A 56,564-nucleotide genomic window follows, 5' to 3' on the forward strand; every position below is an offset into this window, starting at 1 on the left:
GCGATGAAGACCCTGGACCACACCCGGGTGACGATCGCGGCGCAGGCGGTGGGTATCGCGCAGGGTGCGCTGGACTACGCGAAGAACTACGTCAAGGAGCGCAAGCAGTTCGGCAAGGCGATCGCGGAGTTCCAGGGCGTTCAGTTCATGCTCGCGGACATGGCGATGAAGCTGGAGGCCGCCCGTCAGATGACGTATGTGGCGGCGGCGAAGTCGCAGCGCGGGGACGCGGATCTGACGTTCTTCGGTGCGGCGGCGAAGTGCTTCGCCTCGGACGTGGCGATGGAGGTGACCACGGACGCGGTGCAGCTGCTGGGTGGTTACGGCTACACCCGGGACTACCCGGTGGAGCGGATGATGCGCGACGCGAAGATCACCCAGATCTACGAGGGCACCAACCAGGTCCAGCGCATCGTCATGGCCCGCAACCTGCCGTAACGACGCTCTGACACGCCCCGACGGCCGGACCGGTCAGCCGCCCGGCCGTCGGGGCCGACGCATCGTCCCGATGCTAAGTTCCGGAGAATGAGCGAGAAGGAAGAGCAGGACCTGCCCATGAATGACGGGCCCTCGAAGCCGGCGATGCGCGAGGCGCTGGTGGCCGCGGCCTTCGAGCTCTTCCTGGAGCGCGGCTTCGAGCAGACGACGGTCGACGACATCGTCTCGCTCGCGGGCGTCGGCCGACGCTCCTTCTTCCGCTACTTCCCGGCCAAGGAGGACGTGGTCTTCCCCGACCACGAGCGCGGCCTCGCCGAGATGACGGAGTTCCTGGAGTCCGGCACCGGCGAGGAGGACCCGGTCAAGCACGCCTGCGACGCTGCCCGTCTGGTCCTGCGGATGTACGCCGAGCAGCCCTCCTTCTCCGTACAGCGCTACCGCCTCACCCGCAGGGTGCCCGGTCTGCGGGCGTACGAGCTGTCGGTGGTCTGGCGCTACGAGCACACCCTCGCCGCCTATCTGCGCGGCCGCTTCGCCGGCCGTCCGGACGGCCCGCTGCGCGCCGACGTGATCGCCGCTGCCGTGGTCGCCGCGCACAACCATGCCCTGCGCACCTGGCTGCGTTCGGGCGGTGAGAGCGACTGGGTGACCGAGGTGGACGCGGCGATGTCCTTCGTCACCACCACCTGGAGCGACCGCCCCGACTCCGTCCAGGACGGCGAGGGCCCGGCCGACGACGTGGTGGTCCTGGTCGCCAGCCGCCGCGCCCCGCTGTGGCGGATGGTCCAGGGCATCGAGAGCGCCCTCGGCGACACCCACCGGGTCTGAACCGGCCGCAAGGGTTCACTCCTCGCCGGTTTTCGCCCCCACCATCGTGACGGTGGCGCAGGAGGTAGCGCCGACCCGTGCGGCAGGACAGCCCGCGTCCCGGCGGGTGAGTATGGGAGACGGGTGAGGATGGGAGAGGAGGCCGGACAGGCTCACCCGTCGGCCCGCATGAGGTGGTTGCGGTGTCCGCTCCGTCCCTCGGCGAAGAGGTGGTTCGGGTGGCACAGACGCCCCTGCTGGCAGTGCACGGCATCTCCAAACGGTTCGGTGCCGTGCAGGCGCTCACCGGTGTCACCCTCCGGATCGACGCGGGAGAGGTCGTCGCGCTGGTCGGGGACAACGGGGCCGGCAAGTCTACCCTGGTCGAGGTGATCGCCGGAGTGCTCGCACCGGACAGCGGGGTCATCGAATGGAACGGCCTGCCGGTCGCCCTCCGCAGGCCGATGGACTCGCAGAGCCTCGGCATCGCCACCGTCCACCAGGACCTGGCGCTCTGCGACAACCTCGACACGGTCGGCAACATCTTCCTCGGCCAGGAGATCCGCCGGTTCGGTGTCCTCGACGAGGTCGAGATGGAGAAGCGTGCCCGCAGGCTGCTGAGCTCCCTGGCCATCCGGCTTCCCAGCCTGCGCATCCCCGTGGGCTCGCTCTCGGGCGGCCAGCGTCAGAGCGTCGCCATCGCACGCGCACTGATCGGCAGGCCCAAGGTGGTGATCCTCGACGAGCCCACCGCCGCCCTCGGCGTCGGGCAGACCGCCCTGGTGCTGGAACTGGTCGAGCGCCTGCGCGAGCAGCACCTCGGCGTGCTGCTGGTCAGCCACGACCTGGAGAACGTCCGCACGACCGCCGACCGGATCGCGGTGCTGCGCCTCGGACGCAACGGCGGCCTCTTCGACACCAAGTACGCCACCCAGGAGCAGATCGTCTCGGCCATCACCGGGGACCACACCATGGCCGTGTCCCTGGCGCAGTCCCTGCTGCCGCACGGGCTGCCCGAGCAGAACGCCCTCGACGTCGCCTACCGCTACCTGCCGGCGAAGGAGGGCGTCGGCGGGGACTGGTTCGACGTCATCCAGCTGGCCGGCAGCCGCGTCGCCCTGGTCGTGGGCGACATCGTCGGCCACGGCCTGCACGCGGCGGCCACCATGGGGCGCCTGAGGACGGCAGTGCACAACTTCTCCATGCTGGACCTGCCCCCCGACGAGCTCCTCGCGCACCTCGACGAGTTGGTCAGCCGGATCGACCGGGACCAGGCGGCCACCGGCGACGGCGCCGAGATCACCGGTGCGACCTGCCTGTACGCCGTCTACGACCCGGTGTCGCGGAACTGCGAGCTGGCACGCGCCGGCCACCTCCCACCCGCCCTCGTCCGGCCCGACGCCACCGTGGACTACCTCGACCTGCCCGCAGGGCCGCCGCTGGGCGTGGGGGGCCTGCCCTTCGAGACGGCACGGATCAGGCTGCCCGAGGGCAGTCGGCTGGTGCTCTACACGGACGGGCTCGTCGAAGACCGCCGCCATGACATCGACCACGGACTCGAAGTGCTGCGCGGCGCGCTCGAGGGCTCCCGTGGCCTGACACCGGAGGACACCTGCGATGCCGTGTTGGACGCGCTGCCGCCCGCGTACTCGTCCGACGACATCGCCCTTCTCGTCGCCCGCACCCGGGCGCTGCCGCAGGACCAGCTGGCCGAGTGGGACGTACCCGCGGACCCGGCCGCCGTCGCCGGTGTACGGGCCGCGGCCAGCCGCCAACTGGCCGAGTGGGGGCTGGACGACCTGGTGTTCACCACGGAGCTGATCCTCAGTGAGCTGGTCACCAACGCCATCCGCTACGGCGCGGCTCCCATCGGCGTCCGCCTGCTGCGGGACCGCAAGCTGATGTGCGAGGTCTCGGACACCAGTAACACGTCCCCCCACATGCGCTACGCGGCCACCACGGACGAAGGCGGACGGGGCCTGTTCCTGGTCGCCCAGCTCGCCGAGCGGTGGGGCGCCCGGTACACACCCACCCACAAGATCATTTGGGCGGAGCAGCCGCTCCCGTGACGGACCCGGCTCCTGCCGTCATGCCGTCAGCGAAGCGGCGGATTCAGGGCGTTTCCGTGCCCGGGGCCCGCGTCCTTCACCTGCCCCGAAGAGCGAGCATGCCGTGCGGGTCGAGATCGATCCGCACGCCGAATCCGCGGCTGACCCGGTCGAGGACCTCCCGTAGCCACTGTGCGTCCTCGGCGGAGGCACGCTCAAGCCGTAGCCGTCGGGCCTGTACGGGCGCCATGCGGGCACCGACCAGCCTTCCGGTGCCCGGCTCCACCGAGACGAAGTACAGCAACCGCAGGTCGTCCCGGTAGTGCTCCTGGCCGGTGATGCCCTCGTAGTCGTCGATGAAGTCGCCGCAGCCGTAGAGAACGAGCTTCCCCTGGTAGACCTCGATGGGGCGGGGATGGTGCGAGGAGTGTCCGTACACGACATCGACACCGCCGTCGATCAGGGTGTGCGCGAAGCGGGTCTGATCCCGGGAGACCTGGTAGCCCCAGTTGGACCCCCAGTGGATGGAGGCGATGACGACGTCGCCCGGTCGCCTCACCTGCCGGACCCGGTCGACGACATCGGCCGCGTCGACGTCCGAAGCCTCGGACACGAAGTCGACGCCGGCTCGATCCTCAGCCGCGGCCCACCTCCACGGAATCCCGCTGGATGCCGTGCCGAACGCGAAGACCAGGACCCGCCGGCCGCCGGCCGCCGGGACGATCGCGGGTTCTCGGGCGGCGCCCGCGTCCCATCCCGCTCCCACCGCCGTCAGCCCCGCACTCGCCAAGGTGTCGAGCGTCTCCGCGAGCCCGAGGAGGCCGAAGTCCATCACGTGGTTGTTGGCCAGCACACAGGCGTCGGGCCGGGCGGCGGCCAGGCAGGGAAGGTTGGCCGGGTGCATGCGGTAGTGCACGTCCTTCCCCACCGCGAAGTCGTCGCTGCGGGTGATGCTCGTCTCCAGATTCAGCACCCGTACCTCGGGTGCGGCCTGGTCGAGCAACTGCAGGGCCTCCCCCCAGGGCCAGGCGAAGTCGACCGGACGGGGAATCGGACCGTTCACAGCCTCCGCCAACTCGACGTAGGCCCGCGCATCCGGGACGTACGGCTCCCGCAGCGCCGGATCGCCGGGGTGCGGCAGGATCTGGTCGACCCCGCGGCCGAGCATCACATCGCCGCAGAGGAACAACCTGACCGGGTCGGTGCTCATGCTTCCACGCTAGGCCGCCGCGGCGTGGAACCGGTCAGCGATGCCCTCGGTCTTCGGTCTGCCCCACGAAGGCCCGGTGGTCAGCGGCTCGCACCGTCCACGGACGCGGCCCCCAGCACCAGGCAGCGGTTCTACGCAGCTCCGGGCCCGCACCGCGGGTATGACCACGCGCAACGCGAAATGCGGGTCAGGATTGCTCCTGACCCGCATTCCCTCGCCGACGTCGTCGGCGAATGTGTTGTGTCCGAGGGGGGACTTGAACCCCCACGCCCGATAAAGGGCACTAGCACCTCAAGCTAGCGCGTCTGCCATTCCGCCACCCGGACCGGGTGTCGTCCTCGCGGTTTTCGATCTCTCGTCCGTCGCGCTGACAGATGTAACTGTAGCAAAGATCGGCTTGGGCTCCCAAAACGGCTCCGGGCGGGGGAACGGAGCTGGTGGCGGGGGCAAGGGGCGGTCCGTGGCGGCGGCGTGACCAGGGGGTTTCGGGACCGTGCGGGGGGTGGATCGGGATGGAGGGCTGGGAGAGGATGGGCGGACGTGCTCGTACGGCCCGGGTGCAGGTCCTGGGGGTGGCGCGCTGGTGCGTCGGTGCGGGCCCAAGACGAGGAGTGACCGTGAGCGAGCGGAGCGAGTCGGCGGCCCCGAAGGTGACGGCTGAGTCGGAAGTCGCCGAGATCTGTCGCGATCTGATCCGGATCGACACCAGCAACTACGGCGACGGGTCCGGGCCGGGCGAGCGCAAGGCGGCCGAGTACGTGGCCGAGCAGCTCGCCGAGTTCGGGATCGAGCCGCAGATCTTCGAGTCGGCCAAGGGGCGGGCCTCGACCGTGGTCCGGATCGAGGGCGAGGACCGGTCCCGCCCGGGCCTGCTGATCCACGGCCACACCGACGTCGTGCCGGCCAACGCCGCGGACTGGACGTACGACCCCTTCGGTGGCGAGATCGCGGACGGCTGCGTCTGGGGCCGCGGCGCGGTCGACATGAAGGACATGGACGCGATGACCCTCGCGGTCATCCGCGACCGGCTGCGCACCGGCCGCAAGCCCCCGCGCGACATCGTGCTCGCCTTCCTCGCCGACGAGGAGGCGGGCGGCACCTACGGCGCGCGCTTCCTGGTGGACAAGCACCCGGAGCTGTTCGAGGGCGTGACCGAGGGCATCGGCGAGGTCGGCGGCTTCTCCTTCACGGTCAACGACCAGGTGCGGCTCTACCTGGTGGAGACCGCCGAGAAGGGCATGCACTGGATGCGCCTGACGGTCGAGGGCCGGGCCGGGCACGGCTCGATGGAGAACGACGACAACGCCATCACCGAGCTGTGCGAGGCCGTCGCCCGGCTCGGCCGGCACACGTTCCCGCTGCGGATCACCAAGACCGTCCGCGCCTTCCTGGACGAGCTGTCCGACGCCCTCGGGGTCGAGCTGGACCCGGAGAACATGGACGAGACGCTGCGTGTCCTCGGCGGCATCGCCAAGATGATCGGCACCACGCTGCGCAACACCGCCCAGCCGACCATGCTCGGCGCCGGCTACAAGGTGAACGTGATCCCGGGTCAGGCCACCGCCCACGTGGACGGGCGCTTCCTGCCCGGCTACGAGGAGGAGTTCCTCGCCGAGCTGGACAGTGTGCTCGGCCCGCGCGTGAAGCGGGAGAGCCTGCACTCGGACCGGGCGATCGAGACGAGCTTCGACGGCTCGCTGGTCGACGCGATGCAGACCGCGCTGCGCGCGGAGGACCCGATCGCCCGCGCCGTGCCGTACTGCCTGTCGGGCGGTACGGACGCCAAGTCCTTCCAGGACCTCGGCATCCGCTGCTTCGGTTTCGCGCCGCTGCAGCTGCCGCCGGAGCTGGACTTCGCCGGGATGTTCCACGGCGTGGACGAGCGGGTGCCGGTGGACGGGCTGAAGTTCGGCGTCCGGGTGCTGGACCGCTTCATCGACGCCTGCTGATCAGGCGACTGGGTCGGCCCGCTCCCGGAGTGCCGGGGGCGGGCCGACCGCATTGTCCGAGCTCATGATTGTGGGACGGGCTGGGGGAGATCAACAGAAACGATCCTCCTATGCAATTCCGCGCCGATTGTCTGTGCGAAGCATCACCGTTGCGAGTGAATGGGAAATCTGTTCCGTACCCCGTTTGCCGCAGCGTCGTTCATTCCTGTGGAGCCCGCCGAACGGGTTGCGTTGTCCATACAGGAGGAATGATGAAGATCAAGAAGATTGCCGCCGTCGCCGCCGCCACCGGTGGCCTGGTGCTCGCCGTCGCCGGTGTCGCGTCCGCTCACGGCGGTGCCGGCGCCGAGGGTGTGGCCGCGGGCTCCCCGGGCGTCGTCTCGGGCAACCAGGTCCAGATTCCGGTCCACGTCCCGGTGAACCTGTGCGGCAACACCGTCAGCGTGATCGGCGTGCTGAACCCGGCGTTCGGCAACCACTGCGCCAACTTCTGAGTCAACCTCCGGGCCGCTGAGGCCCGTTGAGCCGATTCACCCCGGCCCCCGGGCGGCGGACGCGCCGCATCGGGGGCCTTTGCGTGCCCAGCCGGACGGCGCGGCAAGGTGCTGGGGGCCATGGTCGCTCGATCGGGTGAAGTCGGTTCGTTCGGCTCAACCTCACCGTTGGCCTCTCGTTAACTCCTGTGCAGTCAAAGACCTTGCGTGATTTTTGCACATGCGGAAATTCCGACTTTCACAAGGTTCACGTCAAGATTGCCACGCCGTCTCGAAACGTCAGGGGAAAACATGAGGAATGTAGCCAAGAAGGGGATCCTCACCGCCGTGGCCACCGGCAGCGTGCTGGCCTCCGCCGCCGGCTACGCTTACGCAGGCGCGGAGGCGCAGGGAGGTGCGGTGGGCTCGCCGGGCGTCGCCTCGGGGAACTCGGTGCAGGTGCCGGTCGAGGTGCCGATCAACGCGTGCGGCAACACCGTCGACGTGATCGGCCTGCTGAACCCTGCGTACGGCAACCACTGCGCCAATGTCAGCACCAGCCGCCCCGCGGCCCCGCGGCCCGGCCAGACCGGTCAGCCCGGCGGCAGCAGCGGTAGTGGCGGCAGCGCCAGCTCCAGCAGCGGCGCCAGCCAGGGCTCCTCCGCCTCGGGCGCCTCCGCCAGCGGTGTCGCGGCCAACTCGCCCGGTGTGATCTCCGGCAACAGCGTCCAGGCTCCGGTTCACGTTCCGATCAACGCCTGCGGCAACTCGGTCGGCGCGGGCGGCATCGGCAACCCCGCCTTCGGCAACTCCTGCGGCAACGTGGCCAAGCCCGCCCCGAAGCCGACCGACCACTGCTCCGAGGGCCACACCCCCTCCACCCCGCCGTCCACCGGCGGCGACACCCCCTGCCCCGGGGACCACACCCCCTCCACCCCGCCGTCCACCGGCGGCAACACCCCCTCCACCCCCTCCACCCCGCCGTCCACCGGCGGCGACACCACCGGTGGCGGGCGCAACGGTGGCCCGGTGGCCGGCAGCACTCCGGCCGCCCCGGTGAGCAACAACGCCGGCACCCAGGCCGTCCCGGCCGCGGCCCGGACCAGCACCCCGGCCGCCCCCGTCGCCGCGCAGAGCACCGCCGCGGGCGGCCAGCTGGCCTCCACCGGCGCCGGCGGCGTCGAGGTGCTCGGCGCCGCCGGGCTCGCGCTGCTGATCGGCGGCGGTGTGCTCTACCGCCGCGCCCGCGCCGGCGCCCGCTGAGCCCCCCGACCGCTCAGCGGCACCGGTAGTCGAAACGACGTGCCCGCGACCGCCCGATGAACGGGCGGCCGCGGGCACGTGACGGTTCGGCGCGGATCATCCGCGGCTGCGCAGGGCGGGAGGCCCCGCCCGTCACCAGTTCCGGACCTGCCGGATGATCCGCCGCTTCAGCCGGACCGTCCGGCTGCCGTCGGGGAACAACCTCAGCCGGTCGAGCTCCCAGTGCCCGTATTCGGCGTGCTCGGTGAGCAGTTGGCGCGCCGCGTTGCGCGTGGTGCCGCGCGGCATGCGCAGCGACTGGTACTCGTACTCCGGCTGCCGGACCGGCTTCGGTGGGGTCAAAACGCTCCTCCTGGGGATCACCTGCACGCAAGCCTACGGCCTGCCTCGGACACTCGGCCCGGGTATTTCCGGCCGACCTCCCGTGCGGAAGCGGCGGTTCGACGGCCCGTGACCCGGACGCTCGACTGACAGTGCATCAGTTCTGTTGCTCCTGTGGAGTGGATACCCCGAACCCGGCGCGCGAAGCGGCACCCGGACGGCCCCGTCGGACCGGTCGCGCGCCCTCTGCGCTCGACCCGCGCCGGTCCCGCGGGGGACAGAACGGGCCGGATCGGACATCAGGGGGGAAGTTGCGGTGAAATCGCGGGTGTAGGTGACAACCGCTGTGCGTAGCGACACCGCGGGGAGATAGCGTCTGCACCATGTCTGATGCCGCGCAGCCCACCATTGCCGAGGTACGCGCCGCCGCTGAGGCGGTCAAGGCCGCCATCGACCGTCATCTGGAAGCGGTGTCAAGCCCCAACGTAGCTGATGATCCCGCCGTGTCCGCCGCTTACGAGCAGCTCGCCACGGCGGCCATCGCCTACGACCAACTCCTGTACGAGGTCTACGACGAGGTCACCCCCTTCGAGATCCCCGGGGACGAGGGGCCGGGTGGCTACCACGGCCCGGAACAGCCCGAGGCGATCAGCGTGCTGATCCGCCGCGACTACCACGTGGTCGACCCCAAGCGGCTGCGCGCCCAGGCCGAGCGGCTCGACGAGACGCTGACCCCGGGCGGGGCGGGCGGGGTGAACTCGGCGATCGGCGTGCTGTTCGGCGAGTACGAGCCCGACGAGATCGCCGCCCGCAGCGAGGAGTTCGGCCTGGAGGAGGCGGACTCGACGCTCTGGGTCGCGGCGGCCGAGCCGACCGAGCCGGGGGAGTGGCTGCCGGAGCCCTTCGAACACGCCGACCCCCAGCTGCTGATCTGCCGGTTCGACGTGAGCGAGGTCTACGACGACGAGGACCTCGACGACTGACGTGATCGGTACGGACGAAGGGCGGGCCCGGAAGCACCGGACCCGCCCTTCGTTCGTCGGTCGATCAGTACGCCGACGCCGCGTTCTCCGCGAGGATCGCCCGCAGCCGGGTGGTGCGCGGCTGCGCCGGGCGCTCGGCGACGGCCTGGACGAGCGCCGGGCCCGCCGCGTGCACGACCGAGAGGTGCCGCTCGCCGCGTCCGAAGGCGGTGTAGACCCACTGCCGGGTGAGCGCCGGTCCGGCGTCCTCCGGGAGCACCACCACGGCCCCGGGCCAACGGCGGCCGAGCGCCTGGTGGACCGTCAGCGACCAGCCGTGCCGCAGCCGGCCGGCCTCCGCGGGCGGGACGGTCCGGCGCGAGCCGTCCGGGTACTCCAGGTGCAGACCGGTGGCGTCGCCGTCCAGCACCCGGGCCGAGCGGGTGATTCCGGGCGCGGGGGACTCCACCACCCGGTCGCCCGGGTCGAAGCCGCCGAAGCGGCCGGGGCCGGGGTTCAGCCGGGCCTTGGCGGCGGCGTTCAGCGCACGCGTACCGGCCGGCCCGCCGTGGCCGGGGGTGAGCAGCACCACCTGCTCGGCGGGGATGCCCAGGGCGCGCGGGATGGAGTCGGTGAGCAGCTGGACGGCGCGGTGGACGGCCTCGCCGCCGTCCTTGGCGGTCAGGATGACCACCTCCTTGTCCGGCGCCTCGACCGGCTGCAGTTCGCCGATGCCGACGCCGGAGACCAGCTCGCCGATCGGGCCGAAGTCCGGGGTGCGGGAGGCGACCGCCGGGCAGACCTTGGCGGCCAGCAGGTCGGCGAAGAACCGGCCGGGGCCGGCGGACCAGAGCTGGCCCGGGTCGCCGCTGAGCACCAGCCGGGTGCCGTCGGCGAGCGACTCCACCAGGGTGGCGGCCAGTTCGACGTCCAGCAGCGGCGCGTCCAGGACGACCAGGAGGTCCAGGGCGAGCGAGCCGTCGGGGGAGCGGCCGGGGCCGGCCGTACCGGACAGCAGCTCGGCGAGGGTGGCCACCGAGGCCTCCGCCCCGGCGAGCGCGGCGAAGGACTCACGGCCCTGGTCGGTCCAGGTGGCGGCCCAGGCCCGCAGCCCGAGCCCCCGGGCCGCGGCGAGCAGCGCGGCGGGCTCGGCCCGGGCGGCCTCGCCGCCGGTGTGCAGCACCAGCGCGCTGTCGGCGACGGCCTGGACGAGGGCGGTGGCGGAGGAGGACGGCGCGGCCTCGGCGGCCGCCGCCCAGGCGGTGGGGCCGGGGGCGGCGGGTGCCGCCACCTCCTCGGCTTCGGCGGACTCCGCGGTGTCCGCGTCCGAGGCCGCGTCGGCGTCGGCGGCTTCCTCCTCAGCCTCCGTCTCCTGAGCCTCCACCTCCTCCTCGTCCTCCTCCTCCGCCGGCTCGACGTCCTCACCCGGTACGAAAGTGGCCATCAGCTGCAGCAGCCCCTCGGCGAGGCTGTCCTCCGCCATCGCCAGCCGCTCCAGCGCGAGCAGCGTCCGGGTCGGCGGCTCGTCGTCCTCGCCGCCCGCCGCCTGCGCCTCGGGCCCGCTCAACTCCTCCTGGAAGGGCAGCACCCGCCCGTCCGCGACGGCGGCCTGGATCGCGGCGGCCGGGTCCGGCATCCGGAGCCGGTCGAGCCCGGTCGTCACCTCGGCCAGCTCCAGCGCCGAGTGCCCGCGCAGCGCCGCCTGCTCCAGCAACCACGGCACCAGCGCCTGGGCGCGGCGCGGGTCGCCCGGCTCGGCCTCGGGACCGAGCAGCTCGCGGGCGAAGCGGTCCGCGTGCTCGGGGCGGACGCCGGGCAGGCCGAGCACCGCCCACGGGTCCTCGCGCAGCCGCGCGGCGGCCTCGTCGCCGAACTCGGCCACGGCGGCGGCCGCCAGCTCGGCCGGGGCACCGCCCGCGGTCAGCACCGCGGCGACCTCCTGGAGCGCGTCGCCGCGCGGCCCGTCGGGCCCCACGGCTGCCGGAGCGGCGGGACCTGCCGCAGCGCCAGCGCCCGTAGCCACCGACGCCTCCGCCGGCTTCGAAGCCCCAGGAGCCTCAGGAGCCCCAGGAGTCCCCAGAGCCTCAGGAGTCCCCGGAGCCGCTGGAGCCGCTGGAGCTCCCGAACCCCCGGAGGCCCGCGACTCGGAGGCCTGCGGCCCGATCCTGCGGATCCGCTCCGCCAGCTCGGCGATCTTCGCCGCCTTGTCGGCCGGCGAGGCCGAGGTCTCCTCCGGAGCGCCGTTCCCCGTGTCACTCATCGTCGTCCGCTCCAAAGGTCACTCCACTGCACGTTCTGCTCGACAACCCGGCCCGGCGGTCACAGCTCGGTCCACCCCTGGTCCGGGTAGCGGTGCACCGGCGACGAGATGTCGTCCAGCGCGCCGCGGATCTCACCCGGAAGCGTAAGCGCCTCCACTGACAGCGCCGCCTGCAGCTGTGCCACCGTCCGCGCCCCGACCAGCGCACTCGCCACCCCGGGTCGGTCCCGGACCCAGGCCAGCGCGACCGCCAGCGGGCTGCTGGCCAGCCCGTCGGCGGCGGTGGCGACGGCGTCCACGATCCGCCGCGAGCGCTCCCCGAGGTACGGCTGGACGAACCCGGACAGCGCCGCCGAGGCGCCGCGCGAGTCCTGCGGGACGCCGTGCCGGTACTTGCCGGTGAGCACCCCGCGCCCGAGCGGCGAGCCGGCGAGGACGCCGACCCCGGCGTCCAGCGCGGCGGGCAGCGCCTCCCGCTCCATGCCGCGTTGCAGCAGCGAGTACTCCAGCTGCGCCCCGGCCAGCGGCATCCGCCCGTGGTGGGCACGCTGCCAGGTGGCGGCCTTGGCGAGCTGCCAGCCGCTGAAGTCGCAGACCCCGACGTAGCGGGCGCGGCCGGAGGAGGCGGCGATGTCGAGGGCACTGAGGGTCTCCTCGACCGGGGTCATCGGGTCGAAGGAGTGCACCTGCCACAGGTCCACGTAGTCGGTGCCGAGTCGGCGCAGCGAGGCGTCCAGGGCGGCGAGGAGGTGGCCGCGGGATCCGTCGAAGCGGCGGGTGGACTCGGGGGCGCTGCCCGCCTTGGTGGCGATGACGAGTTCGGAGCGGGGGATCAGACTGTCGGTGAGGCGGGAGATCAGGTACTCGGCCCCGCCGTCCGCGTACACGTCGGCGGTGTCGACGAGGTTGCCGCCGGCGTCGACGAACTCCTTGAGCTGCTCGGCGGCCTCGTGCTCGTCGGTGTCGCGGCCCCAGGTCATGGTGCCGAGACCGAGGCGGGAGACCTGCAGGCCAGTGCGGCCGAGGTGACGCTTTTCCATCGGACGGGCCCTCCACTGGCCGATGGCCCCGGTCGCCCCGGAAGCCCTGAAAACGCGCAGGTGGGGAGAGGACTTCCCACGTCGGCTGAGCGTAGCGGCCGGTGTGCGGGCAGGGGTGCCGACCCGCAGAACGATCAGTGACTCGCCCGCTCGCCTCCGGGCCCTCCTGACCCGGTGCCGACGGTCGGCGCTCCGCCGCTCCTCCGCCGCCCCCCGCATCTCCCTTCCGGCGCAGGCCGGCCCTTCGACTGGACCGGTTCGGTGTGACCCAGGCCACTGCTACCGGCCAGTAGCATGACCCTCGCGTGCGCGGTTACGCTCGCCGGCGAGCCCGCCCGACTGGCCACCAAGCCCACCGACTGGAAGGTTCGGCACATGCGACTCGGCATCAACCTCGGCTACTGGGGACTCGGCATGGACGCCGACAACATCGAGGTGGCCCGGGAGGCGGACCGGCTCGGCTACTCGGTCTGCTGGGCCGCGGAGGCGTACGGCTCGGATGCCGCGACGGTGCTGAGCTTCGTCGCCGCGAAGACCGAGCGGATCGACGTCGGCTCGGCCATCTTCCAGATCCCGGCCCGCACCCCGGCGATGACCGCGATGACCGCCGCGACCCTGGACACCCTCTCCGGCGGCCGCTTCCGCCTCGGCCTCGGAGTCTCCGGCCCGCAGGTCTCCGAGGGCTGGTACGGCGTGAAGTTCGACAAGCCGCTCGCCCGCACCCGCGAGTACGTGGAGATCATCCGCAAGGCGATGTCCCGCGAGCGCCTGGTGCACGAGGGCGCGCACTGGACGCTGCCGCTGCCCGGCGGCCCGGGTAAGCCGATCAAGCTCACCGTGCACCCGGTGCGCGAGCACATCCCGCTGTACGTCGCGGCGATCGGCCCGAAGAACCTGGAGCAGACCGGCGAGATCGCCGACGGCTGGCTCGGCATCTTCTTCGCCCCCGAGCACGCCGCGCTCTCCCTGGACCCGCTGAAGGCCGGGCGCGCCAAGGCCGGCAAGTCCCTGGACGGTTTCGACCTCTGCCCGACCGTCACCATCGCGGTCGGCGAGGACATCAAGGCCGGCGTCGACTCCCAGCGCTCCTACGCCGCGCTCTACATCGGCGGCATGGGCAGCAAGGAGAAGAACTTCTACAACCAGCTCGCCCGGCGGATGGGTTACGAGCGGGAGGCCGACGAGATCCAGGAGAAGTACCTGGCCAAGGACTACGCGGGCGCCGCGGCCGCCGTCCCGCACGACCTGATCGACGCCACCTCGCTGGTCGGCGACACCGCCCGGATCGCCGACCGGATGCAGGCCTACGCCGACGCGGGCGTCACCACGCTCACCCTGGCCCCGTCCGGCTTCACCCTGGACGAGCGGATCCAGGCGCTGCGCACCGGCGTCGAGGCGCTGGAGCGGGCCGGCCTCGCCTGAGCGACTCCCAGAGGTTCTGGCGGCACGACAGCCGGTCGTGCCGCGTCGACCTCTCGGCCACAGGCGGTCGAGCTTGCAGGTAGTCCCCGACTGGCTGTTGGGCGGCCCCTCGTGTCCAGCCACCGCTACGCGGTGACGGGGGCGGATGGCCGTCGCCCCGCATCCCGTGCAGCGGCGGCCCGGTGGGCGATGCCCGGTGTGCAGCCGCACCCCACGGCGGTGCCCGGAGGCCGTAGGCTAAGCCCCATGCCCACCCTGCTGCTCGTCCGCCACGGTCGCTCGACCGCGAACACCGCCGGAATCCTGGCCGGTTGGACCCCCGGCGTGGACCTGGACGACACCGGGCGCGCCCAGGCCGCCGCGCTGGCCGGGCGTCTGGCCGGGATCCCGCTGGCGCAGGCGGTCAGCAGCCCGCTGGAGCGCTGTCGGCAGACCCTGGAGCCGCTGCTCGCGGCCCGGCCCGAGCTGGCCCCGCCGGCCGAGGACGAGCGGCTGGGGGAGTGCCACTACGGCGAGTGGACCGGCCGTCCGCTGGCCGAGCTGGCCAAGGAGCCGCTCTGGCGCACCGTGCAGGACCACGCGGCCGCCGCCGCCTTCCCCGGCGGTGAGTCGCTGCGCGAGCTGAGTCACCGCACGGTGAGCGCGGTCCGCGAGTGGAACGCGAAGATCGCCGCCGAGCACGGCGAGGACGCGGTCTGGGTCGTCTGCTCGCACGGGGACGTGATCAAGGCGGTGGTGGCCGACGCGCTCGGGCTGCACCTGGACCACTTCCAGCGGATCAGCGTCGAGCCGTGCTCCGTCACCGCGATCCGCTACACCCCGCTGCGGCCCTTCGTGCTGAGAATGGGCGACACCGGCGACCTCTCCTCGCTGGCCCCCAAGCCCCACGCCGCCCCGGTCACCCCGGCCGGTGACGCGGTGGTCGGCGGTACGGCCTGAGCGGCACCCGCCCGAACGCCTGAACAGCGCCCTCACCGGCGGCGGCACCACCCGAACCCACGGGTGCCACCCCGCCGCCGGCCGCCTGCTCGGGTCCCCGGCCGGGGCCCGGAGGTCGTAGGGTGACTGATGAGTGCCCCACAGCCCAACAAGCCCACCCAGTCCGACAACCCAGCGATCCCCCACGGCGGATCCGCACCGACCGACATGATCCGGAGCGAGAGCGTGCCCCGTCAGGTCTTCTTCTACGACCAGCCCGAACGGTTCGTGGCCGGTACCGTCGGCCAGCCCGGCGCCCGAGCGTTCTACCTGCAGGCCAGCGCTCGGGGCCGGATCACCAGCGTGCTGCTGGAGAAGACCCAGGTCGCCGCACTCGCCGAGCGGATCGAGGAGGTCCTCGACGAGGCCCTGCGGCGCAGCGGCGGAGACGCCTCCATCCCGGCCACCGCGCCCAAGGACCTGCTCGACACCGCCCCGCTGGACCTGCCGCTGGAGCAGGAGTTCCGGGTCGGCACCATGGCGCTGGCCTGGGACAGCGTGGACGGCTGCCTGGTGGTCGAGGCGCAGGCGCTGATCGAGGAGGAGGAAGAGGAGGGCGAGGAGGCCGTCTTCCGGGAGGACGAGAACGGGCCGGACATGCTGCGGGTGCGGCTGTCCGGCGCGATGGCCCGGGTGTTCGCCAAGCGCGCGCTGGACCTGGTCTCGGCCGGCCGCAAGCCCTGCCCGTTCTGCAACCTGCCGCTGGACCCGGAGGGCCACCTGTGCCCGCGCGCGAACGGCTACCGGCGCTGAACACCGAGACCCCGCCACAGGCCGACCCGGCGGCGGCCGCCGCCCTCGCCGCCGACGTGCCCACCGCCCTGGCCCTGCTGCGCCAGGGCGAACTGACCTTGCACGGCCGGCTCACCGAGGCCTCCAACGCCGCGCTGTACTGCACGGTCGAGCACGGCTCGCTGAGCGCGCAGGCGGTCTACAAGCCGGTGGCCGGCGAGCGCCCGCTCTGGGACTTCCCGGACGGCACGCTGGCCGGCCGCGAGGTCGCCGCCTACGAGCTGTCCGCCGCGACCGGCTGGGCGCTGATCCCGCCCACCGTGCTGCGCGGGGGGCCGCACGGGCCCGGCATGGTGCAACTGTGGGTCGAGCCGGACCCGCAGGCCGAGCCGCTGCTGGCGCTGCAGGACCCGGACGGCCCGGAGGACGGCTGGCTGCCGATCGTGCGGGCCGAGGTCGAGGACGGCCGGCTGGCGCTGCTGGTGCACCACGACGACCGGCGGCTGCGCCGGATGTCCGTGCTGGACGCGGTGCTCAACAACGCCGACCGCAAGGGCGGCCACCTGATCCCCGCCGCCGACGGCCGGGTGTACGGCATCGACCACGGCGTCACCTTCAACACCGAGGGCAAGCTGCGCACCCTGCTCTGGGGCTGGGCCGGCGACCCGCTGCCCGCCGAGGCGCTGGAGGTGCTGGTCCGGCTGGCCGAGCAGTTGGACGGCGAGCTGGCCGAGCGCCTCGCCCCGCACCTGACCACCGCCGAACTGGGCGCCACCCGCGCCCGGGTGGCCGCGTTGCGCAGCTCCGGCACCCACCCGCTGCCCTCCCGGGACTGGCCCGCGATCCCCTGGCCGCCGGTGTAGGAGCGGGACCCGCCGGTGTGGCAGTCCTCACCGCCGGTGGTCTGGACCTGTCGCCGGAATAGGTCGCACATGCCTCCAGGCGCACACCGCCATGGCGGGCTGGGAGCCGCCGAACGTGCTGGCCCTCTGGCAGCGGCTGCAGCGGCTCCAGTCGTGTCCCCCGGGGAGCCGGGCGCCCGGTCGGTGGCAGGGCCGACCGGGCGCTCGCCCGTGCCCGACCCGGAACGTGCTCCATCACCGGAAACGTCGCATTATCAGTCGAGAAGCGCTCAGGCAACGACAGGAAGCGAATCCAGTCGATCTTTGTTACTGGTTAGGCTTTCAAATGTTCTCAAGGTTAAAGTCGATCCCATGCATGCCTGGCCCGCCTCCGAGGTTCCCGCCCTGCCTGGTCAGGGGCTTCCCCTTCGTATCTTCGACACCGCAGCGGGCAAGGTCCGGGAGGTCGTGCCGCAGGACGGCACCGCCCGGATCTACGTCTGCGGCATCACTCCCTACGACGCGACCCACATGGGTCACGCCGCCACCTACAACGCGTTCGACCTGGTGCAGCGCGTCTGGAAGGACGCCGGCCACGACGTCCTCTACATCCAGAACGTGACCGACGTGGACGACCCGCTGCTCCAGCGCGCGGTCGAGACCGGCCAGGACTGGGTGGCCCTGGCCGAGCGCGAGACGGCCCTGTTCCGCGAGGACATGACCGCCCTGCGGCTGCTGCCGCCGGCCCACTACATCGGCGCCGTCGAGTCGATCCCGTGGATCGTTCCGATCGTCCAGAAGCTGCTGGCCTCCGGCGCCGCCTACAAGGTGGACGAGGACATCTACTTCTCGGTCGACTCCGACCCGCACTTCGGCGAGGTCTCCGGCCTCACCCGGGAGGCCATGCGCCCGGTGTTCGCCGAGCGCGGCGGCGACCCGGACCGCCCCGGCAAGCGCAACCCGCTGGACGCCCTGCTCTGGCTGGCCGCCCGCCCGGGCGAGCCCGCCTGGGACACCGAGCTCGGCCACGGCCGCCCCGGCTGGCACATCGAGTGCGTGGCGATCGCGTTGCAGTACTTGGGCATGACCTTCGACCTCCAGGGCGGCGGCAGCGACCTGTCCTTCCCGCACCACGAGATGGGCGCCGCGCACGCCCAGGTCGCCACCGGCTCCCACCCGTACGCCAAGGCGTACGTGCACGCCGGCATGGTCGCGCTGGACGGCCAGAAGATGTCCAAGTCCCGCGGCAACCTGGTCTTCGTCTCCGCCCTGCGCCGCGAGGGCGTCGACCCGGCGGCGATCCGCCTGGCGCTGCTCTCGCACCACTACCGCGCGGACTGGGAGTGGACCAAGGGCACCCTGGACGAGGCCGTGGAGCGCCTCGCCCGCTGGCGGGCCGCGGTCTCCCGCCCGGACGGCCCGTCGGCCGAGCAGCTGCTCGCCGAGGTCCGCACCGCGCTCGCGAACGACCTGGACGCGCCCGCCGCGCTGGCCGCGGTGGACCGCTGGGCCGCGCAGCAGGAGGGCGAGGGCGGCACCGACGCCGGCGCGCCCGGCCTGGTCACCCGCACCGTGGACGCCCTTCTCGGCGTCGCGCTCTGAGTACCGCGAAGGGGCGTCAGGACCAGGCGTCCTGACGCCCCTTCGGCGTACCGGTGCTCCGGTGGCCCCGAGGAGGGCTACTCCTCCTCGGGCCCGTCCTGGCTCTCCCGGGTCGCGCCCGGCGCCTCCGGCTCGGCCGGCCGCTCGGCCGTCGCGTGTCCGGACACCGGCTTCTCGCCGGTCGGACCGACGTTCTCCCGGCGGCGCAGATAGCGCTCGAACTCGCGCGCGATGGCGTCCCCGGAGGCCTCCGGCAGCTCCGCGGTGTCCTGCGCCTCCTCCAGCTGCTGGACGTACTCGGCCACCTCGCTGTCCTCGGCGGCCAGCTGGTCCACGCCCAACTGCCAGGCCCGGGCGTCCTCGCCGAGCTCGCCCGGCGGGATGCGCAGGTCCAGCAGGTCCTCCAGCTTGTTGATCAGCGCCAGGGTGGCCTTGGGGTTGGGCGGCTGCGCGACGTAGTGCGGCACCGCCGCCCAGAGCGTCACGGCGGGCACCCCGGCGTGGGTGCAGGCCTCCTGGAGCACCCCGACGATCCCGGTCGGGCCCTCGTACCGGCTCTCCTCCAGGTCCAGTCGGCGGGCCAGCTCGGGATCGGAGGTGACCCCACTGACCGGGACCGGGCGGCTGTGCGGGGTGTCACCGAGCAGCGCGCCCAGGATCACCACCAGCTCGACGCCCAGCTCGTGCGCGAAGCCGAGCAGCTCGTTGCAGAACGAGCGCCAGCGCATGCTCGGCTCGATGCCGCGGACCAGCACCACGTCCCGGGTCACCGGCTCGGTCACCCGGATCACCGACAGCCGGGTGGTCGGCCAGGTGATCCGTCGGATGCCGCCGTCCAGCCAGATGGTGGGCCGGTTGACCTGGAAGTCGTAGTAGTCCTCCGCGTCCAGGGCGGCGAACACCTTGCCGCCCCAGGTGTCGTCCAGATGCGCCAGAGCCGCGGAGGCGGCGTCGCCCGCGTCGTTCCACCCCTCGAAGGCGCAGACCATCACCGGGTCGATCAACTCGGGAACATCTTCCAGCTCGATCACCCAGTGTCTCCCTCCGGTCGGCGGTCGGACCGGCACCGCTCCGGCTGGCCTGCCGGGGCGCCGACGGGCCGGCTGCCGCCTGTCGAACCTCTCGTCTCCCATGGAGCGCGTCGCCCCATGGTCCCTACCTGCCCAGCCTACGGGCTTTGATGCGCATGGCGGCCGGGCACCGGGACAGTCTGGGGGAGCGGACGGCCGCGATCCAGCGGATATCCGGGCGTCGCCGGCTGACGGTGCGTCAGTCGGCCCGGTGCGGACGGACGGTGCCCGACCTGCGACGCAGTGCGACGGAGTGCCCGTCGGGCTCGGGGGCGCGATGATGAGGAGCAGGGGACCGGGCGGAAGGGGCGGACCGATGAACCGATGGCTGTGGATCGGCGCGGGCGTGGCGGCGCTGGCCGGGGTCGCGCTGCTGACGGCGGACCGGGCCGGGCGCCGGCTGCCGGTGGAGCACATCGCCGAGGGCGGTCTGGAGCTCGCCCAGGCGCCCGGCGCGGTCTGGGACGTGCTGACCGACATCGAACTCTTCCCGGCCTGGCGCCCCGACCTCACCCATGTCGAGCGACTGCCCGCCGGGGCCGGCGGCCGCCCGCGCTGGCGCGAGTACGGCCGGCACGGGCACACCACCTACGAGGTGGTGGCCAGCGAGGCCCCGCACCGCCTGGTGACCGGCATCGCCGACCCGGACCTGCCGTACGGCGGCACCTGGACGTATGTGCTGACCCCGGCCGGGCCCGGCTGCTCGCTGACCGTCACCGAGCGCGGCGAGGTCCGCAAGCCGGTGTACCGGGCGGTCGGGCACTACCTGACCGGCGAGGACGCCACCGTCCACCGCTACCTGGGCGCCCTGGCCCACCGGATGGCCGCATAGGGCGCGCCCCGGGACTACGAGACGTCCACCCAGCCGCTCCGGTACGCCGCCCAGTGCTCGGGCGTCGAGGCGAAGTCCACGTACAGCGCGACGCCGAAGCCGGCCCGCTGCGGGTCCTGGCGGCCCAGGCCCAGTCGGACGCCCCGGACCGCCGCCGGGACGGTCTCCGCGGCACCCCGGTGGCCCCACTTGTCGTCCCAGAAGAACGGCAGGCCCATCAGCAGGTCGACGTTCGAGGGGGTGGCCTTCAGCGCCAGTTCGGTCTGCAGTGCGACGTAGCCGCCGAACAGCGGCTCGGTCGGCATCGAGGTGTCGTAGGTCATCACCGCGATCTGGTCGACCCGGCGGGCGGTCTCCCGGAAGTAGGCCTGGTCCCACCACTTGCCGTGGTCGGTGAGCAGGATGCCGGCGGTGTGCAGGCCGGGGACCGGGTCGATCTGCGGGGCCGCCACCGAGAGCTTGGTGCCGCGCGCCGCCGTCACCGGGTGGACCTGGTCGAGCAGAGCCAGCCAGCCGGCCGTGCCGGGGTGGATCGGCTCCATGTCGAAGTGCACGCCGTCGAAGCCCTGGTCCAGCACCTGGCCGGCCGAGGCGGTGATCCGGTCCCGGGTGGGCGCGTCGTCCAGGTCCAGGCCGTCCCTCTCCGGCTTGACCTCGTCGCCCAGCCAGCCCTGCAGCCGGACGCCCGGCAACACCCGGTGCGCGGTCTCGGTGAACCAGCGGGCCTTGGGGTGGACGGACGGCGGCAGTGAGCCGTCGTGCTCCAGCGGGCCGGTGTGGACGTAGAGGTCGTGCACGCCGGTTCCGGCCAGCTGTCGGGCCAGTGCCTCGACGTCCGCCTCGGTCTTGCGGCCGTCCACCCAGGCGTGGCCGAGCCAGACGGCGTCCCGGCCGCGGGTGCGGGCCTCGGCGGACGGTTCACCCGAGTAGTGCAGTCGGATCGAGACGAGGACCGTGCCCAGCGCGGCGACCGGTATCGCCACCACCAGCCCCAGCGCCAGCAGGGCCCGGCGCCACCGGGACCAGCGTCTCCACCGGTCGCGCAGTGCCCGCAGTGGGGCCGCCAGGGCCCGGCCGATGTGTCGTGCGGTGGTGCGGAACCTGGTCACGCGCTTGATCCCCCCTCGAGCCGAGCGCTCAGGATACGGAATGGGCCCGCAGGTCGGGCCGACGGCCGGATACGCTGGCCGGGTGCGGGCCCGACCAAGCGGGCTCGCAAAGCCGACAGCCGTCGCACCAGGGAGAAGCCCCATGGCCACTGCAGCCGAACCGTCCATCACTCAACAGAGCCGCGCTGACGCGCTGCGTGAAGCGCTTGCCACCCGGGTGGTGGTCGCCGACGGTGCGATGGGCACCATGCTCCAGGCACAGGACCCCACGCTGGAGGACTTCCAGAACCTCGAAGGCTGCAACGAGGTCCTCAACATCACCCGGCCCGACATCGTCCGCTCCGTCCACGAGGCCTACTTCGGGGTGGGCGTGGACTGCGTCGAGACCAACACCTTCGGCGCCAACTTCGCCGCGCTGGGCGAGTACGAGATCTCCGACCGCATCTTCGAGCTGTCTGAGGCCGGTGCCCGGATCGCCCGCGAGGTGGCCGACGCCCACGCCGCCGACGGCCGCACCCGCTGGGTGCTGGGCTCGATCGGCCCCGGCACCAAGCTGCCGACCCTCGGCCACGCCCCGTACGAGACGCTGCGCGACGGCTTCCAGCAGAACGCGGCCGGCCTGATCGCCGGCGGCGCCGACGCGCTGCTGGTGGAGACCAGCCAGGACCTGCTGCAGACCAAGGCGGCGATCCTCGGCTCCAAGCGCGCCCTGGCCGAGGCCGGACTGGACCTGCCCGTGCTGGTGCAGGTGACCGTGGAGACCACCGGCACCATGCTGCTGGGCTCCGAGATCGGCGCCGCGCTGACCGCGCTGGAGCCGCTCGGCGTCGACTACATCGGCCTGAACTGCGCCACCGGCCCGGCCGAGATGAGCGAGCACCTGCGCTACCTGGCGAAGAACGCCCGGATCGGCCTGTCCTGCATGCCGAACGCGGGTCTGCCGGTGCTCGGCAAGGACGGCGCCCACTACCCGCTCTCCCCGGCCGAGCTGGCCGAGGCGCACGACGTCTTCACCCGCGAGTACGGCCTCTCGCTGGTCGGCGGCTGCTGCGGCACCACCCCCGAGCACCTGCGCCAGGTGGTCGAGCGGGTCCAGGGCCGCCCGATCGCCCCGCGCGATCCGCGGCCGGAGCCCTCGGCCGCCTCGCTCTACCAGGCGGTGCCGTTCCGCCAGGACACCTCGTACCTGGCGATCGGCGAGCGCACCAACGCCAACGGCTCGAAGAAGTTCCGCGAGTCGATGCTGGCCGGTGACTGGCAGGCCTGCGTGGAGATCGCCCGCGACCAGATCCGGGACGGCTCCCACCTGCTGGACCTGTGCGTGGACTACGTCGGCCGCGACGGCGTCGCCGACATGAAGGAGATCGCGGGCCGGCTGGCCACCGCCTCGACCCTGCCGATCGTGCTGGACTCCACCGAGCCGCCCGTGCTGCGGGCCGGCCTGGAGGCGCTCGGCGGCCGCGCGGTGCTCAACTCGGTGAATTACGAGGACGGCAACGCCCCCGACTCGCGCTTCGGCAAGATCGCCTCGTTGGCCCGGGAGCACGGCGCCGGCCTGATCGCGCTGACCATCGACGAGGAGGGCCAGGCCCGCACCGCCGACAAGAAGGTCGAGATCGCCGAGCGGCTGATCGCCGAACTCACCGCCGACTACGGCATCGACGAGGGTGCGATCCTGGTCGACTGCCTCACCTTCACCCTGGCCACCGGCCAGGAGGAGTCCCGCCGGGACGGCATCGAGACCATCGAGGCGATCCGCGAGCTCAAGCGCCGCCGTCCGAAGGTGCAGACCACCCTCGGCCTGTCCAACATCTCCTTCGGCCTCAACCCGGCCGCCCGCGTGGTGCTCAACTCGGTCTTCCTGCACGAGTGCGTGGAGGCCGGCCTGGACTCGGCGATCGTGCACGCCTCCAAGATCCTGCCGATCTCCCGGATCCCCGAGGACCAGCGCGAGGCCGCCCTCGACCTGGTCTACGACCGCCGCCGGGACGGCTACGACCCGCTGCAGCGCCTGCTGGAGCTTTTCGAGGGCGTCTCCGCCGCCTCGGTCAAGGCCTCCAAGGCCGAGGAGCTGGCAGCGCTCCCGCTGGAGGAGCGGCTGCAGCGCCGGATCATCGACGGCGAGCGGGCCGGTCTGGAGGCCGACCTCGACGAGGCGCTGGCCGAGCGCCCGGCGCTGGAGATCATCAACGACACCCTGCTGGCCGGCATGAAGGTGGTCGGCGAGCTCTTCGGCTCCGGCCAGATGCAGCTGCCGTTCGTGCTCCAGTCCGCGGAGGTGATGAAGACCGCGGTGGCCCACCTGGAGCCGCACATGGAGAAGTCCGACAGCGAGGGCAAGGGCACCATCGTGCTGGCCACCGTCAAGGGTGACGTCCACGACATCGGCAAGAACCTGGTCGACATCATCCTGTCGAACAACGGCTACAACGTGATCAACCTGGGCATCAAACAGCCGGTCTCGGCGATCCTGGACGCCGCGCAGGAGCACAGCGCGGACGTGATCGGCATGTCCGGCCTGCTGGTGAAGTCCACGGTGATCATGAAGGAGAACCTGGAGGAGCTGAACCAGCGCAAGCTGGCCTCGTCCTACCCGGTGATCCTCGGCGGCGCCGCCCTCACCCGCGCCTACGTCGAGCAGGACCTGCACGAGGTGTACGAGGGCGAGGTCCGCTACGCCCGGGACGCCTTCGAGGGACTGCGGCTGATGGACGCGCTGATCGCGGTCAAGCGCGGTGTGCCCGGCGCGACCCTGCCGGAGCTCAAGCAGCGCCGGCACGCCCGGGTCGAGGTGGAGGAGCCGGAGCCCGAGGTCAACCTCGGCCAGATCCGCTCCGACGTCACCGTCGACAACACCGTGCCCACCCCGCCGTTCTGGGGCGACCGGATCGTCAAGGGCATCCCGTTCGCCGACTACGCCTCCTGGCTGGACGAGGACGCGCTGTTCAAGGGCCAGTGGGGGCTGAAGGCCTCGCGCAACGGCGACGGCCCGTCCTACGAGGAGCTGGTGGAGACCGAGGGCCGGCCGCGGCTGCGGGCTTGGCTGGACCGGCTGCAGACCGAGGGCTGGCTGGAGGCGGCCGTGGTCTACGGCTACTACCCGGCCAACTCCAAGGGCGACGACCTGATCGTCTTCCACGAGGACGGCACCGAGCGGACCCGCTTCACCTTCCCCCGCCAGCGCCGCGGCCGCCGGCTCTGCCTGGCGGACTTCTTCCGCCCGGAGGAGTCCGGCGTGCGGGACGTGGTCGGCCTGCAGGTGGTTACCATGGGCAACCGGATCTCGGAGGCGGCCAACGAGCTGTTCGCCGGGAACTCCTACCGCGACTACCTGGAGCTGCATGGCCTCTCGGTGCAGCTGGCCGAGGCGCTGGCCGAGTTCTGGCACGCCCGGGTCCGCTACGAGCTGGGCTTCTCCGGTGAGGACCCGCAGGACGTCAAGGACATGTTCGCGCTCAAGTACCGGGGCGCCCGCTTCTCGCTCGGCTACGGGGCCTGCCCCGAGCTGGAGGACCGCGCCAAGATCGCCGAGCTGCTGAAGCCCGAGCGGATCGGCGTGGTGCTCTCCGAGGAGTTCCAGCTGCACCCGGAGCAGTCCACCGACGCGATCGTGATCCACCACCCGGAGGCGAAGTACTTCAACGCGCGGTAATCCACACGTCCCTCTCCGTTCGCTCTTTTCCGGCGAACCGGGCGTATCCTTGATGATCCTGAACGGGCCGGTCCGCTCACCAGCGGGCCGGCCTGTGCCATCCCCGCGGGACGTCCCGGGACGTTCCGCGGGGTACCCGACGGAAGGACCCGCCATGACCGCCAGCTCCACCGCCGCCCTGGCGCTCGACCACGGGGACGACCGCGGCCTGCAGGCGGTGCTGCTGGACATGGACGGCACGCTGGTGGACACCGAGGACTTCTGGTGGCAGGCCGAGGTCACGCTCTTCGCCGAGCTGGGCCACCAGCTGGACGAGCGGGACCGCGCCCATGTGGTCGGCGGCCCGATGACCCGGGTGATGGACTACCTGGTCGCCCGGACCGGGGTGGACATCGCCCCGGCCGACCTGGGGGTGCTGGTCAACCAGCGCTTCGTCGACCTGCTGGCCGGCGGCGTGCCGCTGATGCCGGGCGCCGAGCGGCTGCTCAACACCCTTGCCGCGCACGGCGTCCCGGCCGCCCTGGTGTCCGCCTCGCACCGGCACGTGATCGACATCGTGCTGCGCTCGCTGGGCGCCGAACGCTTCGCCTTCACCATCGGCGGGGACGAGGTGCCGCGCACCAAGCCCTTCCCGGACCCGTACCTGGAGGCGGCCCGCCGGCTGGGCGCGGAGCCTGCCCGCTGTGTGGTCGTCGAGGACACCCCGACCGGGGTGCGGGCGGGCGAGGCGGCCGGCTGCCCGGTGATCGCGGTGCCCTCGGTGGCGCCGATCGAGTCGGCCCCCGGGCGGCTGGTGCTGCCCTCGCTGGAGCAGGTGGACCTCGAACTGCTGCGCTCGCTGGTCGCCTCGCGGGTGTGAACGGGCTCGGGGGGCGAGCCCTAGCGATGTGATTGTCATCTCATTGCGGCCGGCAGCTACTCGCGGGTAGGGGGCCTGGTGGGTCCGTCGCCGGTGGTCGCCTGGGGAGAAAACGGGCATTGACAGACAACTCGTCGAGCGCGCCGTGATGCCCCGAACCACCGTGTCCCAAACGTCATCTGCGCGGGTATCGGTCGTACGTGTTCGATATGGCACGCTACTCGGGTTCGTGCCACCGAGAAGGACGCTCCCGTGAAGACTTCAGCTGAACGCCTGGCAGTACTCGGCTGTGCCGGTCTGGTCGCCGTGACGGTAGCCGGCTGCGGATCGGTCACCGACGCCGTCAAGGGGGACGGCGGCGGCAAATCGATCACCATGGGCACCCGGGGGCTCACCAGCGTCCTGGACCCGGCCGGCGCCTACGACTCCAGCTCGTGGCTGGTGCTGCGCAACACCCACCAGTCGCTGCTCAGCTTCCCCGCCGCCGCCAGCGCCCCGGTCCCGGACGCCGCGAAGTCCTGCGAGTTCACCAGCAGTGACGCCACCCAGTACCACTGCGTGCTCCGCCCCGATCAGAAGTTCTCCAACGGCCACCCGCTCACCGCCGCCGACGTCGTGTACTCGATCGAGCGCACCAAGAAGATCAAGGACCCGAACGGCCCGGCCGGCCTGCTGGACACGATCAAGTCGGTCGAGGCCAAGGGCGACAACGAGGTGGTCTTCCAGCTGTCCACGGCCGACGCGACCCTGCCGGCCAAGCTGGCGACCCCGGCCGGCGCCATCGTGGACCACCAGGTCTTCCCGGCCGACAAGCTGCTGGACAACGACAAGATCGTCGGTTCCGGCCCGTACAAGTTCGACTCGATCGAGACCATGACCCCCGAGGGCGGCGGCGCCAAGGTCCTCTCCAAGGTCGTCCTGACCCCCAACGACAAGTACGCCGGCGACGCCAAGCTGCAGAACAACAAGTTCACCGTGCGCTACTTCGACAAGCCCACCGACCTGAAGGACGCGCTGGACAAGGGGGCTGTCGACCTCGTCGACAACAGTCTGGAGCCCAACACCGCGGCCCAGCTCCTCGCCGACCAGCAGGGTGGCAAGAGCGACCTCAACGTCGTCGAGGGTGAGAGCTCGGACACCAACTCCATCGCCTTCAACACCAAGGACGCGACCACCGGCAACGTCGCGGTCCGTCAGGCCGTGGCCCAGCTGATCGACCGGAAGGCGCTCGCCCGCGACGTCTTCGCGCGTACCGTCCAGCCGCTGTACTCGATGGTCCCGACCGGCGTCACCGGCCACAACACCGCCTTCTACGACAAGTACCTCGACCAGGACGTCAACAAGGCCAAGGCGTACCTCACCGCCGCCAAGGTCCCCCTGCCGGTCAAGCTCACCCTCACCTCGGGGCGTTCGCGCACCGGCAACGCCGAGATCGACACGCTGAAGAAGCAGCTGGAGGCCGGCGGCCTCTTCCAGGTGACGGGCCAGGTGGAGTCCGACCCGGCCGCTTACCAGAAGGGTTGGAGCGAGGGCAAGTACCAGGCGTACCTGGTCGGTTGGTCCGCCGACTACCCGGACCCGGACAACTACATCGGCCCGCTGGTCACCGGCGACAGCATCTTCCACACCGGCTGGGAGGACCAGCGGGTCAGCCAGAAGCTGCTCCCGGAGGGGCTCAAGCAGGCCGACCGCGGCGCCGCGGTCGCGACCTACAACCAGGTCCAGAGCGTCCTCGTCGACAACGTGCCGATGATCCCGCTGTTCCAGAACAAGGCGTTCTACGTCGCGAAGTCGTACGTCACCGGCGTCGAGTCGACCGTCGACTCCACCGGCGTCTTCCGCTTCTGGGAGATCGGCCGCAACAACAAGTAGCGCACCGCGCGCAGCGGCCCGTCCGCTCCCCCTCGAACCGAGGGGGAGCGGACGGGCCGCCGTCGTGTTCCTCCGTGCCGCCGCGGGGCGTTACAGGGTGCCGGGCCGCACCAGCCCGCTCTCGTAGGCGTACACCGCCGCCTGCACCCGGTCGCGCAGCTGGAGCTTGGTCAGCACATGGCCGACATGGGTCTTCACCGTCGTCTCGCTGACGAACAGCTCGGCCGCGATCTCCGCGTTCGACAGCCCGCGCGCCACCAGCTTCAACACCTCCAACTCCCGCTCGGTCAGCGCGCTCAGCGCCTGCGGCGGCGCCTCGTCACCCGAGGGCAGCTTGGTGGCGTACATGTCCAGCAGCCGGCGGGTGATGCTCGGCGCCAGCATCGCCGCGCCGTCCGCGACCACCCGGATCGCCTGCACCAGCTCCTCCGCCGGGACGTCCTTCAACAGGAAACCGCTGGCACCCGCGCGCAGCGCCTCCACCACGTACTCGTCCAGGTCGAAGGTGGTCAGCACCAGCACCTTGGCCGGGCCGTCCCGACCCGGACCGGCGATCCGGCGGGTCGCCTCGACGCCGTCCATCCGCGGCATCCGGATGTCCATCAGCACCACGTCGGGCTGCAGCGCCCGCACCTGGTCCAGCGCCTGCTGACCGTCGCCGGCCTCCCCGACCACCACCAGGTCGGACTCGGCCTCCAGGATCATCCGGAAACCGGTGCGCAGCAGCGGCTGGTCGTCGACCAGCAGCACTCGGATCGTCACTTAGGACTCCTTGCTCATCGGATCCCCCGTGGGATCGTTCTCATCCGACGTACGTGCCAGCGGCAGCGGGTACGGCGGCGGGGTGCCGCCGAACTCCGGGCAGTTGGCCTGGTGGTCGCACCAGTCGCAGAGGCGGTTGCGGGTGGCCGGGAAGTCCCCGGTGGCCACCGCGTGGCTGATCCGCTCCCACAGCGCCTGCAGCTTGCGCTCCACCGCGAGCAGGTCGGCCTGGTCCGGGTCGTAGCTGACCACGTCCCCGCCCCCGCCGAGGTAGACCAGCTGGAGGCGCTTGGGGACCACACCCTTCCAGCGCCACACCACCAGTGCGTAGAACTTCATCTGGAACATCGCCTTGCCCTCGAAGTCCCGCGAGGGCGCCCGGCCGGTCTTGTAGTCCACCAGCCGGACCTCACCGGTCGGGGCGACGTCCACCCGGTCGATGTAGCCGCGCAGCAGCAGCCCCGACTCCAGGGCCGTCTCCACGTAGAGCTCGCGCTCCACCGGGTGCAGCCGGGTCGGGTCCTCCAGCCGGAACCACTGGCCGACCAGCTTCTCGGCGTCCGCCAGCCAGCGGGTGAGCGCCGCGCCGTCCGGGTCCTCCGGGAACAGCGAGCCCAGCTCCGGGCGCTCGCCCAGCAGTCGCTCCCACTGCGGGCGCAGCAGGCCCAGCGCCCGCTCCGGCGTCCGCTCGGCCGCCGGGCTGTCGAACAGCCGCTCCAGCACCGCGTGCACCAGCGTGCCCCGGGTCGCCGCCGCGCTCGGCGGCTCCGGCAGCCGGTCGATCACCCGCAGCCGGTACAGCAGGGGACAGGTGAGGAAGTCCCCCGCGCGGGACGGGGACAGCCCGGTCGGGGGTGCCGCCGGGCGCGCCGGGACTCCGGCGGCACTGCTGGTGTCGGTCTGCTGCATGGCTACGACCCTATTGCCCTTTGCTGTCATCCCGCTGCCACCGTGCTGCCACACCCACCGACGCGGGTCCGGTCCGGGTCCGGTCCGGGTTCGGTCCAGGGCCGGTCCAGTGGGTATGAAGGCTGACAGAGGGGCGCGCGGCGCCGGAGGGCCGCGATCACGTAGCGTGGGCGCACCGGGGGCACGACGGTGGGACGACCGAAGGGAACACGGTGAGCGACACCAGGGGGCAACAGACCTCCGACCAGCCACCGCAGGACGGCGGACGCCCGGGCGGGCAGCCGCCGGAGCGCGGCGGCGGTCTCCTGATGGGGCGCCCCTTCGGCGTGCCCATCTACGTCACCCCCTCCTGGTTCGTCATCGCCGCCCTGATCACCTGGGTGTTCGGCGGCCAGCTCGGCGACGTCCTGCCCGAGCTCGGCAGCGGCGTCCGCTACCTGCTCGCCTTCTTCTTCGCGGTCGCCTTCTACGCCTCCGTGCTGGTGCACGAGCTGGCCCACACCCTGGTCGCGCTGCGCTACCGGCTCGGGGTGCGGCGGATCCAGCTGCAGTTCTTCGGGGGCGTCTCCGAGATCGAGAACGAGGCCGAGACCCCCTGGCGGGAGTTCTGGCTGGCCTTCGTCGGTCCGCTGCTCTCGCTGGTCCTCGGCGGGGTCTTCTACTTCGCGCTGCGCGCCGTCGAGCTGTCCACCGTGCCCGGGGTGCTGCTGACCGGCCTGATGGTCTCCAACCTGGTGGTCGCGGCCTTCAACCTGCTGCCCGGGCTGCCGCTGGACGGCGGCCGGATGCTGCGCGCCGTGGTGTGGGCGGTCAGCGGCAAGCCGATGACCGGCACGGTGGTCGCCGCCTGGGTCGGCCGGGCGCTGGCGATCGCCGTGCTGGTCGGCCTGCCGCTGGTCAGCGCCTCCCGCGGGGTCGAGCGCACCACCACCGACACCCTGGTGGACGCGGTGCTGGCCGCCGTGCTGGCCGCGATCATCTGGAACGGCGCCACCGGCAGCCTGCGCAACGCCCGGCTCAAGGAGGTGTTGCCCGAGCTGCGGCTGCGCGACTTCGCCCGCCGGGCCGTCGAGGTCACCGCCGACACCCCGCTCGGCGAGGCGATGCGCCGCGCCCGGGAGGCCCAGGCCGGCGCGGTGGTCGTGGTGGACGGCCGGGGCGAGCCGATCGCCATCGTCCGCGAGTCCGCGGTACGGGCCGTACCCGAGCACCGCCGCCCGTGGGTGGCCGTCGGCCCGCTCGCCCGCGACCTCGAACCCGGGCTGCGGCTGGACGCCGACCTGCGCGGCGAGGCGCTGCTGCGGGCCATCCAGGCCACCCCGGCGGGGGAGTACCTGGTGGTCGAGGCGGACGGCCGGGTGTACGGCGTGGCCGCGCTCACGGACATCGAGCAGCGCCTGACCGCCGCCGTCGCCGGCCGCTGACTCGTACCCTGCTCGGGGCCCGGTGAGGCGGGGCGGTCCGCTTCCCTTAGGATTGGGCGCATGTCCGAACCGACCGGTGCCGCCCGCCGACGCGGGCCCTTCCAGGTCGGGGACCAGGTCCAGCTGACCGACCCCAAGGGTCGCCACTACACGTTCACGCTCCAGGCCGGGAACCAGTTCCACACCCACAAGGGTGCGTTCCCCCACGACGAGCTGATCGGCGCCTCCGAGGGCACGGTCGTGCGCACCACGGGGAACGTCCCGTACCTCGCGCTGCGCCCCCTGCTCCCCGACTACGTCCTGTCCATGCCGCGCGGCGCCGCCGTGATCTACCCCAAGGATGCGGGTCAGATCCTGGCGATGGCCGACATCTTCGCCGGCGCCCGCGTCGTCGAGGCCGGCGTCGGCTCCGGCGCGCTCAGCATGTACCTACTGCGCGCCGTCGGCGAGCAGGGCATGCTGGCCTCCTACGAGCGCCGCCAGGACTTCGCGGACATCGCCCAGGGCAACGTCGAGCGCTACTTCGGCGGCCCGCACCCGGCGTGGAAGCTGACCGTCGGCGACCTCCAGGACAACCTGGTCGAGACCGACGTCGACCGCATCATCCTGGACATGCTGGCCCCCTGGGAGTGCCTGGACGTCGCCTCCAAGGCGCTCGTCCCCGGCGGCCTCATCTGCTGCTACGTGGCCACCACCACGCAGATGTCGCGGACCGTCGAGGCGCTGCGCGAGCACGGCACCTTCACCGAGCCGCAGGCCTGGGAGACCATGGTCCGCACCTGGCACCTGGAGGGCCTGGCCGTCCGCCCGGACCACCGGATGATCGGCCACACCGGATTCCTGCTCACCGCCCGCCGCCTCGCGGACGGCGTCGAGCCGCCGCTGCGCCGCCGCCGTCCGGCCAAGGGCGCGTACGGCGAGGACTACGACAACGGGGCGCCCGAGCCGAGCCTGCAGGAGCGCGTCGCGGCCCGCAAGGCCGCCCGCGACGCCGAGTCCGAGCAGCCCGACCTGGGCTGAGTCCGTACCCGAGAGAAGGGGCGGTGTGAGCGTCCGGCTCGCGCCGCCCCTTCCTTCTCTCGGCCGACGCGTCCTCCGACTCCCCGGCTGACAGTCCGTGGGCACCGTGTGGGACGATGCTCGCTCACGCAGACCAGCTCCTGGAGCTCTGGAGGGGACGCCTGGTGGAGACCGCGGTCGGGACGACGGCGACGGCCGGACAGCAGACACCGCAGGGCCGCACCCGGTCCGGGCACGCGCGCACCGCCCCCTGGCACTGGGCCCTCGCCCTGGCCGGCTGCGGCGCGGTGGTGGCCGCGGCCCTCACCGCCTCCCCGGCGACCGGCGCCCCGGTGCCCGCCCGCGGCGGCACGCCCAAGGCCCTCGCCGCGAGTGCCGCCCCCGACCCGGCCAAGGCCCAACTACCGCTGGACTGCGGCCCGTTCCCGGTCAAGGCGGTGCTCAGCGTGCCCGCCGGGCTCGGTGACGGACGGCCGGGCACGGTCGTCGCCGCGCACTGCGCCACCGAGACCGGCACCCCGCCGGACTCCGTCTACCTGCTCGGCTTCGGCGCCGGCGAGCGCCCGGTGGTGGTCGCCACCCTGCTGACCGAGCGCGAGAACCTCACCCTGAGCCGGCTCGCGGTGCGCTCCGACGGCGCCATCACCGGCCACGCGCAGGGGTATTCGAGCGATGACGTGCCGCGCTTCCGGCCCGACATCTCACTCGACCTCACCTGGACGCGCAAGGGCGGCGGCTGGGAACGCTCCCAGACCGCCGCCCCGGTCAGCCAGATCTGACGCCCGGCCTATCGGGCCCTACGACCTCACTCCGCGTCCGGGCCGTACACCTCGACCCGGTCGGCGACCCGGCGCACGTGGATGCAGTCGCCGGGGCACTCCTTCGCCGAGTCCACCACGTCCTGAAGAAGCGTCAGCGGCACCGGGGCGGTCTCCCCGGGCTGCTGGCGCAGCTCGTCGTCCGGGCCCTTCACGTACGCCAGCCCATCGATGTCCAGCTCGAAGACCTCGGGCGCGTACTGGGCGCAGATGCCGTCGCCGGTGCACAGATCCTGGTCGATCCACACCTCCAGCTCCTCGGTCGCCGCCGTCTGCTCCGTCACCGACATGGTCCCCTGCCGTTTCTGTCCCGGGTCGCCCCTATTCCTGGAGCAATCCCGCCATTCGTACAACGATCGGACCCCGTACTGCGGTCGCGATCGGATATCGCTTCGCTCGACGATACATCTGGCCTGCTTTGAGAGGTGCGCGCTGGGTATCCCCTTAGCAGAGGGGAAGCACGCTGGGGCGAAGATCGGACACGCCCGTTCCATCTTTCTTGATCTAGGGGTTTACGGACCCCTGGTCCCAGGTAGGGTCTGGAAGCGTCCAGCTCCCCGGAGGAGGTGAGGACCGTGGCAGCCCACGATGACGACTACAACCGCAGCACCGGCAGGCCCGCTCGTGGTTCCGACGAGGCCGCTCAGGTCTCGTACCTTGAGCAGGAAATCGCCGTGCTGCGCCGCAAGCTCGCCGACTCGCCGCGCAATTCGAGAATCCTCGAAGAGCGGATCGTCGAGCTCCAGACCAACCTGGCCGGCGTGACCGCCCAGAACGAACGGCTCGCCTCCACCCTGCGCGAGGCCCGCGACCAGATCGTGGCCCTCAAAGAGGAAGTGGACCGGCTGGCACAGCCCCCGGCCGGCTTCGGCACCTTCCTCGAGGCGAACGAGGACGACACCGCCGACATCTTCACCGGCGGGCGCAAGCTCCGCGTCAACGTCAGCCCGAACGTCGCCCTGGACGAGCTGCGGCGCGGCCAGGAAGTGATGCTCAACGAGGCCCTCAACATCGTGGACGCGATGGCCTTCGAGCGCATCGGCGAGATCGTCACCCTCAAGGAGATCCTGGAGGACGGCGAGCGGGCCCTGGTCCTCGGCCACACCGACGAGGAGCGCGTGGTGCGCCTCGCGGAACCGCTGCGCGGGGCCACCGTCCGGGCGGGGGACGCCCTGCTGCTGGAGCCGCGCTCCGGCTACGTGTACGAGGTCGTGCCGAAGGCCGAGGTCGAGGAGCTGGTCCTCGAGGAGGTTCCGGACATCGACTACCGCCAGATCGGCGGCCTGAGCAACCAGATCGAGCAGATCCGCGACGCGGTCGAGCTGCCCTACCTGCACGCCGACCTCTTCAAGGAGTACGAGCTGCGCCCGCCCAAGGGCGTGCTGCTCTACGGCCCGCCCGGCTGCGGCAAGACGCTGATCGCCAAGGCGGTCGCCAACTCGCTGGCCAAGAAGGTCGCCGAGGTGACCGGCCGCCCCCAGGGGAAGAGCTACTTCCTCAACATCAAGGGCCCCGAGCTGCTCAACAAGTACGTGGGCGAGACCGAGCGGCAGATCCGCCTGGTCTTCCAGCGGGCCCGGGAGAAGGCGGGCGAGGGCACGCCCGTCATCGTCTTCTTCGACGAGATGGAGTCGCTGTTCCGCACCCGCGGTTCGGGTGTCAGCTCGGACGTGGAGAACACCATCGTCCCGCAGCTGCTCGCCGAGATCGACGGCGTGGAGGGGCTCGAGAACGTCATCGTCATCGGCGCCTCGAACCGCGAGGACATGATCGACCCGGCGATCCTGCGGCCCGGCCGCCTGGACGTCAAGATCAAGATCGAGCGCCCGGACGCCGAGGCCGCGAAGGACATCTTCTCCAAGTATCTCAAGGACTCGCTGCCCTTCCACCCGGACGACCTCAAGGAGCACGACGGCTCCGTCGAGGCCACGGTGGCGGCGATGATCCAGTCGGTCGTGGAGCGGATGTACTCCGAGACCGAGGAGAACCGCTTCCTGGAGGTCACCTACGCCAACGGTGACAAGGAGGTCCTCTACTTCAAGGACTTCAACTCCGGCGCGATGATCCAGAACATCGTCGACCGCGCGAAGAAGATGGCCATCAAGGACTTCCTCGACCACGGTCAGCGGGGTCTGCGCGTCTCCCACCTGCTCGCCGCCTGCGTGGACGAGTTCAAGGAGAACGAGGACCTGCCCAACACCACCAACCCGGACGACTGGGCCCGCATCTCCGGCAAGAAGGGCGAGCGGATCGTCTTCATCCGCACGCTGGTCACCGGCAAGCAGGGCGCCGAGTCCGGTCGCTCCATCGACACTGTCGCCAACACGGGGCAGTACCTGTAGACACGCGGTTACCCGGGCCGACAGCGGTCCCCGGAGCTGTACGCACACCGTCCGGCTGTGGCGCCTCGCGGCCCCGCAGCCGGACGGCGCGTCTCGGGGCCCGCCGGTCGGCGCCGGGTTCTAGGCTCGACCCACCGTCCGCGGGCAGATCGCCGGCGTCGGTGTTGTTCAGCGGTACGTCAGCGTGTTCCGTCCGTCGGGGGCGGCGCACCGGGCAAGGAGGGCCGCATGACCGTACGGCGCGTGATGGGCATCGAGACCGAGTACGGGATCTCCGTGCCCGGGCACCCCAACGCCAACGCCATGCTCACCTCGTCCCAGATCGTCAACGCGTACGCGGCGGCGATGCACCGGGCACGGCGGGCCCGCTGGGACTTCGAGGAGGAGAACCCGCTGCGCGACGCGCGGGGCTTCGACCTCGCGCGCGAGGTGGCGGACGCCAGCCAGCTGACCGACGAGGACATCGGCCTCGCCAACGTGATCCTCACCAACGGGGCCCGGTTCTACGTGGACCACGCGCACCCCGAGTACAGCTCGCCCGAGGTGACCAACCCGCGCGACGGCGTGCTGTGGGACAAGGCCGGCGAGCGGATCATGGCGGCCGCCGCGCAGCGCGCGCTGGAACTGCCCAACGGTCAGAACATCCACCTGTACAAGAACAACACCGACAACAAGGGCGCCTCCTACGGCACCCACGAGAACTACCTGATGAAGCGGGCGACGCCGTTCGCCGACATCGTCCGCCACCTCACCCCGTTCTTCGTCTCCCGCCAGGTGGTCACCGGCGCGGGCCGGGTCGGCATCGGCCAGGACGGTTCGGCGCACGGCTTCCAGATCAGCCAGCGGGCGGACTACTTCGAGGTCGAGGTCGGCCTGGAGACCACCCTCAAGCGGCCGATCATCAACACCCGGGACGAACCGCACGCCGACGCCGAGAAGTACCGCCGGCTACACGTGATCATCGGGGACGCCAACCTCTCGGAAATCTCCACCTACCTCAAGCTGGGCACCACCTCGCTGGTCCTGTCGATGATCGAGGACTCCTTCATCGCCTCCGACCTCGCCGTCGACCAGCCGGTGCGCACCCTGCACCGGGTCTCCCACGACCCGACCCTCAAGCACCTGATCACCCTGCGCAACGGGCGCAAGCTCACCGCCGTCCAGCTCCAGCTCGAGTACTTCGAGCTGGCCCGCAAGTACGTCGAGGACCGCTTCGGCACCGACGCCGACGAGCAGACCGTGGACGTGCTGACGCGCTGGGAGGACGTCCTCGGGCGGCTGGAGCGCGACCCGATGTCGCTGTCCAGGCAGCTGGACTGGATCGCCAAGCGGGAGATCCTGGAGGGCTACCGCAGCCGGGACGCCCTGGAATGGGACAACCCGCGGCTCCACCTGGTCGACCTCCAGTACAGCGACGTACGGCCCGAGAAGGGCCTCTACAACCGCCTGGTGGCCCGCGGCCGGTTCGAGCGGCTGGTCTCCGAGGAGGAGGTCGAGCGGGCCGTCTCCAAGCCCCCGGAGGACACCAGGGCGTACTTCCGCGGCCGTTGCCTGGAGCAGTACGCGGACCACGTCGCGGCGGCCTCCTGGGATTCGGTCATCTTCGACCTGCCGGGCCGGGACTCGCTGCAGCGGGTGCCCACGCTGGAGCCGCTGCGCGGCACCCGCAACCACGTCAAGGAGCTGCTGGACCGCTGCCGCACTGCGGAGGACCTGCTCCGCGTCCTGGCCGGCGGGTAACTTTTCGATCACAACGGGTGAACGTCCGCCGAATGGGAATCATCCGGGGTGGCAGCGGGTGTTGGACAGGAAGCGCCACCGGCAAACCGGGAGCGGTAGTCGCACCTTGTGTATAGGGTCGGTGTCAACCGGCAACGACCGACCGACCAAACCGTGCCAGACGATTCGAGCGGGGTGAGGGAAATGGCGAGCAAGGACACCGGCGGCGGCCAGCAGCGGGCAAACCGTTCCTCCGAGGAGGTCGAGGAGCAGGTCGCGGAAACCCAGAATTCCGATGACCTCAAGGAGCGCCAGGAAAAGCTGAGCGACGACGTCGACGCGGTGCTGGACGAAATCGACGAGGTTCTCGAGTCGAATGCTGAGGATTTCGTCCGGGGATTCGTTCAGAAGGGTGGGCAATAGTCCGCCCCCGGTATTCGGGAATTCACGGTCGCGACCGTCCGTGGCGGTCGGGCGGCATCGTCCGCCCGGCCGCCCGGCATCGGCCCCTCCACGCGTGGACAGTGATCGTCGGCGGGTAGGGTGCGGGCATCGCGCGCTTCAAGCTACCTGGAAGGAATCGTGTGGAAGCCAACACTCGTGGCACCGGGCGTCTACCGGCTGCCTTCCTGACCCCGGGGTCGTCCTCGTTCCTCGACTTCCTCGCCGAGCACCGGCCGGAGCTGATCCCCGGCCACAACGGGCTCCCCGAGGGCGCCGTGGTCGAGGCCCCGCACGGGACCACGATCGTGGCCGCGGTCTTCGACGGCGGCGTGGTGATCGCCGGTGACCGCCGGGCGACCATGGGCAACGTCATCGCCCAGCGCGACATCGAGAAGGTGTTCCCGGCCGACGAGTACAGCGCGGTCGGCATCGCCGGCACCGCGGGCCTCGCGGTCGAGATGGTCCGGCTGTTCCAGCTGGAGCTGGAGCACTACGAGAAGATCGAGGGCACCACGCTCTCCCTGGAGGGCAAGGCCAACCGGCTCACCACCATGATCCGGGGCAACCTGGGCATGGCGATGCAGGGCCTCGCGGTCGTGCCGATGTTCGCCGGCTACGACCTGAACCTCGGCCGCGGCCGGATCTTCAACTACGACGTCACCGGCGGGCGCTCCGAGGAGCGCGGCTTCGCCGCCACCGGCTCGGGCTCGGTCTTCGCCCGCGGCTCGATGAAGAAGCTCTACCGCGACGACCTGACGGCCGACCAGGCCGCCACCCTGGTCGTCCAGGCCCTCTACGACGCGGCGGACGACGACTCCGCCACCGGCGGCCCGGACCTGGCACGGAAGATCTTCCCGATCGTCTCGCTGATCACCGAGGACGGCTTCCGCCGGCTCACCGAGACGGAGGTCGCCGAGATCGCCGTCGCCGTCACCGACGAGCGTCTGGCCCGCCCCAACGGCCCGCAGGCCCCGCTGATCTAGCCACCACCTCACAGGAAAGGGACGACCGCCGGTGTCGACACCGTTCTACGTCTCGCCCCAGCAGGCCATGGCGGACCGCGCGGAGTACGCCCGCAAGGGCATCGCGCGCGGCCGCAGCGTGGTCGTGCTCACCTACGCCGACGGCATCGTCTTCGTCGCGGAGAACACCTCCAGGGCCCTCCACAAGGTCTCCGAGATCTACGACAAGATCGCCTTCGCGGCGGTCGGCCGCTACAACGAGTTCGAGAACCTGCGCATCGGCGGCGTCCGCTACGCCGACCTGCGCGGCTACTCCTACGACCGGGCCGATGTCACCGCCCGCGGGCTGGCCAACGTGTACGCCCAGACCCTGGGCACCATCTTCTCCTCGGTCGGCGAGAAGCCGTACGAGGTCGAGCTGATCGTGGCCGAGGTCGGCCGCACCAGCGACAACGACCAGATCTACCGGCTCACGCCGGACGGCTCGGTCGTCGACGAGAAGAACTACGTGGTGGTCGGCGGCAACGCCGACTCGATCGGCAACTACCTGGGCCAGCGCCACCGCGTCGGCCTGAGCCTCACCGAGGCGGTGAAGGTGGCGGTGGACTCGCTCGCCCGCGACCCCAACGGCGGCAGCCCGCGCACCCTCACCCCGGAGCAGTTGGAGGTCGCGGTCCTCGACCGCCAGCGGTTCCAGCAGCGCAAGTTCAAGCGGATCCTGGGCAACCAGCTCGGCCGGCTGCTCGACGGGGACCAGTCCGCCGAAGCGGACGACGAGGAGAACCCGGCGGACACCACGCCGGAGTAGCAGTGCCTGCGGAGTCCCGTACGGCGGTCGGACCGCCGACGTACGGGACTCCGGTGCCCCTGCGGCGGCCCAGTCGTCGTGGAGGCGGTTTCGGACAGCTCCGACCAGAATGGAGTGCTCATGGACCGCCGGATTTTCGGGCTGGAGAACGAGTACGGCGTGACCTGCACGTTCCGCGGGCAGCGACGGCTGTCGCCGGACGAGGTGGCGCGGTACCTGTTCCGCCGGGTCGTCTCCTGGGGCCGCAGCAGCAACGTCTTCCTGCGCAACGGTGCCCGGCTCTACCTCGACGTCGGCTCCCACCCCGAGTACGCCACCCCCGAGTGCGACGACGTCGTCGAGCTGGTGACGCACGACAAGGCGGGTGAGCGCATCCTCGAAGGACTCCTGGTGGACGCCGAGCGGCGGCTGCACGAGGAGGGCATCGCGGGGGACGTCTACCTCTTCAAGAACAACACCGACTCGGCCGGCAACTCCTACGGCTGCCACGAGAACTACCTCGTGGCCCGGCACGGCGAGTTCTCCCGGCTGGCCGACGTGCTGATCCCGTTCCTGGTCACCCGCCAGCTGATCTGTGGCGCGGGCAAGGTGCTGCAGACCCCGCGCGGCGCGGTGTACTGCGTCAGCCAGCGGGCCGAGCACATCTGGGAGGGCGTCAGTTCGGCGACCACCCGGTCCCGTCCGATCATCAACACCCGGGACGAGCCGCACGCGGACGCCGAGCGCTACCGCCGGCTGCACGTGATCGTCGGCGACTCCAACATGTCCGAGACCACCACGCTGCTCAAGGTCGGCTCCACCGACCTGGTGCTGCGGCTGATCGAGGCCGGCGTGGTGATGCGCGACCTCACCCTGGAGAACCCGATCCGGGCGATCCGCGAGGTCAGCCACGACCTGACCGGCACCCACCAGGTGCGCCTGGCCAACGGCCGCGAGGCCAGCGCGCTGGACATCCAGGAGGAGTACTACTCCAAGGCCCTGGAGTTCGCCGACCGCAAGGGCATCAACACCGGCACCGTCGCCCGGGTGCTCGACCTGTGGGGCCGCACCCTGGAGGCCGTGCGCACCGAGCGGCTGGACGGGGTGGCCACAGAGATCGACTGGATCATGAAGTACAAGCTCATCGAGCGCTACCGCGAGAAGCACCAGATGAGCATGTCCAACCCGCGGGTGGCCCAGATCGACCTCGCGTACCACGACATCCACCGCCGCCGCGGCCTGTTCTACCTGCTCCAGGGCAAGGGCCAGGCGCAGCGGGTGACCAACGACCTCAAGACCTTCGAGGCCAAGTCCATCCCGCCGCAGACCACCCGGGCCCGGCTGCGCGGGGACTTCATCCGCCGGGCGCAGGAACAGCGCCGGGACTTCACGGTGGACTGGGTGCACCTGAAGCTGAACGACCAGGCGCAGCGCACGGTGCTGTGCAAGGACCCGTTCCGTTCGGTGGACGAGCGGGTGGAGAAGCTGATCGCGGGGATGTAGCGCCCTGAGACCGTGATCAAGGCGTCGGCCGGCCCCGGTGGTGTCTACCGGGGCCGGACGCATACCGGGCATACGCTGTCCGTCGAGTCAGGAGAGCCGACTTCGACCGACAGTTAGGACCACCGTGCGCCGCACCGCCGGTTTGCTTCTCACCCTGCCGTTGCTGCTCGCGGTCGCCTGCAGCAGCTCGCCCAAGGCGGCCGGCCCGGCGACGCCGTCCACCGCGACCGCCGCTCCGACGGTGCCCACGCCGGTCTCCGAGGCCTCGCCGATGCCCACTCTTTCGGGTGGTGGTTTCGGCAGCAAGGCCACCATCACCATCCCCGAGGGGCAGCAGCCCAGCGGCCAGTTCGTGGTGAACACCGTGGTCGAGGGAGACCGGTCGACGGTCAACAAAAACGACTGGGTCACCGTCAACTACTCGGCGAAGGACTGGACCACCGGCAAGGAGCTGCCCAGCTCGTACGACCCGAGCGGCAAGCCGCAGCTCTACCAGGCCGGCAGCGGGCAGCTGGTGCCGGCGCTGGACCAGAGCGTGATCGGCAAGAAGGTGGGCACCCGGCTGCTGGTGGTGGCCCCGCCGGCGGCGGCCTTCTCGGACAAGGGCTCCAACCAGCTGGGCGTGGGCCCGGGGGACACCGTGGTGTTCGTGCTGGACATCATGGAGAGCCTGCCGCCGGACTCCACGCTGAGCGGGAACATGACCGAGCCCGCCGCGACGTTGCCGCAGGTCAAGGACAACGGCAAGGCACCGGTGACGATCACCATCCCGCCGGGGCAGGCCGCGCCCACCGACCTGCAGCAGGCGGTGCTGATCAAGGGCGAGGGCAAGCAGGTCAAGAGCGGGCAGACCCTGGTGGTGCAGTACACCGGGGTGCTGTGGAGCAACGGGCAGCAGTTCGACTCCTCCTGGACACACGGCGGCGCGCAGGCGGTGCAGATCGGCACCGGCAGCGTGATCGAGGGCTGGGACAAAGGCCTGGTCGGGCAGACCGTGGGCAGCCGGGTCCAGCTGGTGGTGCCGCCGGCGCTCGGCTACAAGGACCAGGCGCAGGGCGCGGTGCCGGCGAACTCCACGCTGGTCTTCGTGATCGACATCCTGGAAGCGGTCTAGCGAGCGGTCTCGGGCCTGCCCGGAGGATTTTGTCGCGGACCCGGCAAGGATCCTCCGGGCAGGCCCTCGAAGTCACCCGGAGGATTCCGTACGCTTGGGCGGACGCTCGTACAACGAAGCGTCCGCCCTCATCCTGAGCTGTCATACTGCCCTCGCACTGTGGCAGGCGCCGCCCGGCGCCGAGGTCCGGGGCGGGCGGTACGGCGGCAGAGGCCGGCGCTCACCACGCCGGGCGCATACCTGGAAGACCTCGTGGCGAGATGGATGGGGAGTCATGACTGAGAAGACGCCGAGCCCGGGCGGGGCCGGCACCGCGGCGAACGACAGCTCTGCGGGTGACCCGACCGCCTCCCGTTCCGGCGGCCCGGCTGCCGGGGACCGCGAGTCGATCGTCGTTCCCCCGGCGATCCTGGCGCAGCAGGCCGGCTGGGCGCAGCCCGGCGAGAAGTCGCGCGCCGCGGGTGGCACCAAGACGGACGACGCCCCGCAGATCTTCGCCAGCAATGTGCGCAAGTCCGACAGCTCGGAAGCCGGTTACGACGAGAACCCGCCGAGCGTGGGCAAGCTGGGCGTGATCCTCGGCACGGTGCTGGCCGTGCTGCTGGTCGGCAGCGGCATCACGCTCTACATGGTGAACAAGGACGACTCCAAGGACAGCGCCTCGCCCGCCAAGCCGGACGCGGCCAAGACCGCGCCGCCCACGCCGAGCGCCGAGCCGGTGCCGCCGATCAAGGACACCGCCAAGGTGCTGCCGACGATCACCGGTGACTTCGGCAAGAAGGCCGACATCCAGGTGCCGGGCGACAAGTCGGACGGCTCGTTCGTGGTGAAGGTGCTGTCCGAGGGCAGCGGCCCCAAGGTGGACAAGAACTCCTGGACCTCGGTGGACTACACCGCCAAGGACTGGAACACCGGCAAGGACATCCCGAGCTCGTACGACAACAACGGCAAGCCGCAGATCTTCCAGGCCGGCACCGACGCGCTGATCCCGGCGCTGGACCAGGCCGTGGTCGGGAAGAAGGCCGGCAGCCGGGTGCTGGTGGTGGCCCCGCCGGCCGCCGCCTTCGGCTCCCAGGGCAAGCCGGACATGTCGATCGGCGCCAAGGACGACCTGATCTTCGTGATCGACATCCGCAACACCAACGCGCCCGACGCGGTGGTGAGCGGCACCGTGACCCCGCCGCCGGCGGACTTCCCGCAGGTCAAGGACAACGGCAAGAAGCCGGCCGAGATCACCCCGGTGGCCGGCGCCAAGGACCCGACCGAGCTGAAGACCCACGTCCTGATCAAGGGCACCGGGCCGGCGGTGGAGAAGGGCGAGAAGGTCGTCGTCCAGTACACCGGCGCGCTGTTCAAGGACGGCAAGATCTTCGACTCCTCGCTCAGCAAGGGCCAGGCGTTCTCCTTCCCGGTCGGCGGCGGCCAGGTCATCCAGGGCTGGGACCAGGGCCTGGTGGGCCAGACCGTCGGCAGCCGGGTCGAGCTGGTGATCCCGGCCTCGCTGGGCTACGGGGACAAGGGCCAGGGCGACATCCCGCCCGGCGCGACCCTGGTCTTCGTGGTGGACATCCTGGACGCCGGTCAGGGCTGATCCACTTTCGGGTGACAATAGAGGGCGTGTGACCTTCGGGACCGGCCGCGTGGCCGGGGCCCAACGGGCGGCGGGCGCCCGTACCGTGGTCTGGGAACGGACCGGGTGCGGGCGCCCGCCGCTTGGTCGTGTAAGCAACGCGAACGTGAGAAGAGGGACTGTGAGCGTCAACCTGAACGAGAAGCCTGAGATCGACTTCCCGATCGGCGATGCCCCGACGGAGCTGCAGAAGCGTGACATCGTCGTGGGCGACGGCGAGGAGGCCAAGCCGGGTCAGATGGTCAGCGTCCGCTACGTCGGCGTGACCTTCGAGACCGGCGAGGAGTTCGACGCGAGCTGGAACCGGAGCCCCAACGAGTTCCGCTTCCCGCTGGGTGGCGGCCGCGTCATCAAGGGCTGGGACCAGGGAGTCGTCGGCATGAAGGTCGGCGGCCGCCGCGAGCTGACCATCCCCTCGCACCTGGCGTACGGCAACCAGTCGCCGACCCCGGCCATCCCGCCGGGCTCGACCCTGATCTTCGTGGTCGACCTGCTGGCCGTCTGAATCGGCCCTGCCCGTGGGCCGGACCCCTCCGGGGCCCGGCCCACGGGCATGTTCGGGCCCGAACGGCAGGTCGCGGCGATCAGGCGTGGGACGCGGCTTTTGCAGTGCGTACCGCTACCGGTACGGTCGGTCCCGCCGGGTGAGGATCGCCCGGTTGGCGCACCCCGCGCGCGGCGGGGCACACCGGAAGGGTCAGCGATGGCGATCGCCAAGGCAGAGCGGCTGATGAATCTCGCCCTGTGCCTGATGAACACCAGACGTCCGCTCTCCAAGAAGGAGCTGCGGGAATCCATCGAGGCGTACCGCGAGGCCTGGCAGAACAGCAGCGAGGACGCCTTCAACCGGATGTTCGAGCGGGACAAGGACGACCTGCGCGAGCTCGGCCTGGTGATCGACGTCGACGAGAGCGCCCTGGACGGCGAACTCGGGTACCTCGCCCGCGCCGACCGCAACCGGCTGCCCGAGATCGCGCTGGACGCCGAGGAGGCCGCCGCGCTGACCCTGGCCGCCCGGGTCTGGCAGCAGGCCAAGATGTCCGGCGCGGCCAGCGGCGCGCTGCAGAAGCTGCGCGCGGCCGGGGTGCCGTTCAGCGAGGCCGAGGGTCGTACCGCCCTGGAGCCGCGGATTCCGGCCCGGGAGGCCGCGTTCGAGCCGCTGCTCACCGCCGCCCGGGACCGCCGCCCGGTCACCTTCGAGTACCGCAAGGCCGGGGCCGCCGTCGTCGAGCAGCGCAGCGTCGAGCCGTGGGCGCTGGAGTGCTGGCGCGGGCACTGGTACCTGGCCGGCTACGACCGCGACCGGGGCGACGCCCGGGTGTTCCGGCTCAGCCGGATCACCGGCAAGGTGAAGGCGAGGAACGGGGCCTTCCTCGGGACGGTGCCCGAGCACGTCGACGTGCGGGCCACCGTGGCCAAGTTCGCCGGGGAGGGCGCCACCGCCACCGCGACCGTCCGGGTCCGCCGGGGCGCCGGCTTCCCGCTGCGCACCAAGGCGCTGAGCAGCACCCGGGTCGACGAGGGCTGGGACGAACTGGAGATCCCCTACGGCAACGGGCTGGGCGCCGACCTCGCGGAGTTCGGGCCGGACGTGCTGGTGCTCGGGCCGGAGGAGCTGCGGGCGGATGTGATCGACCGGCTGCGGGCGGTCGCGGGGCTGGACTCGGAGGATGTGCGGGCATGAGCAATGCGATCGACCAGACGCGACGGATGCTGTCGCTGGTCACCTACCTGCGCGAGCGGCCGGGGGCCGAGGTCGCCGAGGTGGCCCGGGCCTTCGGGATCAGCGAGCGCGAGCTGATCGGGGACCTCAACGTGCTGCCGATGTGCGGCACCAGCTTCCGCGGCGGCGACCTGCTCGACATCGACACCGACGGCGAGCGGATCTGGTGGCACAACGTCGACGACGTGGCCCAGCCGCTGCGGCTGGCCGCCGACGAGGCCACCGCGCTGCTGGTGGCCGCCCGCGCGGTGGCCGGGCTGCCGGGCCTGCGGGCCGGCGACCGGGAGGCGCTCACCCGGGCCGTCGCCAAGATCGAGAACGCCGCCGGGGAGAGCGCCGAGGGCAGTGCCCGGGTCGGCGTGACCTTCGAGGCCGAGAGCCACGTCTTCGCCGACATCGACCGCGCGCTCAGCGAGGGCCGTCGGCTCTGGCTGCGTTACTACTCGCACGGGCGCGGCGGGATGACCGAGCGCGAGGTCGACCCGATCCGGCTGCTCACCGAGGGCCACACCTACCTCGAAGCCTGGTGCCGCACCTCCGAGGACCACCGGATGTTCCGGCTGGACCGGGTCGCCGAGATCCGCGTCCTGGACGTCCCGGCCGACCCGCCCCGGCGCGAGCCGCGTGACCTGAGCGGCGGGCTGGTCAACCCGGCGGCTGACGACCCCGAGGTCGTGGTGGAGGTCTCCTCCGGCGGGCGCTGGGTGGCCGAGTACTACACCCACGACCGGGCCGAGGAGCTGCCCGACGGTGGGCTGCGGATCACCCTGCGCAGCGCCGACCCCTCCCAGCTGCGCCCGCTGGCGCTGCGGCTGGGCCGGGACGGCCGGATCGTCTCGCCGTCCGAGCTGGCCGAGCAGGCGCGCTCGGCCGCGCGCGAGGCGCTGGCCGCCTACGGGGAGGGGCAGGTCTGAGCGGTGGAGCCCGGGACCAGATTCAAGGTGTACTGCTCGGAGTGCCGGGAGAAGGTGGAGCTCTCCGCTGAGGAGTTCCGGCTGACCCTCGGTCGGACCTCGGCGCAGGCGCACTACAGCTTCGGCTGCCCGCTCTGCGGGGCGGCGGTGCGCAAGCCGGCCGGGGAGAAGATCGTCGAGGCGCTCACCGGGGCGGGGGTCCGCACCATGCGGCTCGTCCCGGCGGAGGGGTAGCGCGCACCTGGCGATAGGGTGGGGCGCATGCCCTGGATGCTCGTCGCCGCCGTCCTGCTCGCCACCGCGGGCCTGCTGGTCCTCGGGGCCCTCGCGATCCGGCTCTGGATGGACGTGCGGGCGCTGGCCAAGGGCGTGGACGCGGCCTCGCGGGCGCTGGCCGAGGCAGCGGGGGAGCTCGCCTCGGTGGTGCCGAGCCGCTAAGCACCCGGGCCTGACCGCGTAGCACGGCTGAGCCGGACCGCGTAGCACGGCTGGGCCGTCGGTGGTACGGGGGCTGCTGTACGGAGGTAGGGGCGGGTTACGCTCTCAAGTGGCTCCTGAACTGCGAACCGGGGGCCGCTGTCCTGTTCGGACGGCCGTCGTCGGGGCGTCATCCGCAGCGGTTACCATCCGCGGCGGGCGGCCTGTCGGGCCGCGGAGGCTGAAGGTGGTCGGCACATGCGCTTGTCGGTGACCGCGATCGTGGTGATCGTGGTGTTCGCCATCGTGCTGTTCGGATCCAAGCGGCTGCCCGATCTGGCGCGTTCGCTGGGGCAGTCGCTGCGGATCCTGAAGAGCGAGACCAAGGCGATGCGCTCGGACGGCGCCTCGGACGGGAGCGCGCCGGCGGCTGCGCCGCGGGTCGACGGTCCGGCGCGGTCGTCGGCCAAGACCATCCAGGCGGCTCCGGGCGCGTCGGCCACGGCCCGTCCGGTCGCCGGGCCGAGCGCCGGGCCGTCCGCGCCCGACGGCGACCGCCCGCACTGAGCGCGGTGCACGTGACGTACACGGCGCACGTGACGTACACGATGCGTGTGACGTACGCGATGCGTGTGACGTGCGCGACGCACGTGGTGCAGGCGATGCACGCGACCATGGAGGCCCGTCGACCGGCGGGCCTCGACGCACGAGTTGAGGACCGGGGTTGAGCAAGCTCTCCAAGGCGCCGCAGAAGGCGCCCAAGGATCCTGAGGGGCGGATGGCCCTCGCCGACCACCTGCGGGAACTGCGCAACCGCGTGGTCAAGTCGGTCCTGGCGATCGTGCTGTTCGCGGTCATCGCGGCGATCTACCACAAGCAGATCGAGCACTTCCTGCTCCAGCCGCTGCCGCAGTGCGACAGGCATGACGCGGGCAACTACCACGGGCGCTGCGCCCAGGTGTCCAACATCGGCCTCACCGCTGGTTTCAACTGGATGCTGAAGGTCGCGCTGACCGCGGGCGTGGTGGCGGCCGTCCCGGTCTGGCTCTACCAGGTGTGGGCCTTCGTGGCGCCCGGTCTGCACAAGCACGAGAAGAAGTACGCGATCGTCTTCATGGCCTGCGGCGCCCCGCTGTTCCTGGCGGGTGTGGCCTGCGCGATCATGGTGATGCCGACCATGGTCGAGATGCTGATCTCGTTCACCCCGAACGAGACCATGCCGATCCTGCCACCCGAGGACTACTTCGACGTCGCCACCCGGATGGTGCTGGTCTTCGGCCTGGCCTTCGAGTTCCCGCTGCTGCTGGTGATGCTCAACCTGGTCGGCATCGTGACCGGCAAGCGGCTGCTCAGCTGGTGGCGCGGGATGGTCATGGCCATCACCGTGTTCGCCGCGTTCGCCACCCCGGGTGCCGACCCGGTCAGCATGCTGCTGCTGTCGGCGCCGATCTGGGCGCTGTACTTCCTGGCGGTGGCCATCGCGCTGCTCAACGACCGGCGCAAGCGGCGCAACGACCCGGACTCGGGCTTGGACGACGAGGAGGCCTCGCACCTGGATCTCACGGTGCAGGAGGTCGGCGGCGCGGAGTCGGTGAGCGCCTCGGCGGCGCCGACGGCCAGTGCCGCGCCGGTGTCGGCCTCGCACCGGGAGCAGATGGACGACATCACCTGAGCTGACAGGTCTTCGTGAAGCCCCGGCCCGCCGCTTCCCCGCGGCGGGCCGGGGCTTTTCGCTGTCCTGTCGCGCGGGGCGGCCTTGGCACGGTTGATGGCATGTGACATATTACTGGCGTGCTGATGAAGACCCAGAGACCTCCCCTGGACGTCGTCGTGGTCGGCGCCGGAGTCGTCGGCGCCGCCTGCGCCTACTACGCCGCCCGTGCCGGGCTCGCCGTCGCCGTCGTCGACCGCGGGCCGGTCGCCGGAGGCACCACCGGGGCGGGCGAGGGCAACGTGCTGGTCTCCGACAAGGAGCCCGGGCCCGAGCTCGACCTCGCCCTGCTCAGTGCCCGGCTCTGGCGGGACCTCGCCGAGGAGCTCGGCCCGGCCGTGGAGTACGAGCCCAAGGGCGGGGTGGTGGTCGCCGCGACGGGGGCCGGGCAGGAGGCGCTGCGGGCCTTCGCCACCGGGCAGACGGCGGCCGGGGTGGTCGCCGAGGAGGTCCCGGGCGAGCGGCTGCGCGAGCTGGAGCCGCACCTCGCCCCCGGGCTGGCCGGCGGCTTCCACTACCCGCAGGACGCCCAGGTCCAGCCCGCCCTGGCCGCCGCCCACCTGGTGCGCGAGGCCCGTCGGATGGGCGCTGAGCTGATCACCGGGGAGAGCGTGACGGCGGTGGACCGGGGCCCGGACGGCGCGGTGCGCGGCGTACGGACCGACCGGCGCCGGCTGGCCGCGCCCGCCGTGGTCAACGCGGCCGGCACCTGGGGCGGCGAGCTGGCCGCCCTGGCCGGGGTGCAGCTGCCGGTGATGCCCCGGCGCGGCTTCGTCCTGGTCACCGAGCCGCTGCCGCGGATCGTCCGGCACAAGGTCTACGCCGCCGACTACGTGGCCGACGTCGCCAGCGGCTCGGCCGGGCTGCAGACCTCCGCCGTGGTCGAGGGCACCCCCGGCGGGCCGGTGCTGATCGGGGCCAGCCGGGAGCGGGTCGGCTTCGACCGCACCCTCTCCCAGGAGGTGCTGTGCCGACTGGCCGGCCAGGCCGCGGAGCTGTTCCCGGTGCTCGCGGACGTCGCCGTGATGCGCGTCTACCGGGGCTTCCGTCCGTACCTGCCGGACCACCTGCCCGCCGTCGGGGCGGACCCCCGGGTGCCCGGGCTCTACCACGCCTGCGGGCACGAGGGGGCCGGGATCGGGCTGGCGCCGGCCACCGGGCTGCTGATCAGCGAGCAGCTGACCGGGAAGCAGCCGGAGCTGGACCTCGCGCCGTTCCGTGCGGACCGGTTCCCGGCCGCGTGAGACTCCTTGGAGAAGCTGTGAACCGTCGTCGCCGCACCCCCGCCGGGCTGGTCGAGGCCGAGCCCGGGCCCGCCCACCACATCGAGTTCGACGGGCGGCCGGTCCGCGCCCTGTCCGGGCAGTCGATCGCCGCCGCGCTCTGGGCCGACGGTGTGCTCGCCTGGCGCACCACCCGGGTCGGCGGGCGGCCGCGCGGGGCGTTCTGCGGGATCGGCGCCTGCTTCGACTGCCTGGCCACCGTGAACGGCCGGGCCAATCAGCGCACCTGTCTGCTGCCCGCCGAGCCGGGCACCGTCGTCACCACCCAGGAGGGCCACGGCCGTGCCGACCTCGCAGTCTGACACCCGCTACGACCTCGCGGTGGTCGGGGCCGGGCCGGCCGGGCTGGCCGCCGCCGTCACCGCCGCCGACCTCGGACTTCGCTGCGTCCTGCTGGACGGCGGGCAGAGCACCGGCGGGCAGTACTACCGGCACCCGGCGCCCGGCCTGGGCGCGGCCCGGCCGGACCGGCTGCACCACGGGTGGTCGGTCTACACCGGGCTGGCCGCGCGGCTCGCCGCCGCCGAGCGGGCCGAGTTCCGGGGCGGCCACCAGGTCTGGGCGCTGGAGCGGACCGCGGACGGCTTCGCGGTGCACGTCACCCGCGGGCCCGGGGCCGGTGACCGGGACACCGTCCGGGCCCGGTCGGTACTGCTCGCCACCGGGGCGTACGAGCGGCAGCTGCCCTTCCCCGGCTGGACCCTGCCCGGGGTGGTCACCGCGGGCGGCGCGCAGGCGATGCTCAAGGCCGGGCTGGTCCTGCCCGGGCGGCGGATCGTGGTGGCCGGCAGCGGGCCGCTGCTGCTCGCGGCGGCCTCCTCGCTGGTCAGTGCCGGGGCGCAGGTCCCCGCGGTGGTCGAGGCGAGTGACTACCTCGGGTACGCCCGGCGCCCCGGCGTGCTCGCGGCCGTCCCCGCCAAGCTGGTCGAGGGCGCCGGGCACGGCAGCGCGCTGCTCCGGCACCGGGTCCGGCTGCGGCGGCGGAGCGCCGTCGTGGGGGTGCACGGGGCGGACCGGGTCACCGGGGTCACGGTGGCCCGGCTGGACGCCGACTGGCGGCCGCGGCCCGGCACCGAGCGGCGGATCGACTGCGACGCGCTCGCCGTCGGGCACGGGCTGCTGCCGCAGATCGACCTCGCCACCGAGCTGGGCGCCGACACCCTGACCGGGCCGGACGGGGCGGTCGCGCTGCGGGTGGACGCCCGGCTGCGCACCTCGGTGCCGGGGCTCTGGTCGGCGGGGGAGACCAATGGCGTCGGCGGCGCGGATCTCGCGCTGGCCGAGGGGGAGCTGGCCGCGTACGCGATCGCCGGGGTGCTGCCGGAGCCCGCGCTGCTGCGCCGCCGGGCGCGGCTGCGGGCCTTCGCCGGGCTGATGGCGGGCGCCCACCGGCCGGGGGTCGGCTGGACTGGATGGCTGCGGCCGGACACCGATGTGTGCCGGTGCGAGGAGGTGCCGGTCGCGCGGATCCGGGAGGCGGTGGAGGAGCTGGGCGCGGGCGATCCGCGGACCGTCAAGCTGCTCACCCGGGCGGGGATGGGCTGGTGCCAGGGGCGGATGTGCGGTCCGGCGGTGGCCTGTCTGTCGGGTGCCGCGGGATCGGGCCCGGATCGGCGCCCGTTGGCCTGTCCGGTACCGCTGTCGCAGCTGGCGGCGGGGCCCTCCGGTTCGGTCTCGGAGTAGTCCGTCGAACGTGCGGGGCGGGGACCCTTGTCTCCGGCCTGTTTCCGTTTATAAAATGTCACACCTCACCAAGGAGCTCAACGTGTCCATCACCCAGCACGACACCACCCGTCCCTGGCGCGGCATCATGGTCGCCACCACGATCCCGCTGCGCCCGGACCTCTCCGTCGACTACGACGCCTACGCCGAGCACGTCCGCTGGCTGATCGAGTCCGGCTGCGACGGCGTCGTCCCCAACGGCTCGCTGGGCGAGTACCAGACGCTCACCGCCGAGGAGCGCGCCCGGGTCGTCGAGGTGGCGGTCGAGGCGGCCGGCGACGGCTCCCGGGTCATGCCCGGAGTCGCCGCGTACGGCAGCGCCGAGTCCCGTCGCTGGGCCGAGCAGGCCGCCGAGGCCGGGGCGGGCTCCGTCCTGCTGCTGCCGCCGAACGCCTACCGGGCCGACCACGACTCGGTGTGCGCGCACTACGCGGAGGTCGCCAGGGCCGGTCTGCCGATCGTCGCGTACAACAACCCGATCGACACCAAGGTCGACCTGGTGCCCGCGCTGCTCGCCCGACTGCACGGCGAGGGCTCGATCGTGGCGGTCAAGGAGTTCAGCGGGGATGTCCGCCGGGCGTACGAACTCGCCGAGCTGGCCCCCGGGTTGGACCTGCTGATCGGGGCCGACGACGTGCTGCTGGAGCTGGCGCTGGCCGGTGCGGTCGGCTGGATCGCCGGGTACCCGAACGCGCTGCCGGAGGCCTCGGTGGCGCTCTACGACGCGGCCGTCAGGCGTGACCTGGAGACCGCGCTGCCGCTGTACAAGTCGCTGCACTCGCTGCTGCGTTGGGACTCCAAGACCGAGTTCGTCCAGGCCATCAAGCTGTCCATGGACATCGCCGGGCGCCCCGGCGGGCCGGTCCGGGCGCCACGGCAGCCGCTGGTGCCGGAGATCGAGGCGGCCGTGCGCGCGGCCACCGAGAAGGCTCTGGCCGAGGGGCTCGCGTAGCCCATCGACCTCCGGCCGGCTGCGGCGGCAGCCGGCCTCCATCGACCGACACCTCATGGGAGTTGTGAGCCATGCGCAGCCGTCACGTGTTCCACGCCGTCGACTCGCACACCGAGGGCATGCCGACCCGGGTGATCACCGGCGGCTTCGGCGTCATCCCCGGCGCCACGATGGCCGAACGCCGGGTGCACTTCCAGCAGCACCTGGACCACTTCCGCACCCTGCTGATGTACGAGCCGCGCGGCCACGCGGCGATGAGCGGCGCCGTCCTGCAGCCGCCGACCCGGCCGGACGCCGACTTCGGGGTGCTCTACATCGAGGTCTCCGGGCTGCTGCCGATGTGCGGGCACGGCACCATCGGGGTGGCCACCGTGCTGGTCGAGACCGGGATGGTGCCGGTGGTCGAGCCGGTCACCACGGTGCGGCTGGACACGCCCGCCGGGCTGGTGATCGCCGAAGTGCGGGTCGAGGACGGCGCCGCCAAGGCGGTGAGCATCCGCAACGTGGCCTCGTACTCCGTCGCGCTGGACCGCAAGATCGAGGTGCCCGGCTACGGCACGGTCGGCTACGACCTCGCGTACGGCGGCAACTTCTACGCCATCCTGCCGCTCGCCGAGTTCGGGCTGCCGTTCGAGCGCGAGCGCAAGCAGGACATCCTGGACGCCGGCCTCGCGCTGATGGCCGCGATCAACGCGGGCCCCGACCGGCCGGTGCACCCGGAGGACCCGTCCATCCGCAGCTGCCACCACGTCCAGCTGCTCGCCCCCGGTTCCACCGCCGAGCACTCCCGGCACGCGATGGCCATCCACCCCGGCTGGTTCGACCGCTCACCCTGCGGCACCGGCACCTCGGCGCGGATGGCGCAGCTGCACGCGCGCGGCGAACTGCCGCTGGGGCGGGACTTCCGCAACGACTCCTTTATCGGGACGACCTTCACCGGGCGGCTGGTCGAGGAGACCGAGGTGGCCGGGCGGCCCGCGGTGGTGCCCACCGTCACCGGGCGGGCCTGGATCACCGGCACCGCCCAGTACTTCCTCGACCCGGACGACCCGTTCCCGGCGGGCTTCCTACTCTGATCCGTTCAACTCATGTGGAAGGGCTGCTGGTTGTGACCATCACCTCGTACAACCCCGCCGATCCGGGCGACCTCGTGGTCGCCGTCGAGGCCCCCGGCGCCGAGGCCGTGCGGTCCGCCGTCGGACGGGCCCGGGCCGCGCAGCGCGGCTGGCTCGGGGCCGGGGCAGGCGCCCGGTCGGCGGCGCTGGGGCGGATCGCCGAGGCGGTCGAGGCGCACGCGCAGGAGCTGGCCGCGCTGATCGTGCGCGAGGTCGGCAAGCCGCTCGCCGAGGCGCGAGGCGAGGTCGCCCGGACCGCGGCGATCTGGCGGTACTACGCACAGGCGCCGTACGCGCCGTCCGGGGCGGTGCACGAGACCGCCGCGGGGCCCGGGCTGCTGCTCACCCGGCGGCGCCCGTACGGGGTGGCGGGGCTGATCGCGCCGTGGAACTTCCCGCTGGCGATCCCGAGCTGGAAGGCCGCGCCGGCACTGGCGGTCGGCAACACGGTGGTGCTCAAGCCCGCGCCGGAGGCGACGGCGTGCGCGCTGCGGCTGGCGGAGCTGGCCGGGCTGCCCGCCGAGGTGTTCACGGTGCTGCCGGGCGGGGCCGAGGAGGGCGCGGCGCTGGTCGACGCGGCGGACGTGGTGTCCTTCACCGGCTCGACCGGGGTCGGGCGGGCCGTGGTGCGGGCGGCCACCGGGCGCGGGGTGCCGGTGCAGGCCGAACTCGGCGGACTGAACGCCGCGTTGGTGCTACCGGACGCGGACGTGGAGCTGGCCGCGGCCCACATCGCGGCCGCCGTGGCCGGGTACGCCGGGCAGAAGTGCACCGCCACCAGCCGGGTGATCGCGGTCGGCGCGGCCTACGAGCCGCTGCGCGAGGCGCTGGTCAAGGCGCTGGCGGCGGTGGACGACGCGGTGTGCGGGCCGGTGATCAACGCCGCCGCGCGGGAGCGGTTGACGGGGGCGGTCTCCTCGGCGGTCGAGGCCGGGGCGACCGTGCTGACCGGCGGGCGGGTGCCCGAGCGGGCCGGCTGGTACGTCGAGCCGACCCTGCTCACCGACGTACCGGGCGAACACCCGTTGGCGCGCGAGGAGTTCTTCGGACCGGTCGCGGTGTTGCACGCGGCGGCCGACCTGGACGAGGCGATCGCACTCGCCAACGACACCCCGCACAGCCTCGCCACCTCGGTGCACACCCGCAGCCTGGACGTGGCGCTGGCCGCCGCCGACCGGCTGGACGCGGGCATGGTCCGGGTCAACGCCCCTTCCAGCGGCGTCGACTTCCACCTGCCCTTCGGCGGGACCAAGGGCGCGAGCCACGGCGACCGCGAACAGGGCCAGGCGGCACTGGACTTCTACACCGTGAGCCGGACGGTCAGCGTGCTGCCGGGCGGGGGCGCCTGATGGACGTCCGCACCGTCGACTACCACGCGGCCGGCGAGCCGTTCCGGATCGTGCTGGACGGCGCGCCGCCGGTCCCCGGCGACAGCGTCGCCGAGCGCCGGGCCATCGCGCTCGGCGCCGGCGGCAGCGCCACCGCGCCCCGGCCGAGCGCGCTGGACGCCGTCCGGCAGCTGCTCGTCCGGGAGCCGCGCGGGCACGCCGGGATGTACGGCGGGTTCCTGGTGCCGCCGGACGACGACGAGGCGCACGTGGGCGTGCTGTTCTGGCACAAGGACGGCTACTCGACGGCCTGCGGACACGGCACCATCGCGCTCGGCGCCTGGGCGGTGGACTCCGGGCTGGTCCCGGCCCCGGCGGACGGCGTGGCGCGGGTGCGGATCGACGTGCCGTCGGGGCGGGTCACCGCGCTGGTGCACCGGGCCGGCGGGCGCACCACCGGGGTCACCTTTCGCAATGTGCCCAGCCGGGTCAGCGCGTCGAAGCTGCCGGTGACCACCTCGCGCGGGGTGGTGGAGGTCGCGGTGGCGCACTCCGGGGCGTGCTACGCCTCGGTGCCGGCGGCGGCGCTCGGGCTCGCGGTGGAGCCCGGGCTGCTGCCCGAACTCACCGCCGTGGGGCGGGAGATCAGGGCGCTGCTGGCCGACTCGGAGGCGGTCGCCCATTCGACGGACGCGCGGCTGTCGGGGGTGTACGGGGTGGTGCTGTACGACGAACAGCCCTCTGCCGACGGCGTGTTGAGTCAGCGGAACGTCGTCGTGTTCGCGGACGGGCAGATCGACCGCTCGCCCTGCGGCTCCGGCACCTCCGCCCGGCTCGCCGTGCTCGCCGCCGAGGGGCGGCTCGCGCCGGGGGAGGAGCTGCGGCACGAGTCGATCACCGGCACGGTGTTCACCGGGCGGGTGCTCGCCGGTGGCGACCCGCTGGGGGAGGGCGTGGTCACCGAGGTGACCGGGACGGCGTACCGCACCGGGGAGCACCGGTTCGTCCTGGAACCCGGGGACTCGTTGGGCACGGGGTTCCTGCTGTGACCGGCTCCGTACCGCCCGGCACGGCGACTGAGCCGCTCCAGTACACCGTGCCGGGCACCGGCGGGGTCGGGCCCGCCGGGGCGGTGGGGGCGATCGAGCGGGTGCTGCTGGACGGGTTCGACCCGGAGGCGGCGCCCGCCCGATCGGCCGTGGCGGTGCCGGCGGGGGAGCTGCTGCTGATGCCGGCCGCCGCCGGGCCGTACGCGGGCGTCAAGATCGCCGGGGTGGCGCCGGGCAACCCGGCGCGCGGACTGCCCCGGATCACCGGCGGCTATCTGCTGCTGGACGGGGCCACCCTGCAGCCGCTGGCGGTGCTGGACGGTGCGGCCCTCACGGCCCTGCGCACGCCCGCCGTGACGGCGGCGGCGCTGGCGCGGCTCGCGGTGCCGGAGGCCGAGCACCTGGTGGTGTTCGGCTCCGGCCCGCAGGCCTACGGGCACCTGGACGCGCTGCTGGCCGTCCGGCCGCTGCGCCGGCTCACCGTGGTGGCGCGCGATCCCGGTCGGGCCGGGGCGCTGGCGGCGTACGGGCGGGAGCTCGGGCTTTCCGCCGACGTGGGTGGGCCGGAGGCGGTCGGGCGGGCGGATCTGGTGGTCTGCTGCACCACCGCGCGGACGCCCCTGTTCGACGGCGCGCTGGTGCCCGCGCACGCGGCCGTCGCGGCGGTCGGCTCGCACGAGCCGGACGCGCGGGAGGTGGACGAGGTGCTGGTCGGGCGGGCCGAGCTGTACGTGGAGGCGCGGACGGTCGCGGTCAGGGAGGCCGGGGATCTGGTGATGGCGGGCGTGGCCGGGCGGCAGGTGCGGAACCTGGCCGAGCTGGTGCGCGGGGACGCGCTGGTGCCGGGCGGGCGGCCGCGGTTCTTCAAGAGCGTTGGGATGGCGTGGGAGGACCTGGCGGTGGCGGCGGAGGTGTACCGGGACTTCCGGCGAGCCTGAGGTCCAGTCGCCGAGCAAGCCGGAGTCGGCCCGACGGGAAGGGATCCCCCGTCGGGCCGGCTTCTTTTCGTGCTTCAGCAGTAGGTGGCGAGCAGGCGGGCCAGGTGGCGGCCGGCGGTGTGCAGCGGCTCCTCGCTGCGGGCGACCTGGGCGGAGAGCTCGGTGCCCTCCAGGGTGTTGATGACGGTGCCGGCCAGTTCGCGGGCGTCCTCGGGGCCGATGCCGGAGGCGCGCAGG

At 72.3% G+C, this 56,564-nt stretch carries 52 protein-coding genes, 1 tRNA gene and 2 pseudogenes (2 of these 55 only partly in view); 44 read left to right on the top strand and 11 right to left on the bottom strand.

Annotation, left to right across the window (positions count from 1 at the left end; translation table 11 throughout):
• The 4 genes and pseudogenes from ACH4E7_RS14495 to ACH4E7_RS14510 form a co-directional block, all read left to right on the top strand.
• The coding region (locus ACH4E7_RS14495) for an acyl-CoA dehydrogenase family protein (RefSeq protein ID WP_396249387.1) at positions 1–438 on the top strand (438 nt) is incomplete at its 5' end.
• A 144-nt stretch (positions 439–582) separates the two neighbouring features.
• On the top strand, positions 583–1,266 hold the full coding sequence (locus tag ACH4E7_RS14500; RefSeq protein WP_396249609.1) for a TetR family transcriptional regulator: 684 nt from the start codon (positions 583–585) through the stop codon (positions 1,264–1,266).
• Between the two features lie 272 nt (positions 1,267–1,538).
• Positions 1,539–1,988 (top strand): annotated as a pseudogene (locus ACH4E7_RS14505) (ATP-binding cassette domain-containing protein); the annotation flags it as partial.
• Between the two features lie 213 nt (positions 1,989–2,201).
• Positions 2,202–3,314 (top strand): annotated as a pseudogene (locus tag ACH4E7_RS14510) (SpoIIE family protein phosphatase); the annotation flags it as partial.
• Between the two features lie 76 nt (positions 3,315–3,390).
• Here ACH4E7_RS14510 and ACH4E7_RS14515 read toward each other — a convergent pair.
• Positions 3,391–4,503 (bottom strand): CapA family protein, encoded by a 1,113-nt coding sequence (locus ACH4E7_RS14515; protein ID WP_396249388.1) that lies wholly within the window; start codon positions 4,501–4,503, stop codon positions 3,391–3,393.
• Positions 4,504–4,744: 241 nt separating this feature from the next.
• Positions 4,745–4,829 (bottom strand) — tRNA-Leu (locus ACH4E7_RS14520).
• 291 nt (positions 4,830–5,120) lie between these two features.
• On the opposite strand from ACH4E7_RS14520, the gene ACH4E7_RS14525 reads away from it, so the two are divergent.
• From ACH4E7_RS14525 to ACH4E7_RS14535, 3 genes are all read left to right on the top strand, one after another.
• Positions 5,121–6,452, top strand: a complete 1,332-nt coding sequence (locus ACH4E7_RS14525) for a M20/M25/M40 family metallo-hydrolase (protein ID WP_355669963.1) — start codon at positions 5,121–5,123, stop codon at positions 6,450–6,452.
• A 251-nt stretch (positions 6,453–6,703) separates the two neighbouring features.
• A complete protein-coding gene (locus ACH4E7_RS14530) occupies positions 6,704–6,946 on the top strand; it encodes a chaplin (RefSeq protein ID WP_396249389.1) in 243 nt (80 codons plus the stop codon).
• 291 nt (positions 6,947–7,237) lie between these two features.
• Positions 7,238–8,188, top strand: coding sequence for a chaplin family protein (locus ACH4E7_RS14535; RefSeq protein ID WP_396249390.1), 951 nt, complete (start codon positions 7,238–7,240; stop codon positions 8,186–8,188).
• A gap of 132 nt (positions 8,189–8,320) precedes the next feature.
• On the opposite strand, the gene ACH4E7_RS14540 is transcribed toward ACH4E7_RS14535, so the two are convergent.
• Positions 8,321–8,530, bottom strand: a complete 210-nt coding sequence (locus ACH4E7_RS14540; protein WP_355669960.1) for a DUF5703 family protein — start codon at positions 8,528–8,530, stop codon at positions 8,321–8,323.
• 362 nt (positions 8,531–8,892) lie between these two features.
• On the opposite strand from ACH4E7_RS14540, the gene ACH4E7_RS14545 reads away from it, so the two are divergent.
• A complete protein-coding gene (locus tag ACH4E7_RS14545) occupies positions 8,893–9,492 on the top strand; it encodes a hypothetical protein (RefSeq protein WP_396249391.1) in 600 nt (199 codons plus the stop codon).
• A 64-nt stretch (positions 9,493–9,556) separates the two neighbouring features.
• On the opposite strand, the gene ACH4E7_RS14550 is transcribed toward ACH4E7_RS14545, so the two are convergent.
• Together ACH4E7_RS14550 and ACH4E7_RS14555 are read right to left on the bottom strand one after the other, a co-directional pair.
• Positions 9,557–11,731 carry a helix-hairpin-helix domain-containing protein gene (locus tag ACH4E7_RS14550; protein ID WP_396249392.1) on the bottom strand — a complete coding sequence of 725 codons (2,175 nt, stop codon included), beginning with the start codon at positions 11,729–11,731 and terminating at the stop codon, positions 9,557–9,559.
• Positions 11,732–11,790: 59 nt separating this feature from the next.
• Positions 11,791–12,771 carry an aldo/keto reductase gene (locus tag ACH4E7_RS14555; RefSeq protein ID WP_396249393.1) on the bottom strand — a complete coding sequence of 327 codons (981 nt, stop codon included), beginning with the start codon at positions 12,769–12,771 and terminating at the stop codon, positions 11,791–11,793.
• A gap of 375 nt (positions 12,772–13,146) precedes the next feature.
• Here ACH4E7_RS14555 and ACH4E7_RS14560 point away from each other — a divergent pair, with 375 nt between their 5' ends.
• The 5 genes from ACH4E7_RS14560 (at position 13,147) to mshC (ending at position 18,347) form a co-directional block, all read left to right on the top strand.
• The gene (locus tag ACH4E7_RS14560) at positions 13,147–14,193 is read left to right on the top strand and encodes an LLM class F420-dependent oxidoreductase (protein WP_396249610.1); all 1,047 of its coding nucleotides are present in this window, start codon (positions 13,147–13,149) and stop codon (positions 14,191–14,193) included.
• A 246-nt stretch (positions 14,194–14,439) separates the two neighbouring features.
• Positions 14,440–15,132, top strand: a complete 693-nt coding sequence (locus tag ACH4E7_RS14565; protein ID WP_396249394.1) for a histidine phosphatase family protein — start codon at positions 14,440–14,442, stop codon at positions 15,130–15,132.
• Between the two features lie 225 nt (positions 15,133–15,357).
• The gene (locus tag ACH4E7_RS14570; RefSeq protein WP_396249611.1) at positions 15,358–15,924 is read left to right on the top strand and encodes a DUF3090 domain-containing protein; all 567 of its coding nucleotides are present in this window, start codon (positions 15,358–15,360) and stop codon (positions 15,922–15,924) included.
• Positions 15,925–15,980: 56 nt separating this feature from the next.
• Positions 15,981–16,766, top strand: a complete 786-nt coding sequence (locus ACH4E7_RS14575; RefSeq protein ID WP_396249612.1) for an SCO1664 family protein — start codon at positions 15,981–15,983, stop codon at positions 16,764–16,766.
• A gap of 351 nt (positions 16,767–17,117) precedes the next feature.
• On the top strand, positions 17,118–18,347 hold the full coding sequence (gene mshC, locus ACH4E7_RS14580; RefSeq protein ID WP_396249395.1) for a cysteine--1-D-myo-inosityl 2-amino-2-deoxy-alpha-D-glucopyranoside ligase: 1,230 nt from the start codon (positions 17,118–17,120) through the stop codon (positions 18,345–18,347).
• A 77-nt stretch (positions 18,348–18,424) separates the two neighbouring features.
• Here the strand turns inward: mshC and ACH4E7_RS14585 are convergent, their stop codons facing one another.
• On the bottom strand, positions 18,425–19,378 hold the full coding sequence (locus ACH4E7_RS14585; RefSeq protein WP_396249396.1) for a PAC2 family protein: 954 nt from the start codon (positions 19,376–19,378) through the stop codon (positions 18,425–18,427).
• A gap of 355 nt (positions 19,379–19,733) precedes the next feature.
• Here ACH4E7_RS14585 and ACH4E7_RS14590 point away from each other — a divergent pair, with 355 nt between their 5' ends.
• Positions 19,734–20,249 (top strand): SRPBCC domain-containing protein, encoded by a 516-nt coding sequence (locus ACH4E7_RS14590; RefSeq protein WP_396249397.1) that lies wholly within the window; start codon positions 19,734–19,736, stop codon positions 20,247–20,249.
• A gap of 14 nt (positions 20,250–20,263) precedes the next feature.
• On the opposite strand, the gene ACH4E7_RS14595 is transcribed toward ACH4E7_RS14590, so the two are convergent.
• A complete protein-coding gene (locus tag ACH4E7_RS14595; protein WP_396249398.1) occupies positions 20,264–21,358 on the bottom strand; it encodes a hypothetical protein in 1,095 nt (364 codons plus the stop codon).
• Positions 21,359–21,500: 142 nt separating this feature from the next.
• Between ACH4E7_RS14595 and metH the strand changes: the two genes are divergently transcribed.
• The 3 genes from metH (at position 21,501) to ACH4E7_RS14610 (ending at position 27,741) form a co-directional block, all read left to right on the top strand.
• Positions 21,501–25,010: a methionine synthase gene (gene metH / locus ACH4E7_RS14600; protein ID WP_396249399.1), complete on the top strand. Its 3,510-nt coding sequence runs from the start codon at positions 21,501–21,503 to the stop codon at positions 25,008–25,010.
• Between the two features lie 154 nt (positions 25,011–25,164).
• Positions 25,165–25,869, top strand: a complete 705-nt coding sequence (locus ACH4E7_RS14605) for an HAD family hydrolase (protein WP_396249400.1) — start codon at positions 25,165–25,167, stop codon at positions 25,867–25,869.
• 252 nt (positions 25,870–26,121) lie between these two features.
• Complete coding sequence (locus ACH4E7_RS14610) at positions 26,122–27,741, top strand: ABC transporter substrate-binding protein (RefSeq protein WP_396249401.1); 1,620 nt, start codon at positions 26,122–26,124, stop codon at positions 27,739–27,741.
• 90 nt (positions 27,742–27,831) lie between these two features.
• On the opposite strand, the gene ACH4E7_RS14615 is transcribed toward ACH4E7_RS14610, so the two are convergent.
• Complete coding sequence (locus ACH4E7_RS14615) at positions 27,832–28,503, bottom strand: response regulator transcription factor (protein WP_350523854.1); 672 nt, start codon at positions 28,501–28,503, stop codon at positions 27,832–27,834.
• Positions 28,504–29,412 carry a RecB family exonuclease gene (locus tag ACH4E7_RS14620; RefSeq protein ID WP_396249402.1) on the bottom strand — a complete coding sequence of 303 codons (909 nt, stop codon included), beginning with the start codon at positions 29,410–29,412 and terminating at the stop codon, positions 28,504–28,506.
• 212 nt (positions 29,413–29,624) lie between these two features.
• On the opposite strand from ACH4E7_RS14620, the gene ACH4E7_RS14625 reads away from it, so the two are divergent.
• From ACH4E7_RS14625 to ACH4E7_RS14635, 3 genes are all read left to right on the top strand, one after another.
• Positions 29,625–30,836, top strand: a complete 1,212-nt coding sequence (locus tag ACH4E7_RS14625; RefSeq protein ID WP_396249403.1) for a site-2 protease family protein — start codon at positions 29,625–29,627, stop codon at positions 30,834–30,836.
• A gap of 60 nt (positions 30,837–30,896) precedes the next feature.
• The gene (locus ACH4E7_RS14630; RefSeq protein WP_396249404.1) at positions 30,897–31,856 is read left to right on the top strand and encodes a tRNA (adenine-N1)-methyltransferase; all 960 of its coding nucleotides are present in this window, start codon (positions 30,897–30,899) and stop codon (positions 31,854–31,856) included.
• Between the two features lie 116 nt (positions 31,857–31,972).
• Positions 31,973–32,635 carry a hypothetical protein gene (locus ACH4E7_RS14635; RefSeq protein ID WP_396249405.1) on the top strand — a complete coding sequence of 221 codons (663 nt, stop codon included), beginning with the start codon at positions 31,973–31,975 and terminating at the stop codon, positions 32,633–32,635.
• Positions 32,636–32,661: 26 nt separating this feature from the next.
• Here the strand turns inward: ACH4E7_RS14635 and ACH4E7_RS14640 are convergent, their stop codons facing one another.
• On the bottom strand, positions 32,662–32,964 hold the full coding sequence (locus ACH4E7_RS14640; RefSeq protein WP_355669943.1) for a ferredoxin: 303 nt from the start codon (positions 32,962–32,964) through the stop codon (positions 32,662–32,664).
• Between the two features lie 285 nt (positions 32,965–33,249).
• Here ACH4E7_RS14640 and arc point away from each other — a divergent pair, with 285 nt between their 5' ends.
• From arc to ACH4E7_RS14755, 23 genes are all read left to right on the top strand, one after another.
• Complete coding sequence (gene arc, locus ACH4E7_RS14645; RefSeq protein WP_396249406.1) at positions 33,250–35,016, top strand: proteasome ATPase; 1,767 nt, start codon at positions 33,250–33,252, stop codon at positions 35,014–35,016.
• 228 nt (positions 35,017–35,244) lie between these two features.
• The gene (dop, locus tag ACH4E7_RS14650; protein WP_396249407.1) at positions 35,245–36,756 is read left to right on the top strand and encodes a depupylase/deamidase Dop; all 1,512 of its coding nucleotides are present in this window, start codon (positions 35,245–35,247) and stop codon (positions 36,754–36,756) included.
• 183 nt (positions 36,757–36,939) lie between these two features.
• Positions 36,940–37,158 carry a ubiquitin-like protein Pup gene (locus tag ACH4E7_RS14655; RefSeq protein ID WP_030286125.1) on the top strand — a complete coding sequence of 73 codons (219 nt, stop codon included), beginning with the start codon at positions 36,940–36,942 and terminating at the stop codon, positions 37,156–37,158.
• A gap of 161 nt (positions 37,159–37,319) precedes the next feature.
• Complete coding sequence (gene prcB / locus ACH4E7_RS14660) at positions 37,320–38,162, top strand: proteasome subunit beta (protein WP_396249408.1); 843 nt, start codon at positions 37,320–37,322, stop codon at positions 38,160–38,162.
• Positions 38,163–38,193: 31 nt separating this feature from the next.
• Positions 38,194–38,949: a proteasome subunit alpha gene (prcA, locus tag ACH4E7_RS14665; protein ID WP_396249409.1), complete on the top strand. Its 756-nt coding sequence runs from the start codon at positions 38,194–38,196 to the stop codon at positions 38,947–38,949.
• 120 nt (positions 38,950–39,069) lie between these two features.
• Positions 39,070–40,431, top strand: coding sequence for a Pup--protein ligase (gene pafA / locus ACH4E7_RS14670; protein WP_396249410.1), 1,362 nt, complete (start codon positions 39,070–39,072; stop codon positions 40,429–40,431).
• Positions 40,432–40,555: 124 nt separating this feature from the next.
• On the top strand, positions 40,556–41,545 hold the full coding sequence (locus ACH4E7_RS14675; protein ID WP_396249411.1) for an FKBP-type peptidyl-prolyl cis-trans isomerase: 990 nt from the start codon (positions 40,556–40,558) through the stop codon (positions 41,543–41,545).
• A 274-nt stretch (positions 41,546–41,819) separates the two neighbouring features.
• Positions 41,820–43,136, top strand: a complete 1,317-nt coding sequence (locus tag ACH4E7_RS14680; RefSeq protein WP_396249412.1) for an FKBP-type peptidyl-prolyl cis-trans isomerase — start codon at positions 41,820–41,822, stop codon at positions 43,134–43,136.
• Between the two features lie 160 nt (positions 43,137–43,296).
• Positions 43,297–43,680: an FKBP-type peptidyl-prolyl cis-trans isomerase gene (locus tag ACH4E7_RS14685; protein WP_396249413.1), complete on the top strand. Its 384-nt coding sequence runs from the start codon at positions 43,297–43,299 to the stop codon at positions 43,678–43,680.
• Positions 43,681–43,878: 198 nt separating this feature from the next.
• On the top strand, positions 43,879–44,859 hold the full coding sequence (locus ACH4E7_RS14690) for a helix-turn-helix transcriptional regulator (protein WP_396249414.1): 981 nt from the start codon (positions 43,879–43,881) through the stop codon (positions 44,857–44,859).
• Positions 44,856–45,812: a helix-turn-helix transcriptional regulator gene (locus ACH4E7_RS14695; protein ID WP_396249415.1), complete on the top strand. Its 957-nt coding sequence runs from the start codon at positions 44,856–44,858 to the stop codon at positions 45,810–45,812. Before ACH4E7_RS14690 ends, ACH4E7_RS14695 begins: the two co-directional genes overlap by 4 nt.
• Positions 45,813–45,866: 54 nt before the next feature.
• A complete protein-coding gene (locus tag ACH4E7_RS14700; protein WP_396249416.1) occupies positions 45,867–46,046 on the top strand; it encodes a hypothetical protein in 180 nt (59 codons plus the stop codon).
• A gap of 27 nt (positions 46,047–46,073) precedes the next feature.
• Positions 46,074–46,250 (top strand): hypothetical protein, encoded by a 177-nt coding sequence (locus ACH4E7_RS14705; RefSeq protein WP_396249417.1) that lies wholly within the window; start codon positions 46,074–46,076, stop codon positions 46,248–46,250.
• A gap of 237 nt (positions 46,251–46,487) precedes the next feature.
• On the top strand, positions 46,488–46,796 hold the full coding sequence (gene tatA, locus ACH4E7_RS14710) for a Sec-independent protein translocase subunit TatA (protein WP_396249418.1): 309 nt from the start codon (positions 46,488–46,490) through the stop codon (positions 46,794–46,796).
• A gap of 211 nt (positions 46,797–47,007) precedes the next feature.
• Complete coding sequence (gene tatC / locus ACH4E7_RS14715; RefSeq protein WP_396249613.1) at positions 47,008–47,901, top strand: twin-arginine translocase subunit TatC; 894 nt, start codon at positions 47,008–47,010, stop codon at positions 47,899–47,901.
• A 125-nt stretch (positions 47,902–48,026) separates the two neighbouring features.
• Positions 48,027–49,184, top strand: coding sequence for an NAD(P)/FAD-dependent oxidoreductase (locus ACH4E7_RS14720; RefSeq protein WP_396249614.1), 1,158 nt, complete (start codon positions 48,027–48,029; stop codon positions 49,182–49,184).
• A 17-nt stretch (positions 49,185–49,201) separates the two neighbouring features.
• A complete protein-coding gene (locus tag ACH4E7_RS14725) occupies positions 49,202–49,525 on the top strand; it encodes a (2Fe-2S)-binding protein (RefSeq protein WP_396249419.1) in 324 nt (107 codons plus the stop codon).
• The gene (locus tag ACH4E7_RS14730; RefSeq protein ID WP_396249420.1) at positions 49,506–50,906 is read left to right on the top strand and encodes an NAD(P)/FAD-dependent oxidoreductase; all 1,401 of its coding nucleotides are present in this window, start codon (positions 49,506–49,508) and stop codon (positions 50,904–50,906) included. Before ACH4E7_RS14725 ends, ACH4E7_RS14730 begins: the two co-directional genes overlap by 20 nt.
• Before the next feature lie 127 nt (positions 50,907–51,033).
• Positions 51,034–51,897, top strand: a complete 864-nt coding sequence (locus ACH4E7_RS14735; RefSeq protein ID WP_396249615.1) for a dihydrodipicolinate synthase family protein — start codon at positions 51,034–51,036, stop codon at positions 51,895–51,897.
• 71 nt (positions 51,898–51,968) lie between these two features.
• On the top strand, positions 51,969–52,973 hold the full coding sequence (locus ACH4E7_RS14740) for a proline racemase family protein (RefSeq protein ID WP_396249421.1): 1,005 nt from the start codon (positions 51,969–51,971) through the stop codon (positions 52,971–52,973).
• A 26-nt stretch (positions 52,974–52,999) separates the two neighbouring features.
• On the top strand, positions 53,000–54,361 hold the full coding sequence (locus ACH4E7_RS14745; protein ID WP_396249616.1) for an aldehyde dehydrogenase family protein: 1,362 nt from the start codon (positions 53,000–53,002) through the stop codon (positions 54,359–54,361).
• Complete coding sequence (locus ACH4E7_RS14750; protein WP_396249422.1) at positions 54,361–55,389, top strand: proline racemase family protein; 1,029 nt, start codon at positions 54,361–54,363, stop codon at positions 55,387–55,389. Before ACH4E7_RS14745 ends, ACH4E7_RS14750 begins: the two co-directional genes overlap by 1 nt.
• Before the next feature lie 47 nt (positions 55,390–55,436).
• The gene (locus ACH4E7_RS14755) at positions 55,437–56,327 is read left to right on the top strand and encodes an ornithine cyclodeaminase family protein (RefSeq protein WP_396249617.1); all 891 of its coding nucleotides are present in this window, start codon (positions 55,437–55,439) and stop codon (positions 56,325–56,327) included.
• Positions 56,328–56,401: 74 nt separating this feature from the next.
• Here the strand turns inward: ACH4E7_RS14755 and ACH4E7_RS14760 are convergent, their stop codons facing one another.
• Positions 56,402–56,564 carry the 3' portion of a hypothetical protein gene (locus ACH4E7_RS14760; RefSeq protein WP_396249423.1) on the bottom strand. 11 nt of this gene lie beyond the right edge of the window, so only the last 163 of its 174 coding nucleotides appear in the window; its start codon lies off the right edge, out of view; its stop codon occupies positions 56,402–56,404.
• Position 56,564: a 1-nt sliver of a hypothetical protein gene (locus ACH4E7_RS14765; protein ID WP_396249424.1), read on the top strand. Its footprint extends 278 nt past the window's final position; a 1-nt sliver of its 279-nt coding sequence is all that appears in the window; its start codon straddles the right edge of the window (only 1 of its three bases is visible, at position 56,564); its stop codon lies off the right edge, out of view. The two genes, ACH4E7_RS14760 and ACH4E7_RS14765, sit on opposite strands and share 12 nt — an antisense overlap.

The organism is Kitasatospora sp. NPDC018058, assembly GCF_044327205.1.
GTDB lineage: Bacteria > Actinomycetota > Actinomycetes > Streptomycetales > Streptomycetaceae > Kitasatospora.

Bases quoted from the DNA above. Each gene is read 5' to 3' on its own strand.
- ACH4E7_RS14500 (WP_396249609.1), top strand. From the start codon at position 583: ATGCGCGAGGCGCTGGTGGCCGCGGCCTTCGAGCTCTTCCTGGAGCGC.
- ACH4E7_RS14515 (WP_396249388.1), bottom strand. From the start codon at position 4,503: ATGAGCACCGACCCGGTCAGGTTGTTCCTCTGCGGCGATGTGATGCTC.
- ACH4E7_RS14530 (WP_396249389.1), top strand. From the start codon at position 6,704: ATGAAGATCAAGAAGATTGCCGCCGTCGCCGCCGCCACCGGTGGCCTG.
- ACH4E7_RS14535 (WP_396249390.1), top strand. From the start codon at position 7,238: ATGAGGAATGTAGCCAAGAAGGGGATCCTCACCGCCGTGGCCACCGGC.
- ACH4E7_RS14545 (WP_396249391.1), top strand. From the start codon at position 8,893: ATGTCTGATGCCGCGCAGCCCACCATTGCCGAGGTACGCGCCGCCGCT.
- ACH4E7_RS14550 (WP_396249392.1), bottom strand. From the start codon at position 11,731: ATGAGTGACACGGGGAACGGCGCTCCGGAGGAGACCTCGGCCTCGCCG.
- ACH4E7_RS14555 (WP_396249393.1), bottom strand. From the start codon at position 12,771: ATGGAAAAGCGTCACCTCGGCCGCACTGGCCTGCAGGTCTCCCGCCTC.
- ACH4E7_RS14560 (WP_396249610.1), top strand. From the start codon at position 13,147: ATGCGACTCGGCATCAACCTCGGCTACTGGGGACTCGGCATGGACGCC.
- ACH4E7_RS14565 (WP_396249394.1), top strand. From the start codon at position 14,440: ATGCCCACCCTGCTGCTCGTCCGCCACGGTCGCTCGACCGCGAACACC.
- mshC (WP_396249395.1), top strand. From the start codon at position 17,118: ATGCATGCCTGGCCCGCCTCCGAGGTTCCCGCCCTGCCTGGTCAGGGG.
- ACH4E7_RS14590 (WP_396249397.1), top strand. From the start codon at position 19,734: ATGAACCGATGGCTGTGGATCGGCGCGGGCGTGGCGGCGCTGGCCGGG.
- metH (WP_396249399.1), top strand. From the start codon at position 21,501: ATGGCCACTGCAGCCGAACCGTCCATCACTCAACAGAGCCGCGCTGAC.
- ACH4E7_RS14605 (WP_396249400.1), top strand. From the start codon at position 25,165: ATGACCGCCAGCTCCACCGCCGCCCTGGCGCTCGACCACGGGGACGAC.
- ACH4E7_RS14620 (WP_396249402.1), bottom strand. From the start codon at position 29,412: ATGCAGCAGACCGACACCAGCAGTGCCGCCGGAGTCCCGGCGCGCCCG.
- ACH4E7_RS14630 (WP_396249404.1), top strand. From the start codon at position 30,897: ATGTCCGAACCGACCGGTGCCGCCCGCCGACGCGGGCCCTTCCAGGTC.
- ACH4E7_RS14635 (WP_396249405.1), top strand. From the start codon at position 31,973: ATGCTCGCTCACGCAGACCAGCTCCTGGAGCTCTGGAGGGGACGCCTG.
- ACH4E7_RS14640 (WP_355669943.1), bottom strand. From the start codon at position 32,964: ATGTCGGTGACGGAGCAGACGGCGGCGACCGAGGAGCTGGAGGTGTGG.
- dop (WP_396249407.1), top strand. From the start codon at position 35,245: ATGACCGTACGGCGCGTGATGGGCATCGAGACCGAGTACGGGATCTCC.
- ACH4E7_RS14655 (WP_030286125.1), top strand. From the start codon at position 36,940: ATGGCGAGCAAGGACACCGGCGGCGGCCAGCAGCGGGCAAACCGTTCC.
- pafA (WP_396249410.1), top strand. From the start codon at position 39,070: ATGGACCGCCGGATTTTCGGGCTGGAGAACGAGTACGGCGTGACCTGC.
- ACH4E7_RS14680 (WP_396249412.1), top strand. From the start codon at position 41,820: ATGACTGAGAAGACGCCGAGCCCGGGCGGGGCCGGCACCGCGGCGAAC.
- ACH4E7_RS14690 (WP_396249414.1), top strand. From the start codon at position 43,879: ATGGCGATCGCCAAGGCAGAGCGGCTGATGAATCTCGCCCTGTGCCTG.
- ACH4E7_RS14695 (WP_396249415.1), top strand. From the start codon at position 44,856: ATGAGCAATGCGATCGACCAGACGCGACGGATGCTGTCGCTGGTCACC.
- ACH4E7_RS14705 (WP_396249417.1), top strand. From the start codon at position 46,074: ATGCCCTGGATGCTCGTCGCCGCCGTCCTGCTCGCCACCGCGGGCCTG.
- tatA (WP_396249418.1), top strand. From the start codon at position 46,488: ATGCGCTTGTCGGTGACCGCGATCGTGGTGATCGTGGTGTTCGCCATC.
- tatC (WP_396249613.1), top strand. From the start codon at position 47,008: ATGGCCCTCGCCGACCACCTGCGGGAACTGCGCAACCGCGTGGTCAAG.
- ACH4E7_RS14720 (WP_396249614.1), top strand. From the start codon at position 48,027: ATGAAGACCCAGAGACCTCCCCTGGACGTCGTCGTGGTCGGCGCCGGA.
- ACH4E7_RS14735 (WP_396249615.1), top strand. From the start codon at position 51,034: ATGGTCGCCACCACGATCCCGCTGCGCCCGGACCTCTCCGTCGACTAC.
- ACH4E7_RS14740 (WP_396249421.1), top strand. From the start codon at position 51,969: ATGCGCAGCCGTCACGTGTTCCACGCCGTCGACTCGCACACCGAGGGC.
- ACH4E7_RS14750 (WP_396249422.1), top strand. From the start codon at position 54,361: ATGGACGTCCGCACCGTCGACTACCACGCGGCCGGCGAGCCGTTCCGG.